A 56654-nucleotide genomic window follows, 5' to 3' on the forward strand; every position below is an offset into this window, starting at 1 on the left:
TCTACCAGTGCCTTTACGTGCAGGGCCGTGGCCAACTGCGCGCTGATCTGAACAAGTGCCTGTCCACCAAACGGGCCACCCGCAAGCCCCGCGACCACACCGAACGCCGCGGCAAGTTCACCGATGTGTTCACCATCAGTGACCGGCCAGCCGAGGCCAATGACCGTGCCGTGCCGGGACATTGGGAAGGCGACCTGATCCTGGGTACTCGCGGCGGCAGCGCGATCGGCACCCTGGTCGAACGCAGCACCCGGTTCACCATCTTGTTGCACCTACCCGACAATCACACCGCCGACTCGGTGGCCGCGGCGATGATCGCGGCGATGAGTGAGCTGCCCGAACACCTGCGCCGCAGCATCACCTGGGACCGCGGCAGCGAGATGGCGAACTGGCGTGACATCAAACTGGCGCTCAAGGCGCCGGTCTACTTCTGCGATCCGCACTCACCCTGGCAGCGCGGGAGCAACGAGAACACCAACCGGCTGCTGCGGTTCTGGTTCGAAAAAGGCACCGACCTGAGCGTGCACACCAAAGCCGACCTCACCCGTATCCAGGACACCCTCAACAAGCGTCCCCGACCCACCCTCGATCTGGACACCCCAGCCCAACGCCTAGCCGCGCTCTTGAACCAAGCCGCCTAGCCACGTTGCACTAATCGATTGACTTTGAGGCCGAATCTTGGTCATCTACTTCACGTTCGGCGTCGGAGACGCCTCACACGATGACCCGCCTGCGGGTGAGTGAATTGTCACCGCCGGGTCATCGCTCGGAGCCTCCGGGAAACATGAAAACTCTAGGTTTGCAACATGTTTCGATCTCGAACCATTACTGACTGGGACCCCGAAGACATCGTTGCCTGGGAGGCCGGTAACAAGAATGTCGCCCGGCGGAACCTGATCTGGTCGGTGATCGCGGAGCACATCGGGCTCTCGGTCTGGACCATGTGGTCGGTCATGGTGTTGTTCATGCCGCAGTCCGTGTACGGCTTCACCGCCGGGGACAAGTTCCTGCTGGCCGCCACCGCGACTCTCGTGGGTGGCTGCCTGCGCATCCCGTACACGATGGCGACCGCGACCTTCGGTGGCCGCAACTGGACCGTCTTCTCCGCGCTCGTGCTCTTCATTCCGACACTGGGCAGCATGTGGCTGCTGTCGCATCCGGGGCTTCCGTTGTGGCCGTACCTCGTGTGTGCGGCGCTCGCCGGTCTCGGTGGTGGCAACTTCGCGTCGTCGATGACCAACATCAACGCGTTCTACCCGCAGCGACTCAAGGGCTGGGCGCTCGGAATCAACGCCGGCGGAGGCAATCTCGGTGTGCCGGCCATTCAGGTGGTGGGCCTGCTGGTGATCGCCGTCGCGGGCAACCGCGCACCCCACTGGGTGTGCGCGATCTACCTTGTCCTGTTGGCTGTCGCCGCGATCGGTGCCGCGTTGTACATGAACAACCTTGCACAGCACCGAATCGACTCCGGAGCGATGCGTGCCATCCTGACCGAGCCGGACACCTGGAGCATCGCTTTCCTGTACATCGGGACGTTCGGCTCGTTCATCGGCTTCTCGTTCGCCTTCAGCCAGGTCCTGCAGATCAACTTCGTCGCCGGTGGCCAGAGCGCCGCGCAGGCGGCGCTGCACGCGGCTCAGATCGCGTTCGTGGGTCCGCTGCTCGGTTCGGTGGCCCGGGTCTACGGCGGCAAGCTCGCCGACCGCATCGGCGGTGCTCGCGTGACCGTGGCAGCCTTCGCCGGCATGATCGTGTTTGGCGCACTGCTGATTTCGGTGTCGACCTACCACGACCACACTGGCGGTGCCGTCGACGCGGCCACCCTGACCGGCTTCATCGTCGGCTTCGTCGCGCTGTTCATCCTGTCGGGTATCGGCAACGGTTCGGTGTACAAGATGATCCCGTCGATCTTCGAGGCCCGCAGCCACTCGGTGGTGGGCAGCAAGATCGACCGGCAGAACTGGTCCCGCGGGATGTCCGGCGCTCTCATCGGCTTCGCCGGTGCCATCGGCGCGCTGGGAGGCGTGGGTATCAACCTGGCGTTGCGGCAGTCCTACCTGTCCAGTGGTTCTGCCACCGCGGCGTTCTGGGTGTTCGTCACCTTCTACATCGCCGCCCTGACGCTGACCTGGACGCGCTACATCCGGACCCCGCTGCCTGTGATCGAACCCGCCCAGCCGGCCGAAGCGGTCGGCGTGGCCTGAGTCGGCCGTCCGGTCAGTTGCTGTGCGGGTCGGCCGAGTTGAGAACGGCCACCGCATGGTCGTACTCACCGCGCACTTCGGCATAGCGTAAGAACTTGACGTTCTCGACCTGAATCTCATCGGCAGCCGGCTGGTTCTCGAGGATCTCGATGACTTCGCTCACGAACTGCTCGAGCGGCATGGCCCACTCGCTGTCGCGCTGCCCGGGCACCAGGTCGGTCCGCACCGCGGGCGGCTGGAGTTCCTTGAATTCCACCGAGGAACCGGCGAATTGCAGCCGCAGCGTCTCGGTCAGCAGGTGGATGGCAGCTTTGGAGGCGTTGTAGCTCGGAGTCACCTTCAGCGGGGTGAATCCCAGGCCTGACGACACGGTGATGACAGTGGCAGCGGGTTGGGTCTGCAGATGTTCGATGAATGCGGCGATGAGCCGGATCGTGCCCAGCACGTTGGTGGTGATGGTCGATTCTGCCGCAGCCAGGAAGCTCTCCGGTGCGTGCCAGTCTTCGATCTTCATCACCCCGGCCATGGTGATCACCACGTTCAGATCGGGATGCTCGGTCAGCACCTGAGTGGCCACGGCCTGGATGCTGTCGGGGTCCGCGGTGTCGATACGGACCGCATCGATCCCGGGATGTTCGGCGGTGATCTGGCGGAGCAGCTGTTCGCGGCGGCCGCCGATGATGACATTGTTTCCTTTGTCCCGCAAGGCGATTGCCAACGCGAGCCCGATGCCGCTCGTGGCACCCGGGATGAAAATGGTGTTGCCGGAGATCTTCATGGCTCCAAGCCTGCTCGCGCGCCGTCCATTTGTCACATGCATATCTATGATGTTCAGTATGCTCACAACGCATACCGAGCGGGCAGACTTGAATCTGCTGACACCATTGGTCGCGCTGCTCGAGGAACGGCAGGTATCGCGCGCGGCGTCCCGAATCGGGCTCAGCCAACCTGCCATGAGCCGCGCCCTGCAGCGGCTGCGCAGACTGCTCGATGACCCGCTGTTGGTTCGCGATCCGGACGGATTCCGGCTGTCGGCCCGTGCCGAGGACATTCACCGCCAGCTCACCACGCTGATACCGCTGCTCGAAACCCTCCTGGCGCCCGCGGAGTTCGATCCCGGCGCGTCAACGCAGCCGGTTCACATCGCCGGGAGTGACTACGCTGTCCACACCTACGGACCTGCCATCGCACGCCTGATCCGCTCGCAGTCACCTGACACGACAATACGTTTCCGCAGCTGGCGCCCCGACGGGATCGAGGATCAGATCCGCCGCGGCGCGGTCGATCTGGGTCTCTACGGGGGTCACACGCCGGATGACCTGAACGCCACTCAGCTCGTCACCGAGCACTTCAAGTGCGTTGTATCCGAAGGGCATCCGCTGGCGGCGCGCGGCGCGATAACGCTTGAGGAGTATCTCGAGTTCGGCCACGTGGTCGTGGACGTGGCGGATGGGGTGCAGCCCGATATCGATTACCGCATCGCGGAGCTGGGCAGGGGCCGCCGGGCGGTGGTCACGGTGCCGTATCACACCGCGACGCTTCCGATGCTGCATGGAACCGATTTGGTGGCAACACTTCCCGGTCGATTTGTCGACGCTTGGATCGCCGGCTCTGAACTACGCCTGCTGCCCGCGCCGGCCGAGATCGCGACGATGCCCTACCGAATGATCTGGCATCCTGCGTTCGAACTCGATCGTCGCCACCAGTGGCTGCGGGAGTGCGTGCGCAGTGCCGTCATCGACCACGAGTGAGTTCAGTGCTTCCCGGCGGTGTGGTGCGATTGCTATTCACCGCTCGCGGCAGCCAGTCCGGCGCGCCGGGCCTCCCGGCGCTTCGACGTACTCAGGTTTCCGGCCGCGCGCGGATCTGAAATACCCAGCGCAGCAAGACGTTCGGATTCAGATACGCCACCCCAGATGCCGTACGGCTCGCCGGACAGCAGTGCAAAGGCGGCGCACGGGGCCTTCACCGGGCATTGGCGACAAATCTCTTTGGCGCGTTGTTCGCGTTGTCTGCGCGCCCGGCCCCGCTCGTTGTCGGGGTGAAAGAAGACGCTGGAATCCATTGAGCGGCAACGGGCAGACTCCTGCCATTCCCATTCGTCGGCCACCGGCCGGATCGCCGGTGCGGGCAGTGGCAACGCGGTTCGCTTCCCGATCATGTTCTACCTCGTGCTTCCTACTCGGTTGTTGGTCGTGCGGTGACCCGTTGGCCTTTACCGACGACCGTCACCCCGCCGTCGGAGATGACGAAGCCGCGTGCCCTGTCATGCTCCTTGTCGACGCCGACCTCGGCGCCAGGCGGAATCACGACGTTCTTGTCGACAATGGCGTTGCGGACCAAGGCATGTGCGCCGATCACGGTGTTGTCCAAGATCACCGAGCGGTCCACCGTGGCGTGCTCCTCGACGCGAACACCAGGTGACAGGACCGATTCTCGGACCAGCGCGCCGGAGATGATCACGCCGTTGGAGATGACGCTGTTGACGGCGCGGCCGACCCGGTCACCGTCATCGTGGACGAACTTCGCTGGTGGGTGGGGCGGAATGTGCGTCAGGATCGGCCACGCGCTGTTGTACAAGTCGAAAGCCGGGACCACGGCGCACAGGTCCATGTGGGAGTCGTAGTAGGAGTCCAACGTTCCGACGTCGCGCCAGTAACCGCTGTTCTCGGCATGGGTGCCCGGGACCTGGTTGCTCTGAAAGTCGTAGACCTGGGCGCGGCCCTGTTCGACCATCATCGGCATGATGTCGCCACCCATGTCGTGCTTGCTGAACTCGTCGGCGGCGTCGGCATGTAGCGCATCGATGAGTACCTCGGTCGAGAAGACATAGTTGCCCATCGAGACGAACGATTCGTCGGGGGCGTCGGGTAGGCCCGGCGGGTCGCTGGGTTTCTCCAGGAACGCCTCGACCTGCCGTCCGTCGGCTGCGGTTTTGATGACGCCGAAGGCACTCGCCTCGCCACGCGGCACTCGGATGCCGGCGACGGTGGCGCCGGCGCCACCGTCTAGGTGCTGCTTGATCATCTGCCGCGGGTCCATGCGGTACACGTGATCGGCGCCGAAAACCACCACCAGATCGGGCTTTTCGTCGTGAATGAGGTTCAGTGACTGGTGGATGGCGTTGGCCGAACCCGTGTACCACTGCGGGCCCAGACGCTGTTGGGCAGGTACGGGGGTCACGTAGTTGCCGAGCAGGCTGCTCATTCGCCACGTCGTGGTGATGTGGCGATCGAGGCTGTGGCTCTTGTACTGCGTGAGGACGGCGATCCGCAGTACACCGGCGTTGACCAGGTTCGAGAGCGCGAAGTCGACGAGTCGGTACAGTCCGGCGAACGGCACCGCGGGCTTGGCCCGGTCGAGTGTCAGTGGGGACAGCCGTTTGCCTTCGCCTCCGGCCAGGACCAGACCGAGGATTTTCGGATCGGCCATGTGCATTCTCCTTCTGGGCAGCGGGCGACGGCTGGTGAACTCATGGATTGGCGAAAGTTGTTGCGTTGGCGGCAGATATCACGCCTGCTCCACGGTCACGCCGGCGGCGGAGAGCTCGGAGAGTTGCCGGCTGTCGACGCCGGTGTCGGTGATCAGCAGCTGGATGTCTTCCAGCCGGCCGTACTGGGCGCCGCTGACGGCCCCGAACTTGCTGTGGTCGGCGAGCAGGATTCGGCGGTGTGCGCACGCGAGCATGCGTCGCTTCACGGCGGCTTCAGACGGAGCGGGGGTGGTGAGCCCGCGGTCGATGCTGATGCCGTTGGCGCCCAGGAAGGCGACGTCGACGTTGATCTCGGCGAGCGCGCGGGCCGCCCAATCATCCACCTCGGCAAAGGTTTTCGACCGGACCCTGCCGCCCAATGTGTAGACCGTCAGCAGTGGTCGGTTGAGCAGGGTCAGTGCCTGCGTCAACGAGTTGGTGTACACGGTGAGTTCGCGGTCGCCGGGAAACTGCTCGACCAGCTGCGCGGTGGTGGACCCGGCGTCGATCAGAACCGATCCACGTTCCGGAAGATGTGCGAGCGCGGCCTTGGCGATGCGGGCCTTCTCGGCGAGGAACTCGGTCCGGGTCTCGACGGCAGGCTCGTAGGAGAGGTAGTCGACGCGTACCGCGCCACCGTGCACCCGCCGCAACAGGCCTTGGCGCTCCAGCAGGATGAGGTCCTTGCGGATGGTCTCGCCCGTCACGCCGAGCTCAGACGCCGTCCGGGCGGCGTCGATGCGACCATCGCGGCGAAGCATCTCGAGTAGCTGCTGTTTGCGCTGGTCGGCGTAGAGAGCGCCCGCAGCATCGCGGGGAGCGGGTCCTGTGGCTGCCACTACACCTCCCTTGACTTGTGACCTGCACCACTTGGATTTGATTGCTAATAATTGTGTTTAATTGGGATTCTGTCAAGGGCGCCCTGGCACCCCCACCAGGCGCCCATGCCCACAAACGCCGAATGGCCGGTCGGCACACAACTTTCAGACGAAGGCGTGTGCCAACCGGCCATTCGGCGCAGTGCGCTAAGGCTTGATCCGCATCTTCCCCGGTGACCACAGCCCGCTGTGGACCGCGGTGCCCAGGTCCAGCTCGGCCGTCGTCGCGTCGACGACGGTCGTGAACTGACGCAGCGAGCCCCAGTCCCGGCCCCAGTCGTCGGACAGGTACGTCGACATCACGTGGGCCTTCAGCAGCACGTCGGTGATGCCCAGCAGGCCGCCGTTGATGCCGTCCTGCCAGGTGTCGGTGTCCTGCTTCTTGGCGGTGTAGTCCGGTGTGATGCGGAACTTCGGCACCTCGGTCACGCCGTTGCGCACCAGCATCGGCTGCTGGCACGGGAACGCCAGGCCGACAGCCCAGTCCATCAGCACCGGCTGGGTCTTGCCGATGAACTGCTCGACGGTCTTGAGCTCGGGCACGCGCGGCGGGGTGACGGCGATCCAGTCACCCTCGTTGAGCGAAAGGTTCACCGCCACAACACGGACGTAGGTGGCGTCGGCCGGAATCTCGCGACGGTCGAAGCGCAGGTTGCGCCACGACGGGGTGGGGCCGATGTCGTAGGGTGCGACGCGTCCGCCGCCGACGGGGTGCCCGTCGGGGCCGGTGCGGCCGTACTCCAGCTCGACGGTCTGACCCTCGGTGCGGCCCTTGAGCGAGCTGTAGCCGGTGATGGTGCCGGCGGCCGTGACGACCACGAGCGGATGCGCGGCATCGGCGGCCGGCAGGCCGTACCAGGCCGACGTCAGCTTGGCCTGCGAGTGTGGGCCGGTGATGTACGTGCCGGCGACCGGCACCCGCGCGGGATCCAAGCCGTAGGGCAGCGGCACCGTCGAACCGTTGATGCCCGGTGTCTTGAGCTTCGTCGCGGCGTCCCAGTCCGCGTCGGTGCCCGGCATCGGGAAGTCCTGCCGAATTGCCTCGGCGACAATACGATCCGGCACGCCATTGGGGGTGAAGCCGACGGGGCCCACGCCGCCCAGCGCGCCGAGCAGCCCGTACTCACCGGGCTGCGGCGTCAGGAAACCGGCGTTCGAATCCGGCTCGACCAGCACGTTGTCGGCCAGTCCGCAGCCGCCCTTCAGCGCGCGCAGATTGCTCGCCAGGTTCGAGTACGTCGGGTACTCGCGCACCGCACCGATCGCCATCGATGCCACGCACACCACCACCATGAACGCGGCGGCCAGGGGAATCGGGGCCGCCGTGACCAGCCGGGTGAGGCGGCCTTCGGGACGGTCGCTATTGAAGTGCAGCCAGAACGCCCACACCGCGGTGATTACGAACAGCGCCAAAAAGATTGTGCTGAGCTTGATTCCGCCGACAGCGACCATGTCGTTGTTGAACGGCACGCCGTAACTGGACACGTACCACCAGCCGTTGGTGGTGGCCGAAACCAGCGCCAGCAGGAACAGCACCGCCGAGGTGACGGCCATGCGGTTGCGCGCCGACTTCAGTACCGACCGCGACACCAGCACGGTGGCCACCGCGGCCATCGCGGCGCCCACGGCCGCGAACAGGCCGAAGTGGTGCACCCACTTGGTGGGGGTGAACATCAGGCAGAACATGGTGGCGAAGATGATGCCCATCAGGCGCCACACCGGTCCGCGGGCGATACCGGGAACCCGCTTGCGCCGCAGGATCATGAACATCGACGTGAACAGGCTCAGCGCGGTCAACAGGAAGCCGAAGCGCCGGGTCATCGAGCCGTCGACCGTCGGCAGGAACAGGTAGTAGTACCGCAGGTTCTCGGTGTACCAGGCCTGGCTCGGGCCGATCGCGGTGCGAATCCTGGTGGCCTCCAACACGCCTGCCGCGGTCTGGTTGACGAACACCACGGTGAGGACGACGAAACCGGCGGCCAGCAGTGGGAGCACCAGCGGCCAGGTGCCGACCTCGCGGCGCCGCTTCACCAGGATGCGCAGAATCGGTCGGCCACCGGCGAGCAGCGCCGCCACGGCGATCAGGCCGGTCGGCTGGATCCCGAGGGTGAACGCCGCACTGATGATGGCGAGCGCCGCCGGGGTCAGCCGGCTGGTGCCGATGGCACGTTCGATCAGGACGTAGGTGATCAGGGCGCCGGTGGCGATCTGGCCTTCGGGGCGCAGGCCGTTGTCGAACGGCATCCACGCGGCCATCAGGACCAGGCCCGCGGCCCACATGGCGGCCTTGCTGCCCACGACTGCGGGTCCGAGGCGGGGGAGCACCTCGCGGGACAGCAACAGCCAGCAGATCAGCGCACAGATCAAGTCCGGCAGGCGGATCCAGATGCTGGCGTCGCTGACGTGCGTCATCAGGGCCAGCACGTTGTAGTACCAGCCGAACGGATCCTCGGGGCTACCGAACCAGCGGAAGTAGTTGATCATGTACTGCGCATGCGGCGCGACGCGCGCCATGCCCAGGATGTAGCCGTCGTCAGATGACCCGGCGCCCAGCACATGCCACAGCAGGAACCCGCCGATCACGACGCCGTCGACGATGTTGAAGGTCCGCCAGCGGCTCGGGATGAGGCGCTGCATGCGACGGCCGTCGAGGCGGTCCAGCCGCCAAAGTGCCAGCAGCGCAACGATGGTCGCCGCGATGCCGCCGAACATGGCGGTGTACTTGATGATGGTCGGCCGGTTGATGAACCGGGTGTCGATGGTGGCGGACACCGAAAGTCCCTGCGGAGCAGCGCCCTTGAGGTCGGTGAAGATGCCGACGACGGTGGGCCGCAGGTTCGGGTCGGCGAACCCGGTGCGCAGTTCCTTGCCGTCGGTGCCGGTCAGCCCGACGAACGTCGCGAAGGTGCCGTTCTTGTCGGAGATGATCTCGATGCGCGAACAACCGGGATTACCAATGGCTTTCAGCCGCGGCACGCTGGCGATCACCACGTTGCGGTCGGTGATGTCGACGCGGCTGCTGGACACGTTGACCAGCAGGCCGTTCAGTGCGGCCTGCTTGCCGTCCTTGGGTACCGTGCCGAACACCAGCCCGCCCGAGGGCGGCAGCGTCTGCAGCACGTCGCAGGGGATGGTCGCCGTCATCGTCACCGGCGTCTGCGAGATCAGCGGCGCCGTCACGTTGCCGAACTGGCCCTGCTGCGGCCAGTTCAGCTGCGCTGTCGTCTGTACCACCGGCAGCAGCGGCGTCAGTGCCGACAGCACGAAGCCGATCAGGCCCGCGACGATGGCCACCCACCGGGTGACCTTGACTTGCTGTGCGTTCATTCCCGTCCCGGTCATCGGAAGACCCTGATCGGGCTTCATGGCAGGGCCCTGATCGGGCCGCGGCGGCTCCAGCCGTTGACGGTCATGGTGCCTTGGTCAATCGCTGCGGGCGGCGCCACTGACGGCGGCACCACCGGGTCGTACCGTTCGATGGAGCCCCAATCTCGGTACCAGTCATTGCGCAGGTAGGTGGGGATGGTCGACGTGCGCAACAGCGCCTGGATGAACAGGAACGGGCCACCCTTCTGCGCGGACTGCCACATGTTCGACGACACCACGACCTGCTTGGTGTTGGGCAGGATGCGGTACTGCGGCAGCTCCGCGACACCGAGATGCTCGGAGAACGGGCGCTGGCACGGGAAGTTCGCGGCGGTGGCGATGTCCATGAGGATCGGCGTCTGCGAACCCAGGAACTGCTGCGCGGTCTGCAGCGTCGGGACCCGCGGCGGCGTGAACCCGAACCACTGGTCCTCCGACAGGTTCGGATCGTCGGCCACGATGCGGGCGACGTTGGCCTCCGGCGGTGCCCACGCGAGCGGGAATCGCAGGTTGCGCCAAGCATATTGGGCGAAGGTGTCGATGGGCTGCACCTCGGCGAGGGCCTGGTAGCTGCCGTCCGGCCGGTGCACGCCCCACTGGAGCTTGAGCGACTGGCCGTAGTGGAACTCGTGCTCTTCGTCGTAGTACCAGATGGCACCGGCCGCGGCGACGGTCACGAGCGGCCGGTCCGCACTGCGCGGCGGCAGTTGGTACCAGGCGGAGGTGGCCTTGGCGGCGACGCCGTTCTCCTTGAAGCTGCCCATCACCGGGGTGCGGGCGGGGTCCAGGCCGAACGGCAGGAACACGTTGGAGCCGTTGACACCCGTCGGGCCGTAGCCGCCACCGGTGCCGGCCGCGAAGGCGACGCCGACGTTGGGCTTGTTGGGCGACCCGTCGGAGTTCACGGTGCCGGGGTTCGCGACCACCGGATGCGGCGGTGCGAGCGAGTCGCTGATCCCGTTCGGCGTGAAGCCGACGGGGTTCTCGCCGCCCAGCGGTCCGTACTTGCCCCACGTCTGGCCGGGCACCGGCTGCAGCGTGCCGGCATTGGTGTCGGCTTCGACCAGCACGTCGTTGGCCATCGCGCAGCTCTTGTCGGACAACCCGAGCGCATCCAGGTTGGCCCGCGCGGTCGTGTACTGCGGGTAGCGCTGCACGAAGCCCTTGGCCATCGAGCCGACCTCGAGCACGACCATGATCACCGCGACGATCAGCAGCGGCGTCGACGCCAGCGCCCGGTTGCGGCGGGTCTCCGCGACCTCGGTGTGCCCGGCGTAGTCGATGCGGAAGTGCAGCCAGCCCGCAAGCAGGGCGGAGATGATCGCCAGCACCAGGAACATCGAGGTGACGGGGTGGCCGGCCAGCACGGGCTGCCGGTCGAACCACGGCACGCCGTAGTTGCCGACGTAGAACCAGCCGTTGATCCCGGACGTCGCCCAGGCCAGCACGAACAGCAGTGCCGTCACGTACAGCGCCAGGTTCCGCCGGCTGTGCAGCCCGACCGTCGCGAACGCGAAGGCGATGATCGCCCCGAACGCACCGGAGAGGCCCGCGAACGCACCGAACTGCACGGCCCACTTGGTCGGGGTGAAGTGCAGGAGCAGCAGGCCGAGCATGGTGCTGCCGAGCAGGCGCCACACCGGACCGCTGGCCAGGCCGGGGACCCGGCCTTTGCGCAGCAGGAGGGCGAGGGTGGCGAACAGGCACAGCAGCAGGATCAGCACGGAGAAGCGGCGGGTCATGGAGCTGTCGACGCTGTCTTCGACCGTGAGGAAGTAGTAGCGCAGGAATTCCTGGTACCAGGAGATGGTCGGGCCGACGGTGTACTTGATGCGCGCCGACTCGGCCACGGTCGCCAGGGTCTGGTTCCGGAAGATCACCGTCAGGATCAGCGACGCCGAGGCGGCCAGCGTCGCGATCGGGGCCAGCAGGCCCGTCCCGGCCCGGCGGCTGCGGACCGTGCGGACCAGCGCGCGGGCGCCGACGAGCAGCGGGGCCAGCGCGATCAGGCCCTGCGGCGCCGTCGTCGCGGTGAACGCCGCCACGATGATCGCGACCGCCGCGGGCGCCAGGCGCCGGGTGGCGATGGCGTACTCGATGAGAACCCAGGTCGCGATGACACCGAAGGCGATCAGCGGCTCGGGGCGCAGGCCGTTGTTGAACGGGTACCAGGCCGCCAGGAAGACAGCCGCCGCGGTCCAGATCGCGATTGCGTTCGACGACACCCCGCGGGCGCCGGGGCCGAGCCGCGGCAGCACCCAGCGAGACAGCAGCGTCCAGGTCGCGATGCCGGCCAGCAGTGCGGGCAGCCGCATCCACACGCCGGCGGTGCTGATGCTCGCCATATGGGCGAGCACCGACTGGTACCAGTCGAACGGCGCCTCGGAGGTGCCGAAGTAGCGGTAGTAGTTGGCGACATAGCCGGCCTGGCTGGAGACCCGCGCGATGGTCAGGTTGTAGCCGTCGTCGGAGGAGATGGCGCCGATCAGGTGCCAGCCTCCGAGGCCGGCGAACACCGCGATGTCCGCGAGCCAGTGCCAGCGGCTGACCTTCCAGAAGCGCTGCCAGCCGTCGTGCACACGGCGGCCGTCCAGGCGGTCCAGCAGTGCCAGCGCGGCGATCGAGACCAGCGTCAGCAGCACACCGAGCGCCATGGCGGCCGACTTCACGAACGTCGGGACCACGATGAACCGGGTGTCGACGTCGACGCGCGCGGACAAGCCGGGCTGTGCGGGCACCTTGAGGCCGGTGAAGATGCCGGCCACCTGGGGCTTCTTCTCCACACTGCCGGTGCCGGCGGCTCCCGGCAGGCCGATGAAGTCGGCGCCGACGCCGCCGTTGGTCGCCCAGAGATGCAGGTTGCTGCACTTCCCGGCGGCGATGTCGGACCGCTTGGCGACCGCGGCGACGGTGTCCCGGAAAGCGACGACGACGTCCGCGGCGTTGGCGCGCACGAACAGGCCGTTGCGGCTGGCGTCGATGCCGTCCGGTGGGATCGTCGAGAACACCAGACCACCGGCCGCCGGCACGGTGGCGATGGCCGAGCACGGGATGGAGACATCCAGCGCCAGCGGCGCACCCGACACCAGCGGGGCGGTGAGATCGGAGACGTTTCCGCTGGCACCGGGGGCCTGGGGCCACAAGATGGTCGCGGTCGTCTGCTTGACGGGCAGCAGTGGGGTCAGCGCGCAGAGCAGCAGACCGGCAAGGCCCGCGATGATCGCGACGAGACGGGCAGTCCTGGCAGGCACGAGGCTCAAGACTAGGCGACAGTTATATGTGGCCTGGGCCACTGACGGGGAATGTCGAGCTAGTTGGCCGGAATGTGACCCTCAATAGAGCTTGCTGCCCTGGGCAGACAGCCGGACGGCGTACTTGTCGTGCGCCACTTCCGGGTGCGCACGATCGCGACAAATATGTCGGCGGCGAGACTGACGGCACGGCGATTTCTGGGCCGGTTCACCGCCACCTGGTCAGGAATGGCGTGCTCGCTCCCGGGACAGCTCAAACATGTGGCAGCAGAGCCGACACGCCCGGCGGCCATCCGGCGGCCACTGACTACGAGTGCCGCAGCGGCGCCGGGGCCCACAGCCCGCTGCGCGTGGCCTTCCCGAGGTCGATCTGGGCCGGCTGCGCGTCGGGGTAGTACTGCGTGAACTGCTGCAGTGAGCCCCAGTCGCGGAACCAGTCGTCCTTCAGATACGTCGGCACCGGGGTGGCCTTGAACAGCAGCTCGGTGATGCCCAGCGGCCCGCCGCCGAGGTAGTCCATGACGGGCGAGTTGGCCTCGGCGCCGAAGCGGTCCGGCAGGATGCGCCACTTGGGCACCTCGGTGACGCCGTTGTCGTGGCCGAACGGGCGCTGGCATGGGAACGCCAGGCCGACGAGCCAGTCCAGCATCACCGGATCCTTGGAGCCGACGACGTCCTGCAGGGTGCGCAGCTTCGGGATGCGCGGCGGGGTCAGGGCGATCCAATGCTGCGGCGCGAGGTCGTCGTCGGTCGCGACGATGCGGATCAGGGTGGCGTCGGGCGGGATCGCGGCCATCGGGGCGCGCAGGTTGCGCCAGGCGGGTGCGGCACCGACGTCGGCGAAGCCGACGGCCCCGGCGATCTTGCCGGCCGCGGCCTGGGCATCGTTGGCGTACTCGACGCGGACCTCGCCCTGGTTGAAGCGGCCCGCGGCGGCGACGACGAGCAGCGGTCCGGCCTGATCGCGCTGGGGTAGCCGGTACCAGCCCGAGCGCATCCGCGCCGGAATCTGCACGCCGGGGCGCCAGCTGCCCAGCACCGGGGTGGTGGCCGGGTCCAAGTTGTACGGGAGCTTGGCCCGCGAGCCGTTGACGCCCATCCCGGCGGTGGTGCCGCCTTCGGTGCCCGGCTCGGCGCCGCTGATCGGGCCACCGTCGCTGTCGGCGAAGTTGGTGCCACCGGGCGGTTCCATGACGGGGTCCGCGGAGACGTCGGCGGGAATTCCGTTGGGGGTGAAGCCTTCTGCGCTGCCGGCACCGAGGGCGTCGCCGACCGTCCCGGACTGGGGGACGAGCTTGCCGGCGTTGGTGTCCTGCTCGACCATGACGTCGTCGGCCAGGCCGCAGGTCTTGCCGGTCAGCGCCTGCAGGTTCGAGCGGCCGACGGACCAGGCCGGCCACTGCTGCGTCATCCCGAGGGTCAGTGACAGCACTTCGAACAGCACGATGATCCACGACGCAATTGCCAACGGCGCCTGCGGAATCCGGCGACTCACCGGTCTCTCGGGATCGTGGTCGTAGAAGTGCAGCCACGCCGCCCACAGCAGGGTCAGGAACGACAGGCCGAACAGGAACGTGGTGAAGCCGAAGTGCCACTCGGGGAACTGATTCGACCACGGCACACCGAAGTTGGAGACGTACCACCAGCCGTTCACGGTGGCGAACGACAGCGCCATCACGAACAGCACGGTCGCGGCGAACATCGCCCGGTTGCGGCGTGATCGCATGGCGGCGGTGCCGACCGCGATAGCGGCCAGCGCGCCCAAAGACCCTGCGAGCCCGGCGAATACACCGAAGTGGTGCGTCCACTTGGTGGGCGTGAACATCATGGCCAGGAACGAGATGATCGTGATGCCGACGATGCGGCGGGCCGGCCCGGCGGCAGTGCCCGGAATTCGCCCCTTGCGCAACGACATTGCCAGCGAGACGGCCAGTGCCAGCAGCAGCGTCAGCACCGCGAACCGGCGGGCCACCGAACCGTCGGGGCTGGTGGTGAACAACCGCTCGTAGCGGATGTGTTCGTCGAACCAGCTCAGCGCGGGGCCGACGGTGGTCTTGAACGAGCTGGCGTCGAGCGCGGCGGCCAGCGTCTGGTCGCGGAAGATCAGGATGGCCGTCACCGTGCCCGCGGCGAGGATCGGCGCCAGGAGAGCCAGATAACCGAAGCGCGAAGTATGCCGCGCCACAATCGTTTTCAGCGGACCGACGGCGACCAGCAGGGCGCCGATCGCGGCGATACCGGTCGGGCCCGAGAACAACGTCAGGGCTCCGATGATGATGGCGATGGCCACCGGCAACAGCCGGCTGGTCGCCACTCCGCGTTCCACCGAGCACCAGGTCAGCAGGATGCCGAGCGCGATGATGGGTTCCGGCCGGATGCCGTTGTTCAGCGGCAGCCAGAACGCCAGGAACATGCCCGCGGCGGTCCAGGCGGCGGCGCGGCTGTTTTTGACGGCCTGGCCGAGCCGGGGGAGCACTTCACGGCTGATCACCCACCAGCACGCCAGGGCCATCAGGAGCGTGGGCAGGCGCATCCAGACGCTCGACGTGGAGACGTGCGCCCAGAGCGCCAGCAGGTCGTAGTACCAGCCGAACGGCGCTTCGGGGGTGCCGAACCAGCGGTAGTAGTTGGCCATGTAGCCGGCGTGCTCGGAGACCCGGGCCATGGTGAGGATGTAGCCGTCGTCGGAGGTGTTGGCACCCACGAAGTGCCACCACACCAGCGTCGTGATCACGACACCGTCCAGTGGCTTCACCGACCACCAGCGCGACGGCAGGAACCGCTTGTGCGGGACGCCGTCGGCACGGTCCAGCACGTGGAGGGCGCCCAGTGCGACGACGGTCAGCACCACGCCGAAGATCATTGCGAGCATCTTCAGCAGGGTCGGGGACGTGCTGTAGCGCGAATCGATGGTCGCCGAGAACGACAGCCCTGGCGGAGCCGCGCCGGACAGGTCGGTGAAGACGCCGACGATCTGCGGGCGGAAGTCATAGCCGCTGAGCTCGCCGCGCACCGGCTTGCCCGGGTTCTTGTCCTTCGGGCCCTGCACCAGGCCGACGATCTCGCCGGTGACCTTGTCGGCGTGCGCGGTGAACTTCAGCTCCTTGCACGCGGGGCTGAGCACCTGCGTCAGCGGCGCGCTGACGACCGGGGTGTTGCGCACGATCACCAGCAGGTCGCCGCCGACGCGCTCGATCAGCAGGCCGCGGTCGACGGCCTTGGGTGCCTGCTTGGGCACTGTGGACATCAGCACCGTGGCGGGACCGGTGAGGCCGGCCGCCGCCGAGCACGGGATGGTGATGTCGAGGTCGGTGGCCACGTAGCCGATGAGCGGTGCGTCGACGCTCTTGAGGACGCCCGCCTGCGGCCAGTTCAGCTGCGCAGTGGTCTGGGTGACCGGTAGTAGCGGCGTCGCCATCGCCAGGAACGCGCCGAGCAGTCCGGCCACGATCGCGATCCACCGCGCTGTGCGGTGATTGCGCTCTACCTCAGGTTCCCCGGCCACGGGGCTAGATGTTAGTGGCCGCTACGGATGGCCAGCACGAACGGGCCGATATCTGTGACCTGCCAGTGCTTGCTGTCGAACAGTCGCTCGTCGAGTGCCACCTGGTAGCGGCGCACGTTGGGCTGGTTGGGGTAGACGTCCTCGGCCAGTCGCAGCGTGTAGGTGCCGGTGCCGCCGTGGCGCATCAGGAACACCGTCGGCGCCGGCCAGGGCAGCGTGTCGAGGGCCTTGGCGAAGTCGTCGGGGTTGGTCATGGTCGCCCAGCTCTCGATGGCGCCGGAGCGTTCCTTGAACTGTGCCAGCGGGTTCGCGTAGTGCGACGTCAGCCCCTGGAATCCGTAGTAGGGGTAGTAGGACAGGAAGCTGTAGTCCGCGGTCATCACGACGGTCTCGTTGCGGGGCTTGCCCGTCGCCGCCGTGATCTTGCGGTCGATCTCCTGGTAGTACCGCTCGGAGCCCGGGGGACGACGGTCGGCGCGCTGGCCGGAGCCGTCGGTGTCGGTGTAGGCGACGGCGATGTCGGCCCGCAGGATGTCCGGGATCGCCTGACTGAACGACACCGCGCCGATCGCGCCGATGACGGCGGCCACCGCGATGATCCGGTTGGTGGTCGGCTGCGCGTAGCGGTTCGCCAGCGCGCGGGCGGCCTCCAGGAAGCCGAAGGTGCCGGCCGCGACGAGCAGCACCAGCAGGGTGGGCTGCAGCCGGAATGACAGCAGCGTGGTGCGGGCCAGGGTGGCCAGCATCGACAGCAGCGACCACGCGTACACCGACACGACCGCCATGCCCAGCGCGGCAGCGCGTGTCGAGCTGCGGCCCTTGACCACCAGCCACAGCGTGCCGACGAGGCACATGACGCCCAGCAGGGTGGCGTCGAGCATCGGGAAGGTCAGCTGCGCGCCGGCCATCGGCAGGTAGTGCTGCGCGGTGCCCTTGTCGGCGGGGTGCCCCTTGAGCAAGGCGAGGTAGTACGGCGCCCAGTGGATGGCGGCGATGACGCCGGAGATCACGGCGATGACGGCCACCCGGATCAGCGGCTGCAGTTGGCGCCGGGACACCGCGAGCAGCAGCGCCATCAGCGTGAGAGTGAACGCCGCGTAGCCGAACAACAAGGTGTAGAACAGCGCGGCGATGCCGAGGAAAATCCCCGTGCCGATGATCGCGGCCCAGCCGCGGCGTCCGCCATCGCTCGCCTCCGGCGAGGAAGCCTTGAGCCCCGACCACGCCAGCACGAACACCGGCGGCAGCATGACGACGAGGACGGCCGAGTAGGGCTCGGTGGAGGAGTACGCCAGCGTGACGGCCGCGGTGGCCGTCGTCACCGCCAGGGCGTACTCGAAGCGAATCATGGCCGTCCACAACACGAATGCGGCCACGATCGCCGCGGTGATCGTGACGATCGCCCACGGCTTGAACATCTCCCACGCCGGCGTGCCGGTCAGCGCGGCCGCCCGGCCGCCGAGCCAGAACCAGCCCGACGGGTAGTACGGCGGCAGACCCAGGTACGTCATGTCGTGCGGCACAGCGGTATCCGTGAGCCGCGTCAGGTACTCGGTGCGGAACTGCTGGTCGACCGAGATGCCGAACAGGTACAGCTTCGTCGCGCCCAACGGCATGCCGAGGGTGACGACCGAGAACGCCGCCAGGAGCGACGTGGCCGCGACCTTGGCGCTCTTGCGCCAGCCGCGGCGCCACGCCCACCCCGCGAGCAGTAGCCCGATGAGCACGGCGCACTGGCCGGCGGTGGTCAGGGCATGCAACTGGTTCGACGAGTTGAACGCCGGCCATTGCACGCGCGCGATTGCTTGCAGCGCAATGACCGCGATGATCACCGCCAGTGCCATGGCGGCCAGCATCTGGCCGCTCACCCTGGCGCTTGCGGCCAGCGCGCTGCGCATCAGAGCGGGAGTTTGCGGAAGATCGACCGGGGGATGTGCCGGATGACGGCCATCAGGTAGCGCACCGGATTGGGCGCCCAGATGAGCTCCTTGCCCTTGGCGGCGGCAGCGACGGCCTGGTTGGCGACGTCCTCCTTGTCGACCGTGAACGGCGCCTCCTTGGCGCCGGTGGCCTTCCAGTGCTCCAGCGTCGTGGTGGTGCGCACCTGGCCGGGGCGGATGACCAGAACGCGAACCCCGAACTCCCGCAACGCTTCTCCGAGGCCCAGGTAGAAGCCGTCGAGGCCGGCCTTGGTGGAGCCGTACACGAAGTTGGAGCGGCGAACCCGTTCGCCGGCGACCGACGACATGGCGATGATCTGCCCGAAGCCCTGCGCCTTCATCTTGTCGCCGACCAGCACGCCGACGGAAACCGCTGCGGTGTAGTTGATCTGGGCGGTCAGCACGGCCTTGGACTGGTTCTGCCACAGTTCCTCGGCGTCGCCCAGGACACCGAACGCGACGATGGCGACGTCGACATCGCCCTGTTCCCAAGCGGATTCGATGACGGCCGGGTGCGACTTGGTGTCCAGCGCGTCGAAGTCGAGGTAGACAACCTCCTTGGCGCCGGCCGCCTCGATCTGGGCGATGGCCGCGTCGCGCTTGGGGGCGTTGGGCAGGTCGGCGAGGATCACGCGGGCCTTGGCGTTCTTGAGGTAGCGCTCGACGATGGCCAGGCCGATCTCCGAGGTACCGCCGAACAGCAGAATGGTCTGCGGGTTGCCGGTTGCGTCAATCACTGAGTCTCCTAGAGAAGTTCGAGGCGGCGGGCCATGTCGGAGGCGAACACGCCGTTCGGGTCGGCTTTGCGGCGGGTGGCGATCCACTCGTCGATCCGCGGGTACATCTTGTGGAAGCTCTCGGCGCTGACGCGGGAGTCCTTGGCGGTGTACACCCGACCGCCGAATTCCATTGCGCGCTTGTCGAGTTCGTTGAGGAACTCGTTGACGCCCGGCCGGTTCGGGAAGTCGAGGGCGACGTTCCAGCCCTGCATGGGGAAGCTCAGCGGCGCCTTGTTGCCCGGGCCGAACAGCTTGAAGACGTTCAGCGCCGAGTACTGCTTCTGCGTGTGCATCCAGCGGATGATGCCCTTGAACTCTTCGAGCGCGTCGGGCGGAACCAGGAACTGGTGCTGCGCGAAACCCGCTGGGCCATAGGCATATTGCCAGCCCGAGGTGATGTCGAGCATGTGGTAGAACTGCGTCAGGTTGACGATCTTGCCCTGGTAGTTGCCGCTCATGCGGTAGAACGCCTCGCCGATCATGGACAGCGAGAGCTTGTTCATGAAGCTGACCGGGAACAGGTTCGGGATCGCCGGCAGTTGGGGCGCGGTGAACTTCAGCGGGTCCTTGGCCAGCTTGGCGGGCAGCTGATCCACCTTGGCCAGGCTGCCGCGGCTCACCGCGGCGCGGCCGAGCTTGGGCTCCGGGCTGATGAGGTCGAACCACGCGCTCGAGTACGTGTAGTTGTCCTCGCTGCCGTCCTGGTGCACGGCGACGGTCTCTTCGAGATCGTGCGTCGCGATGCCGTCGGCGATGAAGTAGGCGCTCTCGGTGCGCGTCATCTTGATGCGCGCCCGGATCACGATGCCCGTCAGCCCGTTGCCGGCGACGGTGGCCCAGAACAGCTCGCTGTCCGGTCCGTCGGGCGTGATGGTGTGCACCTCGCCGTCGGCCATCAGCAGGTCCAGTGACAGCACGTGGTTGCCGAAGCTGCCCGCGCTGTGGTGGTTCTTGCCGTGGATGTCGGAGGCGATCGCACCGCCGACCGTGACCTGCCGGGTGCCCGGCAGCACCGGAACCCACAGCCCGAACGGCAGCGCGGCCTTCATCAGCTGATCGAGGCTGACCCCGGCGTCGACGTCGGCGATGGCGGTCTCGGAGCTGATCGAATGGATCCGGTTGAGCGCCGTCATGTCGACGACGATGCCGCCGCCGTTGCACGCCTGGTCGCCATAGGACCGGCCGAGACCGCGGCCGAGGATGCCTCGCCGCAGGTGGGCGGGGCTGGAAGAGTTTGCGTCCGCGACCCGCTTGACCGCCTCGGCGATCACTGACACATCGGGTGTGGACAGCACGTTTGCCACGGACGGTGCCGTGCGGCCGAACCCGGTGAGGGCGCGGCGCGTCAGGGGCAGCGTGGCGTCAGGCTGGGTAGACATAACGGTCAAAGGGTACCGGCCAACCTCACTTCAGCCGGAAAATCACGGTTCGCTGCACCACGAAGTTGATGACGGTCGCCGTCCCCTGGGCAATGACAAAGGCCACAGGCCGCCGCCAGGACTCGCCGGCGAATTGCAGATAGAACAGCTGATTGATGCCGACCTGCAGTCCGAAGGTGACTGCGTACAAGATCACAACGGCGATGAAGCGCGCCCGGCTCGGTTCGGCCTGGAAGGTCCAGCGCCGGTTGATCAGATAGGCCGTCGTCGTGCCGGCGATGAAGCTGAGTGTCTTCGCGATGAGGGTCGCCCGGGCATCGGGCATGCCGTTGGCGACGAAAACGGCACTGAGCAGCGCGTACAGCCCGTAGTCGACGACCGCGGACAGACCACCCGTGACGACGAACCGCCACGCCTGTGTCACCAGGCCTAGAGACGCCTCGACGGCCTTCTCGGCACTGTGTTCGGCGTTGTGTTCGGCGGGGATGTCCACTGGCTCGGCCACGCGGGCAGCTTACGTGCACCATGGACACGTGACCGATTTGCTCCAGGCATGGCACACCCTGTTGGCGCGGCATTCGTCGTCGCCGCGAGTCGACGACGTCGGGGCGGCGCTGCTGGGCCGGTGGGCCGAGCCGCACCGCAGTTACCACGACCTGAGTCACCTGCGTGGCATCCTGGCCGGAGTGGACGCCCTGGAGGAGTACGCGGACGATCCGGACGCCGTGCGTCTGGCGGCCTGGTACCACGACGCGGTCTATGCCGGGCAGTCCGACGATGAGGAGAACAGCGCGCGGCTCGCGGAGTCGGACCTCACCGATCTGGGTGTGGCCCAGGAGTTCGTGGTGGAGGTGGGCCGCCTGGTGCGGGTGACCATCACCCACGATCCCGCAACCGACGACCACAACGGCCAGGTGTTGTCCGACGCCGACCTGGCGGTGCTGGCGGTGCCGCCGGTCGATTACCAGCACAACACCGCCCGGGTGCGGGCCGAGTACGGCCACGTCAGCGATGCGGATTTCGCGCTGTGGCGTGGCCGGATGATCGCGGCGATGCTCGCCGGGCCGTCGCTGTACCGCACGGAGGCGGGGCGGCGGCTGTGGGAGGACGCGGCGCGGACCAATCTGCAGGCAGAGCTCGCGGCGCTCAGCGGCTGACGGCCCTCAGCACGTCGTGCAATGCGTCGAGCGCCGCGGTGAACTCGTGGTCCGCGGGCGTGCCGAAACTGACCACCACGCCGTCCTGCTGTGGCGTGTCGAGTGCGGCATCCGGATGGCGCAGCAGTGCCAGTCCGGACAGTGCGATCCCGGCGTCGGCCGCGCGCCGCATGACCTCGTGTTCGGTACCGTCCGGCAGCCGGATCAGCGCGTGCAGTCCGGCGGACAGTCCACTGATCTCGACATCGAGCCCGGATAGCTTGGCCGCCAATGCGTCGCGCCGGCGCCGGTAGCTGTTGCGCATCCGGCGAATGTGTTTGTCGTACTGGCCGGATTCGATGAAGTCGGCCATGGTCAGCTGGTCGATGGCGTTGACGTAGAACTGTTGCCCGCCCGCCGCCGCCAGTACCGGATCGATCAGGTTGTCGGGCAACACCATCCAGCCCAGCCGGAGCACCGGTGCCAGGCTCTTGCTGACCGAGCCGAGATAGGCCACCCGGTCGGGATCCAGCCCCTGCATCGAGCCGATCGGCTGCCGGTCGTAGCGGAATTCGCCGTCGTAATCGTCTTCCAGGACATAGCTTTTCGTACGGACGGCCCATTCGAGGGCGCGGGTGCGCCGCGTGGGATGCAGTGGTACGCCGTGCGGGAAGTGGTGTGCCGGGGTGAGCAGAACCGCTGCAGCGCTGGTCTTTTCGAGGTCATCGATGATGGCGCCGTGGTCATCGATCCGGATGGGCACGGTGCCGGCGCCGCTGCCGGCGATGGCGTCCCGGAACAGGAACAGACCGTAGTTCTCGACCGCAATGGTGCCCGGCGCAAAAACTTTCGACAGCAATTCGACGGCGTGCCGGGTCCCGGCGCAGATGACGATCGATTCGGCCGTGGTGCGCACGCCGCGGGCGCGGGCCAGATAGGTGGCCAGCGCGGTGCGCAGTTCGTGGCGGCCACGGGCGTCGCCCGTTCGCAGCGCTTCGGTCGGCGCGTTGGTCAGGGCCCGTCGGGCCGACGCCAGCCAGGCCTGCCGCGGGAAGGCCGCGACGTTTCCCGAACCGGGCATGAGGTTGTGAGTGGCGGTGCCCGGTTTGGCGCGCTGGGTGGCGGGCGCCGATTCGGTGTGCGAGCCGACGACCCACGTGCCCGCGCCCTGGCGCGAGCCCAGCCAGCCCTCGGCGACCAGTTCGGCGTAGGCCTCGGCGACGGTGTTGCGAGCCAATCCCAGGTCGATCGCCAGGGATCGGGAGGGCGGCAGCATGGTGCCGGCGGGCAGTCGGCCCGATCGGACCGCGTCTCGTACGGCCTGGATCAGCTGGTCACGGGCACCGCGCCGGCCCGGTTTGACGGTCTGGCCGAGATCCAGATGCAAGTCCAGCCCAGCGCTGCTCGCCGCAGAATTGGCCCATGAAACCACGCCCAAATTGAACCATGTTCACGGGCTTTTGGTGGCTAGCGTGGACGCCATGACCGAGACACTGAACGCACCGACCACCACCGACCACGCCAAGCGGATCGACATCTATGGCGTCGCTCCCGAGCTCTACGCGGGGATGATGGCCTTCAGCAATGCCGCGTCCAAGGAACTTGATTCGACCATCGGCGAGCTGATCAAGATTCGCGCCTCGCAGATCAACCACTGCGCCTTCTGCCTGGACATGCACATCCACGACGCGCGCCGGTCCGGTGAGACCGAGCAGCGCCTGGCCCTGGTTGCGGCATGGGAAGAGGCCGGTGATCTGTTCACCGAGCGCGAGCGGGCCGCGCTGGCCATCACCGAGGCCATCACCGACCTGAGTCAACGGTCGGTTCCCGACGACGTGTACGCCCGTGCTGCAGCCGTGTTCACCGAGCGCGAGCTTGCGCACGTCATCGGCATGGCCGCCGTCATCAACTCCTGGAACCGGCTGAATGTGGCTACGAAGAAGGCCGTCCCGCGCCGCCGCTGAATGTGCGGATCGCAGAAGCGAATTCGTCGGGGGCGTCGGACTCGACATAGGTTCCGGCGCCCTCGACGATGACGGTCGTGTGGTCGGGGAACGTCGCCTCCAGCCGTTCGCGCTCCTGGGTGCGGAAGGCGATGTCGGCGTCGCCCCAGACGATCAGGGTCGGTAGGTGGGCGATGTCCGGCAGCCCGCGCTCGACCTCCGCGAAGAAGTCCCGGCTCGCCAGCACGCGGCCGGGAAGCACGGCCGACGCCTGGCGCCGGTCCGCGGTGTCCAGCGCCCGCCGGTAGTGGTCCATCTCGGCGTCGGTGAGCTTCCGTCTCCGGTGGCCGGTGGGGATGAACGCGTTGACCAGCAGATTGAACTGGCGGACCAGGAAGCGCGTCGGCGGCCCGCCCATGATGCGGCCGAACGCTTCGAAGTGCAGCTCGCCGTTGACCGGCCAGGCCCAGGTATTCGCCAGCACCAGCCGATGGAAGACCCCCGGCCGCCGCTGGGCCACCGCAAGGCCGATCATGCCGCCCCAGTCCTGTCCGACCAGCGTGACGTCCTTCAGATCGAGAGCGTCGACGAACGTGGTGACGACATCCGCGTGCTCCTCGGGCAGGTAGCGATAACCGGGCCTGGGCGTCGACAGTCCGAAGCCGGGGTAATCGAGGGCAATGCACCGAAAGTCCTTGCGCAGCAAGCTGATCACGTCGCGGAAGAGGAATGACCAGGTCGGGTTGCCGTGCAGCATCAACAGCGTGGGGCCGGCTCCCTCGTCGACGTGGTGGACGGTGTGGCCGTCGATCTCGATGAAGTGGCTCTCGAACGGGAACAGTTCGTCGTCGACCCAGGCGGGCCGTGTGGTCTGTGCGGTGTTGGTCATGGCAACCCCTGTTGGATCGGCTTTCCCGGTATGCTTGAACATCTCACAGTCACTTGAGAAATTCAAGCAGAAGGATGGCGATGCGGAGCTACGACCAATACTGTGGGCTCGCCCGTTCGCTCGAAATCGTCGGCGACAGATGGAATCTGCTGATCGTCCGGGAATTGCTCATCGCACCCGCCCGCTATCGCGACCTGATCGACCATCTCCCCGGTATTGCAACCAACCTGCTCGCGGATCGGCTCCGGGACCTCGAGGCGGCGGGCGTCGTCGAGCGGCGGTTGGCCGGCGAGGGGAGTGCGGTCGAGTACACCCTCACCCCGTGGGGCGCGCAGCTGCGCCAGCCGATCGAGAGCCTGCTCCGCTGGTCCACGCCGCTGATGATCAGCGGTCCCGCGGGCGGTGACTCCTTCCGGCCCGAGTGGCTGACCCTCGCTGTCCCGGCTCTGCTCAACGGCCGGGTCAAGGTCCGCTCCGCCGTGACGATCGGCCTCGTGGTCGACGACCGGACCCTGCAACTCCGCGCGACGCGCTCCGGCTTCGAGGTCGGTCCGCACGACGGCCGCAAGCTCGATGCCACCGTGACGGCGATCCCCGCCTGCATCCTCGGTCTCGCTGCGGGCGCACTCAGCCTCGGTGATGCGCGTGCGCTCGGGCTGGTCGAAGTCGACGGCGATGAGGCTGTCGCCCGATCGGTCCTCGGTGCGTGAGTGGTGGGTCGGGCTGACCCGGTAGCAACTCTCATGCCCGGGGCCCGGCGGTGCCGCTGGGCTCGGGAACGCGCCTCGCGGGGAGCGTGGGCCCGGGACGCCGACGCGGCGTAGTCGGCGAATCGCGGCCATCTGCGAGCGCCGAGCCGAGCAGTAGCTTGCGCAATATTTCCAATTGGCAGCAATTGGCGCGGCGGCGGCCGGAGCCAGAGAAAAATAGACGTAATAGTCAATTATGAATGCATCTAACTCTGGTTTTCGAACGCCAAATCTCGGCTGACCAGCTAATAACCTAGGCGTAAATGGGCGCTCCGGGTGGCCATTTCGCGGAAAATGAAACACGTTCCATCCGTCGATTTCCGGCAACTGCGCGGCAATATGGATTTATGGTGCTGTGGTCAATATCACATCTACCTTCGGGGAAGCACCATGCAAATTGCTGTTCGCTCCAGCCTCACGACGGGCGTCGCACTGATGGGTGCCGGGGTCATCGCTCTGGCTCCGGTCACCCACCAGCCGGCGCCGGATCTGCACCTGCCGGCACTGCATGCAAGTGCGGTACAACTCGCCGCGCAGGTGAACCCGATCACCCAATGGGGACAGATCATCACCGAGGCGCTGCAGAACACCAAGGGCATCGTCACCGGCGTGATCGCAGACCCGGCGCCCGTCCTCGGCCAGGTGGTGCGGAACCAGATCGCCAGTGCCGTCGCGGTCGGTGGATCCGTGCGGGACTATCTGGTTGCGGTCGGGCAGCAGTTGGGCACGACGCCGGAGTCCTTGAAGCAGGCGTTCCAGCAGCTCGCCGCCGGGCATGTCGCTGACGCGGTGCAGACGTTGTACAGCGCGGTGCTCACGCCCTTTGTCCTGCCGATCCTGACCACGAGCATCCTCACCGATGTGCAAGCGGCATTCCGTAAGCCGGTGCAGAACATGCTGAACGTGATCGACACGGCGATCACCTCACCGACCGGCATGGGCTGGGTTCTGACGGCCGGATTGCCATTGCTTGCGGTGATGAGTGACGTCGTGACCGCCACCGGCGACGGACTGCAGAACGTGGTCAACGCGTTCAGCGCGAAGAATCTGGGTGCTGTCGTGAACGCGATCGTTGCGATGCCCGGATCCATCACCGGTGCCTTGCTCAACGGTTACAACGGCGACGGCGCGGGCATTCTCGGGCCGAACGGCATCGTGCAAGGGCTGCGAAATGCGTTGGGCATCATCGCAACCGCGATCAAGCCGGTGACCCCGCCGCCCGCCGCCGCAGTCAGTGTTCCGTCGCCGGCGTCGGCGACGGTCTCCGTCTCGATTGACGCGAAGGCGGCGCTGACTGCCAAGCCGGCCGCGGCGGCAAGTCCGCTCGCGGTGGCTCCGGCCGCGTCGCCGGACAAGACGGCCTCCGAGAAGACCGGTGCGGACAAGACCGGAGCCGACAAGACCGCGGCCGACAAGACCGGGGCTGACAAGACCGGTGCCGACAAGACCGCGGCGGGCGCTGACGACAACGCTGCGGCGCCCGCGGCCGGTGCCGGTGACGACTCCGCGTCGGAGACCAAGCCGGCCGCGTCCGACAAGGGCGAGGCTCCGGCGGCTGATTCGGGTACCGACTCCGCCGCGGCCGCGGTGAAGCAGGATCGCCGGACGCGCGGTGCCAAGTCGTCGAGCAGCGCTACCGGAGCGTCCACCGCAGACGGGACCAAGAGTGCCGACGACGGGACGACGACCCCCACGCGCAAGAGCACCCCGAAAACCAAGCGGGACGCGAAGGCGAAGGGCGCGGACAACGCCGCGTCGGGCTCCGGTACCAACAGTGGTCACTCGCGTGATGCGGCCGGCAAGTCACAGGGTGCCGGCAAGAGCGATCATGGTTCGGCCAAGGGCGGCGGTGAGTAACAGCCGACTGGTGCCCTGAATCTGGACGCGCTGGTGCTCGGGATCGGCCCGCACTCCGACCGATCCCGAGCGTCGCGGTGAATCAAGCAGTGGTGTCGAAAGCGTCCCGGATGCTCTCGCGAGAGGCCGAGACCTGCGCTTCGATGGCCTCGCGGGCCGACGACGCGGTGGTGCGCAGCTCGCCCCACTCGCGCGAGGCGACCTCGCGGACGTCCTCGACGCCCTGGGCCGCGGTCCCGGCCACGGTGAACAGGCCGTCCACCGCGGTCGCGGTCAGGGCGCCCTGGGCGCGGACCAGCGAGCCGGCCACCTGCGACGCACCGGCGATGATGGCGTTGGGGCCGACGGCGTTACGGCCGACGTATTCGCCGACGGCGCTGCGGATGTCGCGTCCCGACTCGGCCAGGACGTCCTGGACAGCCGAACCGGTCTCGCTCACCGCATCCGGCAGGGTGGCGCCGTCACGGATGGAGGAGATCACCTTGGCGGGCGACTCGACGACCGCCTCGGTGGCGGCGGAGGTCGCGCTGACCAGTTGACGGGTGAGGCTGTGGCCGGCGTCGAGCTGACGCTCCAGCACGCCGCTCAGCACCTCGCGGATGGCCAGGCCGGTGTTGGTCGCCTCTTCGGCGGCGGCCTTGGTGGTCTCGACGAGCTCGGCCTCGATGACCTGCCCGTTCGCGGTGTCGTTGGTGGTGGGAGTTTCGGTGATGGTCATGGTTGCTCCTGTTGGAACGCGGAAAGCCGGTCGCCCCAATTGAACTCCGCGCCACCGAACCCGAGGTGACGCTCAGGTGACCGGCCGGATCCGTGGGGACAACCAGCTAATCCCGGCGCAGTGACCTGCGCGACACGCGGCCGGTGGATAACGCCGCGCCGGATCGGCGAGGTGGCGAACTACACCCAGTACGGCACGCGCGCGCGGTACTGCCGCATCGCCAGCGCGGCGACGATCCAGCCCGCAACGGTCAAGGTGATCACCACGAGCCAGTGCCGCAATTCCTGGGGTTCACCGAGCAGCGGCGCCCGCACGATGTCCACGTAGTGCAGAAGTGGGTTCAGCTCAATGATTTTCGACCAGGTGCCCGCACCCTGAAGGCGCAGTGTCTGGTCGTTCCAGATGATGGGCGTGATGTAGAAAAGCAGCTGCACCAGGCTCGCCAGCAGCGGACTGATGTCCCGGTACCGCGTCGCCAGGATGCCGAAACACAACGCGACCCAGACGCAGTTGGCCACGATCAGCGCCAGCGCGGGGATCACCGACAGGTCGGCCCACGACCACGGCTTGGGGAAGATGATCGCGATGATCACGAAGATGATGATGTTGTGCGCGAACAGCAGCACCTGCCGCCACACCAACCGGTAGACGTGCACCGACAGCGGCGTCGGAAGTTGTTTGATGAGGCCCTCATTGGCGATGAACACGTCAGCGCCTTCGAGGATCGACGCGTTGATCAGGTTCCAGATGATCAGGCCCAACGTCACGTAGGGCAGGTGCTCGGCCAGCGGTAGGTGGAACAGCTGCGAGTACAGGCCACCCAGTGCCACAGCCATGGTGCCGGTGGCGATGGTGATCCAGATGGGGCCGAGTACCGAGCGCCGGTAGCGTTGCTTGATGTCCTGCCAGCCCAGGTGCAGCCAGAGCTCGCGCTTGCCGAAGCCGGTCACCAGGTCGCCCCAGGCGCGGCGCAGCGTCTTGGACTGCGCGGCCGCGTCGGTGAACGTCATCGCTGTCCTCCTGTCGTGGGTCCGCCCGCACCGGGCCTGCTGAACTTCTCGTCTCGTCCCAAGCGGCGCAACCGCATCCACTCACGCAACCCGGCCGGATCACGCCGGGTGATCAGGAAGTACCACCCGAATCGCACCCATTCCTGGGGAACCAGCTTGCGCAGACCTGGTTGGGACTGCAGGTAGCCGCGGTTGCGGTACGTGAAATAGCGCTTGGTGGCGTCGTCGGGGTACTGCGTGTGCATGCGGCCGCCGAGGATCGGCTTGAACTCGTCGGACCCCTGCGGGTGCAGGTACACCGCGTTCAGGCACGTCCCGAACGGCAGGCCGGAGCGGACGAGCCGGCGGTGCACCTCGACCTCGTCACCGCGGACGAACAGCCGGATGTCCGGTACGCCAACGGCTTCCAGCGTCGCGGCCCGGAACAGTGCGCCGTTGAACAACGACGCGATGCCGGGCAGCAGGTCGACGCCGGCATTCTTGTCGACCTGCAACTCGGACACATAACGCCGCCACACCAACCCGCGGCGCAACGGAAAGGCCAGGCGGGCAGGTTCATTCAGGTCGCACACCATGGGGGACACCTCGGCCAGGTCGTGCTTGGCCGCACAGTCCAGCAGCGTCGCGAGTATGGACGAGTCGGCGGGGCGTCCGTCGTCGTCGGCCAGCCAGACCCACTCGGCGCCGAGGGCCAGGGCATGCAGGATGCCCAGCGCGAAACCGCCTGCGCCACCGAGGTTCCGGGCCGAACCGAGGTACGTCGTCGCGACCGGCTGCGATTCGACGAGAACCCGCACCGCCGGGTCGTTGTCGTTGTCGACGACTACGACGTGATCGGGCAGTCGCGTCTGCGAGCACACCACGGCAAGGGATTTCGCCAACAACTCCGGCCGCCGGTGCGTGACGATCACCGCGCACAACATGTCGGTCACGCCTGGCGCTCGCGCTCGTTCTCTTCGAGCACCTCGCGCACGTGCCGGGCCGCGTCCTCGCCCTCATAGGCGCGCACGACTTCCTCGATGCCGCCGGTCATGCGGATGGTGCCGTGGTCGACCCACATCGCGGTCTGACACAGGCGGGCCAGGAATTCGTTGGAATGGCTTGCGAACACCAGGATCCCGGAGCGTTCCACCAGGGCTTGCAGCCGGGTGCGCGCCTTCTTCAGGAACTCCGCGTCGACCGCGCCGATGCCCTCGTCGAGCAGCAGGATCTCGGGGTCGATGCTGGTGACGACGCCCATGGCCAGGCGCACGCGCATACCCGTGGAGTACGTGCGCAGCGGCATCGACAGGTACTCCCCGAGTTCGGTGAACTCGGCGATCTCGTCGACCTTGGCCAGCATCTGCTTGCGGGTCTGTCCGAGGAACAGACCGCGGATGATGATGTTCTCGAAACCGGAGATCTCCGGGTCCATGCCGACACCCAGATCGAAGACCGGGGCCACGCGGCCGCGGACGGTCGCCGAACCGCGCGTCGGTTCGTAGATGCCCGACAGCAGGCGCAGCAGCGTCGACTTGCCGGCGCCGTTGTGCCCGACCAGTCCCACCCGGTCGCCCATCTTGAGCGACATCGTGATGTCCCGAAGCGCTTCGATCACAACGACATTCGACTCGTTGCGGTTGATCCCGCCGCCGGCCTTGCCCAGGAAGGCCTTCTTGAGCGAACGGGATTTCGCGTCGAAGATCGGGAATTCGACCCACGCGTTCTGCGTGGAGATGTGCGGTTCCGTCACGGTCTACAGGTACTGGCCGGTGCCGGACTGGAACGGGCCGCGGCCACCGTCGGCGCCGGGCGGCAGGGCGCCCTGGCGCATCTGCTCGAGCTGTGCGCGGGCGGCCATCTGCTGAGCGAACAGGGCCGTCTGGATGCCGTGGAACAGGCCCTCGAGCCAGCCGACCAGCTGGGCCTGCGCGATGCGCAGCTCGGCGGCCGACGGCACCTTCTCCTCGGAGAACGGCAGTGACAGCCGTTCCAGCTCCTCGGTCAGTTCCGGGGCGAGGCCGTCCTCGAGCTCCTGGATGCTCGACCGGTGGATGTCGCGCAAGCGGTTCCGGCTGGCCTCGTCGAGCGGCGCGGAGCGTACTTCTTCCAGCAGCTGCTTGATCATGGTGCCGATGCGCATGACCTTGGCCGGCTGCTCGACCAGGTCGGTCAGCGATTTGCCTTCGTCGCCCTGGTCGGAGTCCGGTCCCGGTTCCCCGCCCAATGCCAGGTCCCCGCCGATGACCTCGATGTTGTCGTCGTCGTCTTCTGGTTTCAGCGTCATGCCTGCAGTGTTCCTATCTGTTCGCCGGTGCGGCGTCGCCGCGCCACTCGTAGATGCGGGACCGCCCATTGTCGTAGATCTTCGCCCACGACTTCGACCTATCCAGCGACACTAGTCCGTCGGGCATGACGAACCCCTTGACGATGGTCGAGCTGGTGATCACGTACTTGATGTTCAGGGCGTGCACGGCCTCGGCGATCCGCCGATCGGTGTCGGCGTCGTCGGCGTAGGCCCAGAAGATGAAGCGGTGGTAGCCGGGGCCCTGTTGCTGCGGATAGTCGTAGTGGGTCCACAGCGGATGCAGGCCGGCGACCGCGTACATCCACGACGTGCCGTCGGTGTTGGCGTTGCCGATCAAGGTGTCCTTGGCGCCGGGCAGCGTCGCCAGGTAGGCAAAGGCCTGCAGGTTCTTGTCGTTGACCATGATCTGGTCGTACTTCTGGCCGATCAGGTAGCGGTGCCGCGGGAAGTAATGCCACGCCAGGCCGACAGTCGAAAACACGAGCAGGGCCACTGTCACCACGGCCCAGAACCGCTCTGTCCGGGGCGCACGTTTCTGCACCCAACCGACGGCGAAGGTGATGACGGCGAACAACGCGATGCCGGCGAACGGCGTGATCAGCAGGGTCACGACGGCGGACAACCGGCGCGGGTCGCTGTAGTAGAGGTCGGCGTACGGCCCGATCAGCGCGCCGATCGGGCCACCGAACGGCGCACCCGAATGCACGATCGCGACCATCAGCAGCACCCAGACCGCGGCCGGCCACCAGACCCGCTTGATCAGCAGGATCAGACCGCCGATACCGCCGAGCGCGATCAGGATGTTCTGGATCGGGTAGTCGTTGAGGTGGCGGGTGTGCTGAACGATCGCGTTGAACAGCGTCCGCAGCCGGCTCAAGTGGGTGACGAACGCATGACCGACGATGATGTCGGCCTGCGCCAGCACCCCGACGGACTGGGGCAGCAACAGCAGCAGCGACGGCACGGCGACGGCCGCAAGGGTCACGAAGTCGGCGAGCCGACCCCGCACGGGGTTGCGGAGGGTGTCGCACAGCCACCAGGCGCCGACGAAGGTGACGACGACGACGCCACCCGTGATGTGGGTGGAGAACACCCCGATCAGCGCGATGACGGCCAGCGGGATCCGGTCGCGGTGCCGCAGGCACGACATGATCAGCACGGTCGTGGGCCCGGCGAGGCCGTAGGCCACCAGGTTGGGGACGGCGGCAACGTCGAACTCGACGTACGGGAGCGCGGTGAACGATGCCGCGAGTGCAGCAGCCGCGGCGGCGGCACCGGCGCTCCAGCGCTGGCACTTGTACGGCCGGACCATGGCCCACGTCAGGCTCGCCGCGCTGACGGGGAAAAGCCAGATCGAGGCCGCCAGGGAGTGCAGGGTGTAGGCCGTGGTCGGGGCCGCGCCGGTGAGTTGGCAGAAGACGGCGGCGAGCGCGTGGAATGTCGACGGGTAGTACAGCAACGCGTGCGTCTCGACATTGCGAAGCTCACCCATGTGCAGCGGTGACGCCTGACCGACGTCGAGAATCCAGCGGATGGTGTTTCCGTGCCAGACCGAGTCCCAGGTGCTCGGAATGGATTGCCAATGCGGCATGCCGAGGATTGCTGAAATTGCGATCGCCGTCGCGCCGACGAGAATGCCCGCGGCGACGAACAGGGCCGGGCCGCGGCCGATCGCGAGGGCTTCCGCCGCGGTGTCCCGGTAGCGCCGCAGCGCACGACGAAGCGCGGCAACCACCGCTACCACGATGACGAACGCCAGCAAAGCCGTCCAGCCGTTCCATGGGACGCCGACGGCACCGAGTGGGACGACGGCCAAAGCTACGATGCCGTAGGTCACTGCGGGGCCGACCGCGACGGCAACGGGCCAGGTTAGCTGTGCTACGCGAGCGGTGATTGCTCCAGGGATCACCATGATCAACAGGGCGACAAGGACGCCAGACGCCAAGTTCACTGCACTAGTATGGCTGTTCGGGTGGCCCGGCTTTCGCCGGTGTGCAGCGGGGCACGCCCGCCGGAAAAATTTGGCTGGCAGGCCTGAATCGCTCGAAGGTTGGCATGGCATGGCATACGACGTCGCCCGGGTGCGCGGTCTGCACCCGTCATTGGGCGGCGGCTGGGTGCACTTCGACGCCCCGACCGGAATGCTGCTGCCGGACTCGGTAGCGACCACCGTTTCGACCGCCTTCCGCGGTTCCATGTCCTCGGCCGCCGGCCCGCATCCGGCCGCTCAGCGCAGCGCGGCGGTTCTGACCGCAGCGCGCCAGGCGGTCGCCGATCTCGTCGGCGGCGACCCGCGTGGCGTGGTGTTCGGCGCCGACCGGGCCGTGCTGCTGAACTCGCTGGCCGAGGCGTCGGCGTCGCGGTCGGGCCTGGGCTACGAAGTGGTCGTCACCCGCCTGGACGACGAGGCCAACATCGCCCCGTGGCTGCGGGCCGCGAATCGCTATGGCGCCAAGGTGAAGTGGGCCGAGGTCGACATCGAGACCGGCGAACTGCCCAGCTGGCAGTGGGAGACGCTCATCACCCGGCCGACCCGGCTGATCGCGATCACGTCGGCATCCTCGAAGCTCGGCACCGTCACCGATCTGCGGCCCGTGACCAAGATGGCGCGGGAGAACGGTGGCATGGTCGTCGTCGACCACTCCGTGGCCGCGCCGTACCGCCTGCTGGACATCAACGACGTCGACGCCGACGTGGTGGCGCTCAACGCGATCGCGTGGGGTGGCCCGCCGATCGGTGCGCTCGTTTTCCGGGATCCGGCGATGATCGACACCTTGGCGGCGGTGTCACTCGATCCGAATGCCACGGGCGCCGCGCGTCTGGAAGTCGGCGCGCACCAGTTCGGCCTGCTCGGTGGCGTCGTCGCCAGCATCGAGTACCTGGCCAACCTGGACGACGCCGCCACCGGCACCCGCCGCGAACGGCTCGCGCGCTCCATGCAGTCGGCGGAGGCCTACCTGGGACGGGTGTTCGGGTACCTGCGTAACTCGCTGCGGTCGCTGCCGTTGGTCATGGTGCTCGGCGCGCCCGAGGCCGCCATTCCGGTGCTGAGCTTCGCGGTGCAGGGCGTGCCCGCCGACACCGTGATCAGCCGGCTCGCCGACAACGGCGTGCTGGCCGTGTCTGACGGCAACTCCCGGGTGCTGGAGGCCATCGGTGTCAATGACATCGGCGGCGCCGTCACGGTCGGCCTCGGGCACTACACCACCACGGCTGAAGTGGATCAGCTGGTCCGCGCGCTGGCCTCGCTCGGTTAGTTACGCGTAGTCCAGCGCGTCGCGCAGCAGCTGCGGAGGTTCGACCTTCCCGGAGCCATCGGTCGCGATGCAGACGTAGACGGTCTTTGCGGTGACGATGGGCCGCGTGGAATCGCCTGCGTGGATGAGGAATTCGACGGTGAACGAGGTGCGTCCCCGGGCGGGCACCGTGACGTCGACGTGAATCTGGTCGCCCCACTTCAGAGAGCCCGACCAGTCCAGTTCGGTGTGGACCACCTGGGCGTCGACGCCCGCTTCGAAGATGTCGCGCCACGACGCCGTCTGCGCGACGAACGCGCCGAAGGCCTCGTCCATGTAGGCCAGGTACCACATGTTGAAGACCACGCCCTGCTGGTCGACCTCGAGATAACGGACCGGCGCGGTGTAGGTGAACGTCACACCGTCAACCTAATCCCGCACCCGCAGAAGCACTTTGCCGGACACGGCGCCTTCCTGCAGGAGCTGGTGGGCTGTTCCCGCCTGCTCGATGGGCAGCTCGGTACCGATGATCGGACGCACCCGGCCGTCGGCGATCATGGGCCAAACATGTTGCACCACTTCGGAAATCACCGCGGCCTTGCCGGACGGCCCGTCCAGCGGGCGCGAGCGCAACGCGGTGCCGATGACGCCGGCCCGCTTGGCCAGGAGCTTGGCGATATTCAGCTCGCCCTTGACGCCGCCCTGCATGCCGATGATCACCACGCGGCCGTCGGGGGCGAGCGCGTCAATGTTCCGGTCCAGGTACGAGGCTCCCATGATGTCGAAGATGACGTCGGCGCCGCCCGCCTCCGCCACCCGCTCGACGAAGTCCTCGTCGCGGTAGTTGATCAGGATGTCGGCGCCGAGTTCGCGGCAGAGCTCGAGCTTTTCGAGTGACGCGGTGACCGCGACGCGGGCGCCCAGCGCGTGCGCGACCTGGATGGCATGCGTGCCGATACCGCTCGCGCCGCCGTGCAGCAGCACCAGCTGGCCGGCGCTCAGGTGGGCGGTCATGCCCAGGTTGGACCACACCGTCGCGGCGACCTCCGGCAGGCCGGCGGCATGATGCAGCCCCACACCCGCCGGGATCGGCATGACCTGGGCTGCCGGCACTGCCACCTTCTCGGCATAGCCACCGCCCGCGAGCAGCGCGCACACCTCGTCACCGACAGCCCAGTTCTCGACGCCGGCGCCGACGGCGGAGATGACGCCCGAGACCTCCAGCCCGAGGATTTCGCTGGCGCCCGGCGGCGGGGGATAGAGGCCGGCGGCTTGCAGCAGGTCGGCCCGGTTCACCCCGGCGGTCGTCACGTCGATGACGACTTCGCCATCGGCGGCCGTCACCTCCGGTACCTCGGACCATGCCAGCTGACCTGGGGATTCGACGACGATGGCGCGCATGGAGGCAACGCTACACACGGACCCTCCGAGCCTGCTCGAGCCCCGACCCCTTAGGCTGTTCCGCGGTGGCGTGGCAGAGCGGCCTAATGCACTCGCCTTGAAAGCGAGAGTTGGTTAAACCCAACCGGGGGTTCAAATCCCTCCGCCACCGCCAAGTCAGCACCAGCAGCCGCCGAAGGACGAGTTGTGCTCGTCGGTCTCGATCGACTGCTCGCGCACCACGGCGCTGCCGCCGCGCGGATCGAAGTGCAGCACCGAACTCACAGGGTCGTGCCGGATCCACGCGGCCACCGACAACGGATGCCCCTGGCCGATCATGTAGGAGGCCAGCTCGATGTGGCCGGGCGTCCCGAGACCGTGGAAATCGGACACCGCCGCGCGTATCCGCGGTCCCGACAGATCCCCTGCGGTGACGGCGACGTACTTCGCCCGGTGGTTCGGGCGTGGCGCATCAGGGGTGCCCATGGTCCGATGTTTCCACAGCGCCGTGAGCCGTTGGGGAGGCCGTCGAACAGTGGCTCACCGCGAAGTCCGAATGCCCCTGGTGGACCCAATTCCAGTCGTTCCGCTTGTTCTTCGGAACATGTTGACCGACAACAATATTCGGATACCTAATCCGCTCGCAGTACCTCAAGCATCCCCGGCCGCAGTAGATCGGCGATCCGGTCCCACGGCACTGTGACAGCCACATAGTCACCCAGGGCATGGGCCACCGGTACATAGACCTGAAGCCCGGTCGGCGTCGGCAGCCAGTTGACGTCGATGTCGTCCTGCGACAACTGCTGCGCATCCAGCCGTCCGCTGGTGTCCAGTTGCGGCAGCAGCGTCCGTAGCCGGGTCATCGCGGCCGCGTGATCCTGGTAGAGGTCGTTGACGGTAACCGGCGACGCGGTGCGGGTCGCGATCACCACTGTGCCCAGGCTTTGATTGGGGTGCGCGGCGCCCTTTCCGTACCAGAACAGCACGATGCGTCCGGCCACGACGCCGGAGCCGATTCTGGTTACGCCGCTGCGGAATCCGTCGATTACGCCATCGTCGACGCTCGTGGTGGCGGACTGCTCGGGCATGTCGGCCCGGGAGGCCCGCATGGCGGCGTTGAAGCGGTCGGTGACGGCTGGGTCGCCACCGGAAAGCTGCGGGATGGTCACCGACTTACCGGGCTGTGACCCGGGCGTGGTGATCGACGTGATCGCGTATCCGTGCGTTTCGGCGGCCGGCGGTGCGGTCGAGGTGGCACGGGTGGTCGTTGTGGTGCTCGTGCTCGTGCTCGCGGTCGTTGCGGTCGGCCTCGGAGCGGCCGGTGTACAACTAGCGAGGGTGACAACGGTCAGTGCCGCGGCCGTGATCAGGCGTGGTGCGGGCGTCATCGACGGCATGACGCGAATCTATCGGTCAACCAGTGATCAGCTGGGTACTTACCGGCGTCGTGCCGGTGGTCAGGTCCAGCACCGGGCAGTGCGCATCCACCGCGTCCTGGAGTTCCTGGTAGCGCTCGGCGGTCTCCGGACCGGAGACGTTGACGGTCACCCGAATCTGCTGGAAGCCGGGGCGCACGTTGTCGTCCAGCCCGAAGAAGCCGCGCACATCGAGATCGCCTTCCGCGCTTGCGCTGAGGGAATCCACCTGGATGCCGAGCCGCTCGGCCCAGAATCGGTAGGTGACCACCTGGCACGACAGCAGCGAAGCCAGGTAGTACTCGACGGGGTTGGGCGCCGTGTGCTGCCCGCCGAGGGCGGGCGGCTCATCGACGTGCACCTGGTACTTGCCCAAGGCGATCTCACTGCCGACGGTGCCTTCCGGCTGAGCCGTGGCCTTGAACACCACGGTGGCCGCGGCGGGATTGTCGGCGACGGCCGCCCGGGTGGCATCGGTGATCGCGTTGAGAGAAGTCACGGAAGCAGTCATGCGCCGACGTTATTTGCGTCGGCGTCGGGATTCGACCGTTGCGCCCACGATGAATTCAACTTTCGGTTTACGCTTCGGCCATACAACGGCTCAGATTGGACGAGAAGATGCCCGGTACCGCGGTTTCGGCCATGAGCAAGTTGATGTTTCGCGGCATGGACAAACTGCGGCACCGGGAGGCCTTCGACATCGGGGAGCCGACTGCCACCGATTTCGCCGGCTTCGAGCGGGCGCGGCAGATCGTGCTCGTCACGTTCAAGCGGTCCGGTGAGGCCATGCCCAGCCCGATCAATCACGGTGTCGCCGACGGGAAGTTGTATGTCCGCACCGACGCGTCGACGGGGAAGGTGAAGCGGCTGCGCAACGATCCGCGCGTGGTCGTGGTCCCGTGCAATCTTCGGGGCAAGCCGACAGGACAACCGGCGGCCGGCATCGCCCGCATCCTCCCGGAGGCCGAGCATGCCCACGCCGACGCCGTGATCGCCGCGAACTGGTCGCCGGCCATGAAGCTGTTCGAGCGGACGCTCGACAAGAGCAGTTCCGCCTTCGACATTCCGATGGCCTACATCGAGATCAGCCCGTGCGCGTCCTGAGGTTCATCTGGAGCGGGGTGCTGGCGTTCGACCGTGTCGGCAGACGTATTCCGCAGTTGATCCAAATCTGGCTCGGCGAGCTGTTTTTCGTTGTCCCGCTGATGTTCTTCATCGCCAAGATCATCGACATCCGCGGCGGATTCGGGGTACCGGGCACGGGTGGACGGCTGCCCGCCGTGTTCTGGGGCGCGCTGGCGGTCTCGCTGGTGGCGGGTTTCTTCTTCGTGCGCGGACTGGTCCGGCCCCGGGTGGTGGACGGGAGCTGGACGCCGATCTCGACCGCCGACATCGGTGACTTCACCGTCGGCGTCGGGGTCAAGAGCTGGACCGTCGAATACAAGTACCTGACGAGCCACCCGTCGTATGCCCTGCTGCTGCTCCTCACCCTGCCGATTCCGCTGGTGATGGTGCTGGCGACCATCGACCACGGCGGCAGCACGTTCTACTTCCGGGTGGCGGGCATCGTGGGCTTGTGCATCCTGGCCGCGATGGCACTTGCACGCGTATTGGCTTGGTATGTCTTCCGATTCGGTCGCAAGCAGCTGGAGAAGCAGGGGCCGCGTCAGGCGTGGGAGATCGCGTGGAAGCCGGTGTTGATGCTGCTGGTGATGATCTACGCCATCATCGGCATCCCGCTCGGCTGGATGTGGTTCCAGGAGCAGCGGACCATCGCCGCCTTGCCGGTGGTCTCGGTGCAGGACGGTGTCGACCACGTGGGGCAGTACCGTCGCGTCGACGGCGAAGTCGCCTCCGAGCCGGTGTACTGGGCGCCACGCGGGACGGGCCGCGGGGGTGACAACTACGCGGGTTCCGGTGTGCTGGTGAAACTTCCGTCCGGCGGCGACGCCCTGCTGCTGGCCGAGTCGATGTCGGTGCCCGACTTCATCGGCGTGATGCGTGACGTCAGGGACGGCAGGCTCAAGGCCCAGGGCAAGGTCATCGACGCCATCACAGACACCCAGGTGGAGTACTACGGCTTCCAGGTCGACGCGTTCCCAGAGCCGTCACCGGACGGCCGGGTGATGGTCCTGCTGAGCTACCCCTGACGGCGGACCTGAGGCGCTTCGTCTTCTGGCTTCACCATCTTTATTGGTAAGACCACTAGACCTCTTACCTTTTGCGGGCTACTGTCGTCGTCATGGAGTTGACGTCGATCAAGCGACGCTCGGCAGCGGACGAGGTGCACGACCAGCTGCTCAAGCAGCTCGTCGCGGGCGCCCAGCCGCCAGGCTCGCGCCTGCCGAGTGAGCGCAAGCTGGCCGAGGTACTGGGCGTATCGCGGCCCGTGGTGCGTGAGGCGATCCAGCGGCTGGTCGCGTCCGGGCATCTCGATGTCCGGCAGGGTGACGGCGCCGTCGTCAACGACATCACCCGCACAGGCGGCCTTGATCTACTGCCCTACCTGCTGGTGGAGGCGCCCGACGGGGCGATGGTGAACCCGTCGGTGGTGCGCAGCGTCCTGGAGGTGCGGGAGTACCTCGGCCCGTGGATCGCCGAACGGGCGGCGGCGCGGTCGGGACGCGGTCTCGCCGAACCACTGGCGCGGGCCCTCGCCGACATCGAGCGCGCGCAGAGCGGGCCGACGCAACAGCTGGCCGCCCTTGATTTCTGGGATTGCCTTGTCACCGGGGCGAATTCGATCGCGATGACGCTGATCTTCAACGGGATGCGCCGGGTGTACGAACCGATGCTCGCGGTCGTCGCCGACGCCGTGGCCGCCGCCGAACCCGCGGCCGGGTACCGCAAGCTCGCCGAGGCGGTGACGTCGGGCTCCGCGCTGAAAGCGCGCCGAGCCGCGTCGACCGTGCTCGGCGGCGCCACGACGGTGCTCACCGAATTTCTCGACCAGATGGAGGCGCAGTGACGATCACCGGTACCCGGGGCGTGACCCTCGGCCGGGCGGCCCGCGAGTTCTGGCGTCATCCGACGCCGTGGATGATCCTGACGCTCGTGGTCGGGGCGGTCGCAGCGCGGATCGCCGTCGGCGGCCTGGCGCTACGCGACCTGTGGGCGCCCCTGGTACTCGCGCTGCTGTTCCCGTTCGTGGAGTGGGTGATTCACGTCTTCATCCTGCACTGGCGACCACGGAAACTCGGCCGCGTCACAGTGGACACCCTCGTCGCCCGCGACCATCGACGACACCACGCGAATCCCCGCGAGATCGACCTGGTGTTCATCCCGACCCCGACGCTGCCGTGGCTGATCGCGGCGATCGTGGCGTTGCCGCTGGGCATCGGCGCCCTGGTGGGTGCGCCGGTTTCGGCCACGCTGTCGTTCATCGTGGTCGAATCGCTGATCCTGATGGGCTATGAGTGGACGCACTACCTGGTCCACACCGACTACAAGCCGCGCCACCGCTTCTACAAGGCGGTGTGGCGCAATCATCGCCTGCACCATTTCAAGAACGAGCACTACTGGTTCTCGGTCACCACGTCAGGCACCTCCGACCGGGTGCTCGGCACCTACCCGGACCCCGCCACCGTCGAGACCAGTCCCACGGCGAAGAACCTGCACGGGTCCCTGAATTAGGGACGCGGGTCGGTAACAACATCGATTTTTGCGGATGACTGTGCGTCTACGCAGTTGGGTACTCGTACTTTTTCTACGGCAGTGCACAGTCAACGTCCACAAGACATTTGCTTGTCAAGTGCCCAGCACTTGGCGATCCGACGGTGCAACCAGAGCGCCTCTGCCCACGAATTTGCGATCTGACCGCACGCTCGCGCTACACCCCACCCGAGCCGTTACCGACCCACGCTCCTAGCCGCCCTTACACGAGATGTCCACCCACGCAACGGTCATCTTCGTCCGGTCGATAATGGCGCCCGCGGAATCGACGTTGTCGTTGCGCAGCCCCTCGATGCCGAGGACCTTGCATCCGGATAGGGGATAGACCGCGGCGCCATTGAGCAGCACGGTGAACCCTTGCAACTGAAGCGCATTGATGGTGCCTTGTGCGTTGCCGAAGCCACCGGGACCACCTATGGCCTCGGCCGGCCCGGCCACCGCTGTCGCCGCCGCGATGAGGGCACCCACGGCAGCGCCGACGGCCGCCCGGCTGATTTTGGGCATGCGAGTACTCCGATTGTGCTGCAGGAGAATTCAGGGCTGGACGAAGGGCTTCGCGAAGGCGATCAGGTCGTCTTTGGGCGGCGGCACGTTGTACGTCTTGGTCTGCGTGTCGTCATCGAAAGACATGAACATCGGGCAGGTGGTGTCCGAATCGGACAACTCGGTGCTGCCGAGCTCTGTCCCGGTCGCGGCCGCCCGGACCGAGACGGCGTAGACGGTGGTCCGAAGGTCGACCTTGTTGGCGGTCGGGCGCCCGTTGTCCTGGTAGCCGGTGCATTCCTTGACGGATTGCTCGGTTTTGGTTTCCACGCAGACCACGGTGTCGATGGCGGCATAGGTGTTGCGGTCCGCATCGAATTGCACCGTCCAGTCGGACGGCAACGTGCTGGTGTCCTCGACAAGGTCGTGGCCCAGCGGAGTGAAGAGAATCGTCTTGTGGGACTTGGTATCCGGGCGGTAGCTGGCGGCGCGTGATTGTGTTGCGCCCTGACACACGGCCATGAAGTCCGCGCTCGTCAGCTTCGCGGGCGCAGGCGGGGTGGTGGGATCGAGGGTGGACGTCGGCTTAGCGGCGTCGACCCTGGAGCAGGCGCCGAGAAATGCGGTTCCCGCGACCACGATAGTGACGACGCACGCGCGATTGAGTTGGGGCACTGCGGTTCTCTTTCCCCTCGAGACGAGTTGCCATGGGCTGGCTGCCACTGACAGATAGGCAGCCGGGTTACAGCCCAGGGCAACTCGTCTTCAGGTGGGGAACGCGACCGCGCTCAGTGCAGCGTCAGCCAGGCCAAACTGCCCAGTCCGGCCACCACGCAGTAGATCGCGAATGGTGTCAGCGTGCGGGTCTCGAAGTACTTCACCAGGAACCGCACCGACAGATACGCCGCGACGAAAGCGGCCGCGCTGCCGGCCAGCACCTGGCCGCCGATGCCGTCGCCGGCCGGTCCGAACAGCTCCGGAATCTTCAGCGCCCCCGCGGCCAGGATCACCGGCGTCGCCAAGAGGAACGAGAACCGTGCGGCGTCCTCATGCGACAAACCGCGCAGCACGCCGGCGACCATGGTGGCGCCCGACCGGCTGATGCCGGGTAGCAGCGCCAGAATCTGAGCCGCGCCGATGCCCATGGCCTCCGGGATCGGGAGCCGGGCCAACCGTTCGTCGGAGTCGTTGAGGCCTTCCGAATGTTCGGCGGCGGGCACGGCCGAGGCCGTGCGGTGCCGAAGCCGTTCGCCCACAAAGAGAACGACGCCGTTGATCGCCAGGAACGCCGCGGCGGGGATCGGCTTGCCCAGCGACGTGCGCAGCGCGTGGTCCAGAGCCAGCCCGGCGATACCGACGGGGATGGTGGCCAGGATCAGCAGCCACGCCAGTCGCTCGGCGGAGGTGGTGATCTTCCGGTTCTTGATCGACGACACCAAACCACCGGCGACCGCCACCCAGTCCCGCCAGAAGAACACCAGCAGCGCCACGGCCGTCGCGACGTGCACGGCGACCAGGAACGCGAGGTACGGCGACTTCTCGGCCGTCATGCTCAGGTCCTGGGCCCATTGACCGCCGACGAGGGCCGGCACCAGGATCGAGTGGCCCAGGCTCGAGACCGGGAACAGTTCGGTGACACCCTGGAACGCGCCGACCACAATCGCTTCGATGTAGTTGAGGCTCAAGGTGATCGGTCCCTACTCGCCCTTGAATTCCGGCGCGCGCTTCTCGAACATCGCGGTGATGCCTTCGCTCAGGTCCTTCGACGCGATGAACGCCGAGTTCCACGCCGCCACGTACCGCAGGCTGGCCGAAACCCGTTCCGTGCGTTGCTCATCCAGCACATCCTTGACACCGCGCACCGTCAGCGGCGGGTTGGCGGCGATCTCGCGGGCGGTCTCGTGCGCGGCGGCCAGCGACGCGTCGGCGTCGGCGTAGACGTCGTTGACCAGGCCGATCTTCTCGGCGCGGGCAGCGTCGAAGTCCTTGCCGGTCAAAGCCAATTCGCGCAGATGTCCGTCGTTGAGGATCAGCGGCAACCGGGCCAGTGAACCCACGTCGGCGACGATGGCGAGCTTGACCTCACGCACCGAGAACTTGGCGTCGGCGCTCGCGTAGCGGATGTCGACCGCCGAGATCAAATCGACGCCGCCGCCGATGCACCAGCCCTGGATGGAGGCGATGGTGGGGGTCCGGCAGTCGGCGACGGCGGTGATGGCCTGTTGCATGGCCCGCAGCGCGGTGTGGAAGTCGGCGCGTTCCTTGGCCAGCCCACCGGCCAGCAGCGGTGCCAGCAGGCCGCCCATGGCGGGCAGGTCCAGTCCGTAGCTGAAGTTGTTGCCCGACCCGGTGAGCACGATGGCCCGCACGTCGGGGTCGGCGTCCAGGGCGGCGAATGCCACGGGCAGTTCGGCCCAGAAGGCCGGGCCCATGGCGTTGCCCTTGCCGGGGCCGAGCAGTGTCACCTGTGCGACGTGGTCCTTGGTCTCGATAGAAAGCGATTCGAAGCTTCCCGGGGTTTCAGCCATGATCGGCAGGCTAGCCGGTCAACCTGGGCGTAGCGTCTCGTCCATGACGATTCCGTCCGATGTGATCGAGGCCGGTGAGGCCAGTCTGGACGTGCTCGAGCAGGTGTTGGCCGGTCTCGGGCCTGACGATGCGACACGGCAGACACCGTGCACCGAGTTCGATGTGGCGGCGCTCACCGATCACTTGATGAACTCGATCACCGTCATCGGCGGGATCGCCGGCGCGCAGCTGCCCGAGCGGGACGCCAGCGCCCCGATCATCGACCAGGTGAGCGCTGCGGCGCGGCCCGCACTGGCGGCGTGGCGCAGCAGGGGGCTGGAGGGCACCGTCGCGGCGGGGCCGGGTGAGATGCCCGCCGCCATGATCGCCGGCATCCTGCCGCTCGAATTCCTGGTCCATGCCTGGGACTACGCCACCGCCGTCGGCCGCGAAGTGGACGCCCCGGACGACCTGGCCGAGTACGTGCTGGGGTTGACCCGAGCGGCGATCAGCCCCGCGGCGCGCGCGGCCGTCGGGTTCGACGATCCCGTCGAGGTACCGGCCGACGCGAGTGCACTGGATCAGCTGATCGGCTTCACCGGCCGCCGCGCCACCTGACGGCGAGGTCCAGGAACAGATCGTTCTCGTCCGGCACTGTGACGGTGACGCGCACGCCCTCGCCGCCGTAGGGCCGCACCAGCAGCTTGTTGTCGGCGGCGGAGTCGACGAAGTCGACGGTGTCTTCGGGGCTCAAGGGCAGCCAGACGAAGTTGGCCTGTGAATCGGGCAGTTCGAAGCCGGCGTCGCGTAGCGCGGTGCTGACCCGGGCCCGTTCGGCCACGACGGCGTCGGTGCGGGCCAGCAGTTCGTCGGCGGCGTCCAGACAGGCGATGGCCGCGGCCTGGCTGACGCTGGTCGCCGTGAACGGCACGTACACCTTGCCCAGGGCCGTGACGATGTCCTCGTGGGCGACGGCGTAGCCGATGCGCAGTCCGGCCAGCCCGTACGCCTTGGAGAAGGTGCGCAGGACGACGACATTCGGGTGCTTGCGCACCAGCGCCAGGCTGTCCGGCAGCAGGCCGTCCCGGATGTACTCCACGTAGGCCTCGTCAAGAACGACGAGAATGTGCGGAGGGACCTTGGCGACGAACTCGGCCAGTTTCACCGGGTCGACGACCGTCGAGGTGGGGTTGTTGGGGTTGCAGACGAAGATCAGTCGCGTGCGGTCGGTGATCGCGGCCAGCATGGCGTCCAGATCATGCGTGTGATCCGCCAGCGGGACGGGCACGGGCGTCGCACCGGCGGTACGGACCTGCAGTGGGTAGATCTCGAAGCTGCGCCACGCGAACAGCACCTCATCGCCGACCGAGGCGGTGATCTGGATGAGCTGCTGACACAGGCTCACCGACCCGCAGCCGACCGAAATCTGGTTGGGCGCGAACCCGACATGGGCCGCCAGCCGTTCACGCAGCGCGGCGTAGCCGTTGTCCGGATAGCGGTTGATGTTGTCCATCGCTTTGACGATGGCTTCCCGGACGCTGGGGAGCGGTCCGTCGACCGTCTCGTTGCTGGCGATCTTGATGGCGCCGGGCACTGTGCGGCCGGGGGTGTAGGCAGGCAGGGCGTCCATTTCGGGGCGCAGACGGGCGGTCACCCGGGACAGTCTAGGTGTCTGGCGAATGTGGCCCTGGCGTCGCGCTTTGCCATTGACGGCCTTGACTGTGTACCGTATGCCCTCGGCGGTTCCGGGGTGCAAGAGTCCGGTACCCTCGGATCGTTCAGGAGGCGTGCCAGAGCGGCCGAATGGGACTCACTGCTAATGAGTTGTCCCCCTTACAGGGGACCGGAGGTTCAAATCCTCTCGCCTCCGCCACATAACTGAATAGTTGTACCCATGCGCCCGTAGCTCAACGGATAGAGCATCTGACTACGGATCAGAAGGTTAGGGGTTCGAATCCCTTCGGGCGCACCACAAACAACAGGCCAGAAGCTCACGCTTCTGGCCTGTTGTCGTTGGCGGGTGAGTGCGGTCTCGTCAGCGCACCCTGAGGGCGCCCCTGATTGTCCCCATGACCGCCATTTCGAGTTCCTTGCGGGACGCAGGCCGGCCGATGGTGGTGTGCGTGACGAGCACGCCTAGGACGAGATGAAATATGGCCTGCGCGTCGCCATCTGGATCGCGAGATGAGACGCAGCCGGATCGGCAACCGTGCGCGATGGCCTCGCGCAGCGGCGCGACGAGTTCGTCGGACGGCGTCTCGATCATGGCGGCGACGCACGCGTGAATGCGCTCAATCGGGCTCTGTCCAGACACGTGTCGCTACTACCGGCCCGCGGGCAGCAGCACGGCTTTGACGACATCTCCGCGTTGCGTCGCCGCGATGGCGTCGTTGATCTCGTCGAGCCCGAACGTGGTGATCAAGCGGTCGACGGGTAGCGCACCGCTGCGGTACAGGTCGATGAGCGTCGGGATGAAGCGGCGTGGCACCGCCTGGCCTTCGACGACACCGCAGAGGGTCTGACCCTTGCCGACGAGCTTCGCGAGGTCGACCTGGATCGGGGTGCTCAGGCCCTGCAGGCCGACGACGGCGCAGACGCCGGGCGACGCCAGGCTGGCGATTGCGGCGCGCGCGGATTCCGGTTTGCCGATGCAGTCGACGGCGTAGTCGACGCCGGAACGGACGGCGCTTCTGGCGTAGGCGGGATCGACGGCGTCGGTGGCGCCCAACGACACCGCAAGCTCCCGCCGTTGCGGTTTGGGATCCACGGCGATGATCCGTTCGCAGCCGGCCACCTTCGCGGCCATGATGGCCGACAGCCCCACCGAGCCCGCGGCGAACACCGCGATCGATGAACCCGGCTCGGGGCGCAGCGCGTTCAGTACCGTGCCCGCACCGGTCTGGACGCCGCAACCGAGGGGAGCGAGTACGTCGAACGGCACGTCCTTCGGGACGCGTACCACGGTGTGAGCGACGGCGAGAGCGTATGTGGCGAAAGAGGATTGGCCGCAGAAGCGGGCATGCACCGGCGTGGTGCCGATCCGCATGCCACCGCTGCCGTCGAGCCGGGCGCCGGTGAGGTTGAGCATGTTGGAGCGCGAGCAGTACGCCATCCGGTCGCGTCTGCAATTGGTGCATTCCCCGCACCACGCGTAGCTGAGCACGACGTGATCGCCGGGCTGGAGGTCCGTCACATCGGCCCCGACGGCCTCGATGACGCCCGCGCCTTCATGGCCGAGAACCATCGGAAGTTGTTGGGGCTGCGCCATTCCGGCGATCACGAGGTCGCTGTGACAGATGCCGACCGCCTCGATACGCACGAGAACCTCGTCGGGGCGCGGACTTTCGAGCTCGACCTGGGTGACTTCGAACGGTTGGCCCGGTGCGCGCAGGACAGCGGCGTCCGCGGTGCGGGCCGGTTCGCACGAGACGAACTCGGGATCGCGCGGCCGCTCGGTGGTGTCCATCCGGGTCAGGTAGAAGTAGCCGGCCCGGCTCTGCCCCGGCGCTTCCATCGCCCCGATGAGGATGGTGTCGGAGATCTTCCGGAAATGATCCGCCATCGGCAGGTCGTGGTAGGTCATCGTGGCGGTTGCGCTGCCGCGGTAGTCCGTCAGCCGCAGGCTCGCGCCGCCGAAGATGGGGTTCACGAAACGGCGTCCCGCGTCGTCGAAGCAGACAATCGGTGCGACGTCATCGGCGGCGCCGAAGGACTTGCCGGCCCATTTGATCGCCTCCAGCTGCGCTTCGGCGGGGTGGCCCAGGCCGAACACGCCGCCCGCCCATTCGCCGAGCACGTCGTCGACGCCGACGGCGGACGCGTCGTCGTACAGCGCGTCGAGCTGGTCGAGCGTCGGGGCGACGCCGCGGTCGATCAGATCCTGGAATCGGTCGGTGAGGTTCATCGGCGGCCTTTCTTGGCGTGCTGTGGATGGCGGCCGATCGGGCCGAAGTAGGAACAATAGTGTTCCTGGAACAGAGCTGTGTCAAGATTGAGATATGACGACCGTGACGCGGCCTTTCCGTGGTGTGAACGCCGATCAGCGCGTGCAGGACCGCCGGAATCGCCTGATCGCGGCGGGCCTGGACGAAGTCGCGGAGGTGGGCGTCGCCGGGTTGCGGATGAACACCGTCTGCCGGCGGGCGCGGCTCAGCCAGCGGTACTTCTACGAGCATTTCGCGAACCGTGACGAGCTGCTCGCCGCCCTGTTCGACGACGTGATGCGGGACGTTTTCACGCAGACGCTGGCGGCCGTGGACGCCTGCGGGCCCGACATCGTCGAGCGGGCGAGCGCCGCGTTGGCCGTGTTCTACGACGTCATCATCAGCGATGTACCCAGGGCGCGGTTGTACGCCGAATCCGCCGGCGTCGCGGCCGTCGCGGCGCGGAAGAGGGTGGCGACCGATCAGTACGTCGCGTTCGTGACCGAGCAGGTGGCCGCCGTCGTCGGCCCCATGGACGACCGGACGACCGGCCGTCTGGCCATGGCGACACGGGTACTCGTCGGCGGCCAGGTGGACGCCGCGGTCGCGCTCGCTGCCGGCGACGTCGTCATTTCCCGCGCGGACTACATCGCGCTGTGCGCGCGCATGCTCAGCGACGCCATCGCGGCCGCGGCGGGCTGACTCAGCGCGCCCGCTTCGTGGGGGCGTAGGTCTCCAGATAGGCGGTACTCATCCGTCGCACTTCGTCGATGACGACCTCGTCGCCGGTCGGCGACTGCCGGAAGGCGACGTCGAGAAGTCGGTTGCCGGCTTCGAAGGTCAGCAGCACGACCAGGACCGGTGTGTCCGGATGCAACAGCTCGCGCTCGATGAGGTACCGCCAGAACTGTTCGGCCCACGCTTCGTCGGCGGCGCGGGCGGATTCACCGACGGCAGACGTGCGTTCGACGAACCACAGCGCGATCAGGCTGCGGTGCTCACGGAAGTAGTCGACCATGGTGTCGATCAGCACGTTGATGGCGCCGCGCAGGGTGCGGGCGCGGCTGCGTTCGAGCGCAGCCGTCAGGATGTCGTCGATCGCGGCGATATGCCGTTGCACGAGTTCGGCTTCGAGCTGATGACGGTCCGCGAAGTAGTGGTAGACGGACGCGGTCGGGATGCCGGCCAGCTCGCCGACAGCTTTGAGCGTGGCGGCCGCGTAGCCCTGCTCGCTGAGCAGCGTTTCGGCCGCGTCGAGGAGCGCCTGTGTGCGCTCCACGCCGCGGCGTTGAACTGCTGCCGGACGGGACCGGCCGGCGCTGGAAGGCGATGTACTGGGCATTGTTCGAGAGCTTAACCACTCGTGTCGTCGACGTGCTTCCGAGTATCGCGTGGGCACGGTGCCGGATGCCAAACGGTCTCGGGAAAGGCTATGCGACGAGCGCCGTTTCGGTTCGTGCGTGCGCGGTATGGCGGTCCAGGGTGCGATAACCGTAGTAGTACACCGTCATCTGAGCGGCCCAGGTGGTCAGCGCCAGGATGTAGAAGATCGTGTGGTGCTGATCGTCGCCGGGGATGCGGTAGAAGTCGTAGATTCCGGCGATCGCGGCCGCCGCAATGGTCACGGCGGCAACGGTTATCGCGTTGCCGTGTGCGCCGACCTGCCACAGTCGCCAGGCGAAATAGAACAGGAACAGCGTCGTCAGGACATTCATGACCACGTAGAAGATGGCCCCGGCGACGCCGAGGTCCTCGGCGAACAACGACATCACCAACCCACCGATGATCGCGAGCCCGAAAACACCGATGTCGACGGCAATCGACGGCTTGTACCCGTGCGTGACCTTCATGAGGCCGAGAACCAGGATCACGGTGATGCCGACTGACCGGGAGAAGGCATCGAGGAAGAATGCCGCGTGGTACATCGGGCTGCTCTCATTGGCGCCGACCAATCCGTACACCAGGAAATTGGTGCCCGACGACGCGACGATGATCCACTCGAGGCCCAGTAGGTAATTCTGGTAGTTGCGAATGAACTTGAAGCCGTAGGTGAAACCGGCGACGATCATGAAGATGTCGGCGAGCGCGTACAGCGCGGTCTTCAGATCCATGACCAGCCCCTCTAGTGCGCGCCGACGGGAAGCTCGGCGGTCGGCGTGCCGACCCGCTCCAGCGCGGAGTAGAACAGTGCCGGTTCGGCCCATTCCTCGGGCGTGAAAACGCCGGCACGGCTGCCGGATTCGAGCGCCACCACCATGAACGCCGCGCAGGCGGTGCCCGTGGCGGCCGCCATGTCGGTGAACAGATACGTGCCGGGGCCCGCGACCGGCGTACGACGGCTGGCGACGGTGGGGATGCCGTCCTTGAGTCCGGTCACCTCCACCTTCAGTCCCGATTTGTACGGGAAGGTATGGCCCGCTGCGGCTTTGGCGAGGAACGTGAGCAGCTCGAGGCGCGTCGACTCACCGGTGTGCACCAGGTCCCACATTCCCGACAGGCCGTGGCGCCAGCCTGCGACGCTGCCCACGCCGCCGGTGAGCAGCGATTCCATGAAGTCGATGGCCTTCTCGACGGGCATCTGGCCCTTCTGGACGGCCAGGCCGACGCCCCGGACCAGGCCGTTGTAGGGCGCCGGATCCAGGCCGCCGAAGCAGCGAATGTTCTTGGCGTCCGGGTATTTCCGCGGCAGCGTCACCGGTTCCGGATGGGCCGTTTCGTGCACGAGCGTCAGGCCCAGCCCGCCGCCCAGGTCCGTCCAGCGGGTCTCCAGCCACGATTGGTGCATGACCGGTCCGCCGTTCTCCCATGTCATGCAGGGGCCTGCGGCGACGCGCAGCATGTGGTCGAGTACCGCGCGACCGATCGAACCGCGCTCGTCGCCGACCACCCAGTAGACGTCGATGTTCTCGACGGTGTCCAGTTCGGCGGCGGCGTCGGCGGCCAGCACATTAGTGATGCCGGGCGAGGCGCCGCAGCCGATGTACATCGGAACCCCCGCGGCCTTGGCCGCGTCGCCCAGAGTCAGTGCGTGCAAGGTGCTTTCGATGTCATCGTCGAAATCGAGGTACGGCACCCCGGCTGCCAGACAGGCTTCCATCACCGGACCGGCGGTGCGGTTGTACGGGCCGGCGCCGAGCACGACGAGTGCCGCGCCGTCGATGGCGGTGTGCAGGCCTTCGCGGTCGTACAGGTCGAGCCGGGCTGCTGTCGCCAGCCCACTCGGCAGCTTCTTGATCAGTGGCTCGAGCAATTCCGGCCGGATGTCGTAGAGCGCGAGTTCCCAATCGCCTGCGGCGACCGCGAACCGTTCGATGGCCAGGCGACACATCTCACCGGCCGCGCCGATGAAGACGACCCGCCGTCGGGTGTTGGCCATGATCTTCTCCTTCTGAGGGGTCATCTCGCATCGATAGAAACCAATATCGAATCGAGATCGAGTTTAGGTTTCGCGTGGATGCACTGTCAATGCCCCTCGTGACGTGCGCTTTCGGCGCTAGGCTGCCGATCATGTCGCCGAGGGCTGCGTCCGCCGAGAGTCTGGCGCGCCGCCGACGTGTCCTCACGGTGGCCGCCAGGATCGGCTCCGTCGTCGCCGCCTTCCTCGGGACGCTGTCGATGTTCGCCGGTGAGGCGGGCGTCTGGATCGGCGCCCTCGCCGTTCTGTGCGCCCCGGTCTACCTCGTGATCCCCCGGTTGTACCGGTTCGGGGATCTCATCGCGCCGCTGACCTTCATCGCCATCGCGTACTTCCTGACCACTCTCGTGACCGCCTATGTGGGACGGGGGTCCGGCCAGCAGTTGTACTTCCTGGTCGCCGCCTCGCTCGTGGTGCTGGTCCTCGGCATCGAGCACATCGTGGTGGCATCGGTGGTGGCGGCGGTGGGCGCGGGCCTCATCATCGCGCTGCAGTACCTCGTGCCGATGGACACCGGGGTGCAACCGCAGTGGGTCACGACCGTCGGATTCCTCATCTCGGTGATCTCGTCATGGGTGCTGGTGGTTGCGACCATCTGGTACGCGATGCGCGAAATAGACCGTGCGGAAACCGCTTTGGCCGCCGAATACGAACGGTCCGAGTCGCTGCTGGCCAATATCCTGCCGGCGAAGGTCGCGCAGCGACTGAAGGATCCGCACCGGGACGTCATCGCCGACCGCTACGACGACGCCTCGGTGCTGTTCGCCGACATCGCCGGATTCACCCAGCGCGCAAGCGATACCACGCCGACCGAGTTGGTCCGGTTCCTCGATGGCCTCTACACCGACCTCGACACCCTGGTGGACCGCCATGGCCTGGAGAAGATCAAGACGAGCGGCGACTCCTACATGATCGTCAGCGGGGTTCCCGAGCCGCGGCCCGACCATCTGGAGGCGCTGGCCGATCTGGCTCTCGACATGGTCGGCGCGGTGGCCGAGCTGACGGACCCCAACGGGCGGCGGGTGCCACTGCGCATCGGACTGGCGGCCGGACCGGTGGTCGCGGGTGTGGTGGGCGCACGCAAGTTCTTCTACGACGTGTGGGGCGACGCGGTCAACGTCGCCGCCCGCATGGAAACCACCGATGTCGAGGGTCGAATCCAGGTGCCGCACAACGTCTATGAGCGGCTCAAGGACGCATTCGTGCTGGAGGAGCGGGGTGCCGTCGAGGTCAAGGGGAAGGGGGTCATGCGGACCTGGTACCTGATGGGGCGAATGTCGTCAGGTACGCGGTGAGCATGCGCCGACCCTCGTCCATGGTGGCGTCATCGCCCTTGGGGGAGCGCTGGAACGCCACGTCGAAGAGCCGATCACCGACCTCGAACATCAACTGGACGGCGAACAACGGGGTCGCTGCGGTGATGAGTTCGTGCTCGATGAGGAAGTGCCACAGCTTGTCTGCCCAGGATTCGTCGAACAACCCACCCAGCTCGGACAGTGTCGCGCTGCGGCCCGCGAACCACAGCTGCACGAATCCGGGATTCTCCCGGAAGTAGGCGAGCAGCGGGTCGATCATCGCGTCGACGCCGTCGCGCAGCGTCCGGATCTTGTTGCCGTACAGCGATGCCGCGAAGCGCTCGTCGATGACCGGGATGTGGCGCCGCACGAGCTCGGCCTCGACCTGCCCCCGGTCCGCGAAGTAGTGGTAGAGCGATGCCGTCGGGATGCCGGCATGCTCGCCGATCGCCTTGAGAGTTGCTGCGGCATAACCTTGTTCGGCGAGGATCGTCTCGGCGGAATCGAGGATCGCCTGGGTGCGTTCGATGCCGCGGCGCTGCACCGCGGTGCGAACAGCCGGCTGGCTCACCGACGAAGACTCGATCACGAATCGAGATTCTACCAGCGGCCTATGCGGCGGCCCGCTCCAATTCGTCGAGCGCCTCGCGTGAATAGACCGCCAGGCGCTGCAGGTGCGGCATGGTGTCTCGGCAGCCGACGAAGCCGAGGATGACCTTGTCGGTGTAGCCGACCAGGGTGATGTTCAGTCCGTAGCCGTCGCACAGGAAAGAGACCGGAGCGATCAATTCCAGCTGCGCGCCACCGAGGTACAGCGGTTCTCTGGTCAGGACCACGTTGGACACCGTGAGGTTGAACAACGGCGGAATCTTGGTCAGCGCACCGGTTTTCTGGCCGATCGTCAGGGGCAGCAACCCCATCAACGTGTAGTGGTTCAGGGCGTTCGGTGACATCGCGAGCAGTTCCTTCTTACCGCGCGTCGTCGAGGCGTTGATCACCGCCAGCCGCTGCAACGGGTCCGATTCTGTTGTCGCCAAAGGGCAGACGAAGCCCGCGGCCGCATTCAAGGTGTCCTCGTCGCGCTCCCAGCCCACCGGCACCGAGGCGGTCAGCGTCTGCTCGGGCAACTCGCCCTGCTCGTCGAGGTAGCGGCGCAGCGCCGCGCCACACACGGCGAGCGTCACGTCGTTGACGGTTGTCTCGGTGGCCTTGGCGATGGCTTTGAGGCGGCCCAGTTCGAGCACCTCGACGGCGAGCCGGCGCTGCGGCGTGAGGGTGGCGTTGAACGGCGCGCGCGGCGTGCCCAGCGTGGCGCCGACGTGGCTGTTGTCGCCGCCGATCATGCCGACCAGGCTCTTCACCAACTCGGCAGAACCCGCGACGCCGTCCGTCGTCCGGTTCCACAGCTCGTAGGCGACCGACGCGACCCGGTTCCGGTCGGGCACCTCGGCCTTGGGCCCGGCCTCGGACAGCGGCACATAGCGGTCGGGCTCGGTGCTCAACCACTTCTTGATGGTGTTGATCGCGCCCATGCCGTCCACCGCACAGTGGTGGGCCTTGAAGTACATGGCGAAGCGACCGTCGGACAGGCCCTCGATGAAGTGCGCTTCCCACAGTGGCCGGCGCATGTCGAGCGGGTGCGCGTGCAGCCGGGCGACCAGGGTGCCCAGATCGGCCTCGCTCCCGGGATACGGCAGCGCTGACAGCCGGACGTGGTACTCCGGGTCTGGGCGCACCTCGCGCCACTCGGGCAGCAGGCCATCGACGACGGCGCTGTCGAACGGGAACGGCAGGAACGACAGTTCGGCGAATGCGTTGTACAGGGTGCGGACGTAGTCCGGCCCGGCGCCGTCGGGCAGCCGGAACGTCAGCAGGGCGCCGATGTGCATGGGCGTCCGGTCGGACTCCATCCGGTAGAACATCGTGTCGACAGCGCTCAGCAACCGCATGGCAGCACTATGTCAGGCTCACCAGCTGGAATGCGGCGAAATCCGCGAGCAAGTCCACGCCCGACGCGAATTCCCGGTCCCGGTCGAACCGGGCGAGAAATGGTGCGCACGCAACCACTTCCGGGAGCGCGGAATCTTCCAGTTCGGCCTGCCGGGCGGCGATGTCGGCGGACTTTCCGCTGCCGAAGGTGGGGCCGGCGGACACCTCACGCAGCAGCATCCCGACGACGGCGGCCACCAGGACACGAGTGAGTCGCACGGCGAGCTCGGGGCCGGCGCCGGCCCGATGCAGGATCGACAGGAGAGCCTCGACGGGCGCGAGTCCGGCGAGCGTCGACATCTGCCGGGTCAGCACGAGCGTCGCGGCCTCCGGGTGGGCGAGGGTCACGCGCCGGAACTCGTAGGCGAGGGCCCGCAGGTCGGTCCGCAACTCGCCGGTGGGCGCCGGTGGTCGCAGCTGCCCGAGCAGATGTTCGGCGACGGCGTCCAGCAGATCGTCCTTGTCGGCGACATGGTGGTAGAGGCTCTTGGCGTCGACGCCGAGCAGGCGGCTGACGGACCGCATGCTGACCGCGGCGATGCCGTCCTGGTCGATGACGGTCAGCGCTGCTTCCCGAATCGTCGATCGCGTCAGCTGTGCCAGCGCCTTTGGCGGCCGCCCGCGGCGGGGAGTCGGGGTGGACGCGTTCATGGCCTCATTCTGGCCCAGACCCTTGCAAATTTCCACACCGTGGGATTATCGTCAGACTAATCCCACGGTGTGGAAATAGTTTGCAGTTCGAGGAGGACGCCATGACGCACCGCTTCGCCATCCCTTCCGTCGAGGTGTTGCAGGCCCGCGAAAAGCTCGTCCTCGACCACTTCCACGACGAGGTCCGACAGGACTGGGACGACGTGCTGGCCACGTTCCCGCATCCGCACTACGAGATCATCCCGACGCTCACCGTCCACGACGGTGACGCCGATGTGCGCGGCTACTACCACGACACCCGCGTCGCGTTTCCCGATCAGGACCACGAGATCATCGCGCTGCGACACAGCGCCGATGCTGTGATCGTCGAATTCTGGCTCCTCGGAACGCATCTCGGCCCGCTCGGTGGCATCCCGGCGACGGGCTCGCGGCACCGCACCCGGATGACCGCCTATTTCGTGTTCGACGAGAACGAGAACCTGGTCGCCGAACGCATCTACTTCGACACGCTGACGATGCTGAAACAACTTGTGGGAGGCCTGAATCTGCGTGATCCGCGAAACTGGCCCACCGTCATCCGCGGACTGCGGGGGCTGCTGGCCATGTCCAGCCAACCCGATGCCCGGCTCATCGAGACGGCCCCGGCAGACCTGACATGAGGGTCCACCACCTCAACTGCGGCACCATGCACCCGCATTTCGTGCCCGACGGATTGGTCTGCCACGTGCTGCTCGTGGAGACACCGGGTGGTCTCGTGCTCGTCGACTCCGGGTTGGGGCTGCGGGATGCCGAGTCGCCGGGCAGTCGTTTCGGTCCCGCGCGCTTCTACGTCCGCCCGGTGTTCGATCCTCGGGAAGCCGCGGTCCACCAGGTCCGCCGGCTCGGCTTCGAGCCCAGCGACGTGCGGCACATCGTCGTGACCCACTTCGATGCCGACCACGTGGGAGGTCTCGCTGACTTCCCTTGGGCGCAGGTGCATCTCACCGATGCCGAGGCATTCGCAGCACTGCATCCGAAGACGCTCGTGGAGAAGCAGCGGTACCTGCCGGCCGGTCACGCGCACGGCCCGATCCTGGTCGAGCACTCGCCCGCGGCCTCGGAGTCGTGGCGCGGCTTCCCCGGCGCCAAAGAATTGGCCGAGATCGCCGACGGCATCGTCTTGATCAGCCTGCCCGGGCATACGCGGGCACGCCGCGGTGGCCGTCGACGCGGGGGACCGCTGGATCCTGCACGCCGGCGACAGTTTCTATCATCGTGGCCAGCTTGACGGCAGTGGCACCGCGCCGTTGGCGCTGCGGCTGATGGAGCGCTCAGTGGCCTTCGA

The 56654-nt window shown here is 67.2% G+C and carries 53 protein-coding genes, 3 tRNA genes and 1 pseudogene (1 of these 57 running past the window's edge); 20 read left to right on the forward strand and 37 right to left on the reverse strand.

Annotated elements, in window-relative coordinates:
* Both ACJH6H_RS00005 and ACJH6H_RS00010 read left to right on the forward strand, forming a co-directional pair.
* The coding region (locus ACJH6H_RS00005; protein WP_406773983.1) for an IS30 family transposase at positions 1-641 on the forward strand (641 nt) is incomplete at its 5' end.
* A 165-nt stretch (positions 642-806) separates the two neighbouring features.
* A complete protein-coding gene (locus tag ACJH6H_RS00010; protein WP_406773984.1) occupies positions 807-2204 on the forward strand; it encodes a nitrate/nitrite transporter in 1398 nt (465 codons plus the stop codon).
* A 13-nt stretch (positions 2205-2217) separates the two neighbouring features.
* On the opposite strand, the gene ACJH6H_RS00015 is transcribed toward ACJH6H_RS00010, so the two are convergent.
* On the reverse strand, positions 2218-2982 hold the full coding sequence (locus ACJH6H_RS00015) for an SDR family oxidoreductase (RefSeq protein ID WP_406773985.1): 765 nt from the start codon (positions 2980-2982) through the stop codon (positions 2218-2220).
* 58 nt (positions 2983-3040) lie between these two features.
* On the opposite strand from ACJH6H_RS00015, the gene ACJH6H_RS00020 reads away from it, so the two are divergent.
* Entirely contained in the window at positions 3041-3955 is a 915-nt protein-coding gene (locus ACJH6H_RS00020; RefSeq protein ID WP_406773986.1) for a LysR family transcriptional regulator, read from the forward strand.
* 32 nt (positions 3956-3987) lie between these two features.
* On the opposite strand, the gene ACJH6H_RS00025 is transcribed toward ACJH6H_RS00020, so the two are convergent.
* The 10 genes from ACJH6H_RS00025 to ACJH6H_RS00070 form a co-directional block, all read right to left on the reverse strand.
* Positions 3988-4344, reverse strand: coding sequence for a WhiB family transcriptional regulator (locus ACJH6H_RS00025; RefSeq protein ID WP_371824588.1), 357 nt, complete (start codon positions 4342-4344; stop codon positions 3988-3990).
* Positions 4345-4382: 38 nt separating this feature from the next.
* Complete coding sequence (gene glgC / locus ACJH6H_RS00030; protein WP_406773987.1) at positions 4383-5636, reverse strand: glucose-1-phosphate adenylyltransferase; 1254 nt, start codon at positions 5634-5636, stop codon at positions 4383-4385.
* A 78-nt stretch (positions 5637-5714) separates the two neighbouring features.
* Positions 5715-6515, reverse strand: a complete 801-nt coding sequence (locus ACJH6H_RS00035) for a DeoR/GlpR family DNA-binding transcription regulator (RefSeq protein WP_406773988.1) — start codon at positions 6513-6515, stop codon at positions 5715-5717.
* Positions 6516-6701: 186 nt separating this feature from the next.
* Positions 6702-9896 carry an arabinosyltransferase domain-containing protein gene (locus ACJH6H_RS00040; protein ID WP_406773989.1) on the reverse strand — a complete coding sequence of 1065 codons (3195 nt, stop codon included), beginning with the start codon at positions 9894-9896 and terminating at the stop codon, positions 6702-6704.
* A 20-nt stretch (positions 9897-9916) separates the two neighbouring features.
* Positions 9917-13171 carry an arabinosyltransferase domain-containing protein gene (locus ACJH6H_RS00045; RefSeq protein ID WP_346415249.1) on the reverse strand — a complete coding sequence of 1085 codons (3255 nt, stop codon included), beginning with the start codon at positions 13169-13171 and terminating at the stop codon, positions 9917-9919.
* Positions 13172-13478: 307 nt separating this feature from the next.
* Positions 13479-16676, reverse strand: a complete 3198-nt coding sequence (locus ACJH6H_RS00050) for an arabinosyltransferase domain-containing protein (RefSeq protein WP_406773990.1) — start codon at positions 16674-16676, stop codon at positions 13479-13481.
* An 11-nt stretch (positions 16677-16687) separates the two neighbouring features.
* A complete protein-coding gene (locus ACJH6H_RS00055) occupies positions 16688-18574 on the reverse strand; it encodes a galactan 5-O-arabinofuranosyltransferase (RefSeq protein ID WP_406773991.1) in 1887 nt (628 codons plus the stop codon).
* The gene (locus ACJH6H_RS00060; RefSeq protein ID WP_064861198.1) at positions 18574-19353 is read right to left on the reverse strand and encodes a decaprenylphospho-beta-D-erythro-pentofuranosid-2-ulose 2-reductase; all 780 of its coding nucleotides are present in this window, start codon (positions 19351-19353) and stop codon (positions 18574-18576) included. Before ACJH6H_RS00060 ends, ACJH6H_RS00055 begins: the two co-directional genes overlap by 1 nt.
* 8 nt (positions 19354-19361) lie before the next feature.
* Entirely contained in the window at positions 19362-20774 is a 1413-nt protein-coding gene (locus ACJH6H_RS00065; RefSeq protein ID WP_020099515.1) for an FAD-binding oxidoreductase, read from the reverse strand.
* A 25-nt stretch (positions 20775-20799) separates the two neighbouring features.
* Entirely contained in the window at positions 20800-21261 is a 462-nt protein-coding gene (locus ACJH6H_RS00070; RefSeq protein ID WP_318984282.1) for a GtrA family protein, read from the reverse strand.
* 46 nt (positions 21262-21307) lie between these two features.
* Between ACJH6H_RS00070 and ACJH6H_RS00075 the strand changes: the two genes are divergently transcribed.
* Positions 21308-21931, forward strand: a complete 624-nt coding sequence (locus tag ACJH6H_RS00075; protein ID WP_318983969.1) for a metal-dependent phosphohydrolase — start codon at positions 21308-21310, stop codon at positions 21929-21931.
* Here the strand turns inward: ACJH6H_RS00075 and ACJH6H_RS00080 are convergent.
* Positions 21921-23342, reverse strand: coding sequence for a PLP-dependent aminotransferase family protein (locus tag ACJH6H_RS00080; protein ID WP_318983968.1), 1422 nt, complete (start codon positions 23340-23342; stop codon positions 21921-21923). The genes ACJH6H_RS00075 and ACJH6H_RS00080 overlap by 11 nt on opposite strands.
* 49 nt (positions 23343-23391) lie before the next feature.
* On the opposite strand from ACJH6H_RS00080, the gene ACJH6H_RS00085 reads away from it, so the two are divergent.
* Positions 23392-23874, forward strand: coding sequence for a carboxymuconolactone decarboxylase family protein (locus ACJH6H_RS00085; protein ID WP_318983967.1), 483 nt, complete (start codon positions 23392-23394; stop codon positions 23872-23874).
* Here the strand turns inward: ACJH6H_RS00085 and ACJH6H_RS00090 are convergent.
* The gene (locus ACJH6H_RS00090; RefSeq protein WP_318983966.1) at positions 23843-24742 is read right to left on the reverse strand and encodes an alpha/beta fold hydrolase; all 900 of its coding nucleotides are present in this window, start codon (positions 24740-24742) and stop codon (positions 23843-23845) included. The genes ACJH6H_RS00085 and ACJH6H_RS00090 overlap by 32 nt on opposite strands.
* 80 nt (positions 24743-24822) lie before the next feature.
* Between ACJH6H_RS00090 and ACJH6H_RS00095 the strand changes: the two genes are divergently transcribed.
* Complete coding sequence (locus ACJH6H_RS00095; protein ID WP_318983965.1) at positions 24823-25452, forward strand: helix-turn-helix domain-containing protein; 630 nt, start codon at positions 24823-24825, stop codon at positions 25450-25452.
* 429 nt (positions 25453-25881) lie between these two features.
* A complete protein-coding gene (locus tag ACJH6H_RS00100) occupies positions 25882-27348 on the forward strand; it encodes a hypothetical protein (protein ID WP_212807495.1) in 1467 nt (488 codons plus the stop codon).
* 82 nt (positions 27349-27430) lie between these two features.
* Here ACJH6H_RS00100 and ACJH6H_RS00105 read toward each other — a convergent pair whose 3' ends face one another.
* The 6 genes from ACJH6H_RS00105 to ACJH6H_RS00130 all read right to left on the reverse strand — a co-directional run bounded on the left by ACJH6H_RS00105 (position 27431) and on the right by ACJH6H_RS00130 (position 33314).
* Positions 27431-28066: a hypothetical protein gene (locus ACJH6H_RS00105; protein ID WP_212807493.1), complete on the reverse strand. Its 636-nt coding sequence runs from the start codon at positions 28064-28066 to the stop codon at positions 27431-27433.
* Positions 28067-28245: 179 nt separating this feature from the next.
* Entirely contained in the window at positions 28246-29076 is an 831-nt protein-coding gene (locus ACJH6H_RS00110; protein ID WP_212807491.1) for an ABC transporter permease, read from the reverse strand.
* The gene (locus ACJH6H_RS00115) at positions 29073-29999 is read right to left on the reverse strand and encodes a glycosyltransferase (RefSeq protein ID WP_406774124.1); all 927 of its coding nucleotides are present in this window, start codon (positions 29997-29999) and stop codon (positions 29073-29075) included. The genes ACJH6H_RS00110 and ACJH6H_RS00115 overlap by 4 nt, the downstream gene beginning before the upstream one ends.
* Positions 30000-30004: 5 nt before the next feature.
* Positions 30005-30808 (reverse strand): ABC transporter ATP-binding protein, encoded by an 804-nt coding sequence (locus ACJH6H_RS00120; protein ID WP_406773992.1) that lies wholly within the window; start codon positions 30806-30808, stop codon positions 30005-30007.
* 3 nt (positions 30809-30811) lie between these two features.
* Positions 30812-31342, reverse strand: coding sequence for a bacterial proteasome activator family protein (locus tag ACJH6H_RS00125; RefSeq protein ID WP_061006242.1), 531 nt, complete (start codon positions 31340-31342; stop codon positions 30812-30814).
* 13 nt (positions 31343-31355) lie between these two features.
* The gene (locus tag ACJH6H_RS00130; RefSeq protein WP_374704308.1) at positions 31356-33314 is read right to left on the reverse strand and encodes a DUF6541 family protein; all 1959 of its coding nucleotides are present in this window, start codon (positions 33312-33314) and stop codon (positions 31356-31358) included.
* Between the two features lie 109 nt (positions 33315-33423).
* Between ACJH6H_RS00130 and ACJH6H_RS00135 the strand changes: the two genes are divergently transcribed.
* On the forward strand, positions 33424-34620 hold the full coding sequence (locus tag ACJH6H_RS00135; RefSeq protein WP_061006244.1) for a cysteine desulfurase-like protein: 1197 nt from the start codon (positions 33424-33426) through the stop codon (positions 34618-34620).
* Here the strand turns inward: ACJH6H_RS00135 and ACJH6H_RS00140 are convergent, their stop codons facing one another.
* Positions 34621-35019 carry a thioesterase family protein gene (locus ACJH6H_RS00140; RefSeq protein WP_205848823.1) on the reverse strand — a complete coding sequence of 133 codons (399 nt, stop codon included), beginning with the start codon at positions 35017-35019 and terminating at the stop codon, positions 34621-34623. It abuts the gene before it with no gap.
* Positions 35020-35028: 9 nt separating this feature from the next.
* Positions 35029-36000 (reverse strand): NAD(P)H-quinone oxidoreductase, encoded by a 972-nt coding sequence (locus ACJH6H_RS00145; protein ID WP_133426168.1) that lies wholly within the window; start codon positions 35998-36000, stop codon positions 35029-35031.
* A 64-nt stretch (positions 36001-36064) separates the two neighbouring features.
* On the opposite strand from ACJH6H_RS00145, the gene ACJH6H_RS00150 reads away from it, so the two are divergent.
* Positions 36065-36154: transfer RNA gene (locus ACJH6H_RS00150), tRNA-Ser, on the forward strand.
* 2 nt (positions 36155-36156) lie between these two features.
* Here the strand turns inward: ACJH6H_RS00150 and ACJH6H_RS00155 are convergent.
* From ACJH6H_RS00155 to ACJH6H_RS00165, 3 genes are all read right to left on the reverse strand, one after another.
* Complete coding sequence (locus ACJH6H_RS00155) at positions 36157-36465, reverse strand: hypothetical protein (protein ID WP_133426167.1); 309 nt, start codon at positions 36463-36465, stop codon at positions 36157-36159.
* A gap of 146 nt (positions 36466-36611) precedes the next feature.
* Positions 36612-37376 carry a hypothetical protein gene (locus ACJH6H_RS00160; protein WP_237162798.1) on the reverse strand — a complete coding sequence of 255 codons (765 nt, stop codon included), beginning with the start codon at positions 37374-37376 and terminating at the stop codon, positions 36612-36614.
* Positions 37377-37392: 16 nt separating this feature from the next.
* Positions 37393-37905: an OsmC family protein gene (locus ACJH6H_RS00165; protein WP_133426166.1), complete on the reverse strand. Its 513-nt coding sequence runs from the start codon at positions 37903-37905 to the stop codon at positions 37393-37395.
* A gap of 131 nt (positions 37906-38036) precedes the next feature.
* On the opposite strand from ACJH6H_RS00165, the gene ACJH6H_RS00170 reads away from it, so the two are divergent.
* From ACJH6H_RS00170 to ACJH6H_RS00185, 4 genes are all read left to right on the forward strand, one after another.
* Positions 38037-38498: a PPOX class F420-dependent oxidoreductase gene (locus ACJH6H_RS00170; protein WP_205848822.1), complete on the forward strand. Its 462-nt coding sequence runs from the start codon at positions 38037-38039 to the stop codon at positions 38496-38498.
* Entirely contained in the window at positions 38486-39544 is a 1059-nt protein-coding gene (locus ACJH6H_RS00175; protein WP_406773993.1) for a hypothetical protein, read from the forward strand. Before ACJH6H_RS00170 ends, ACJH6H_RS00175 begins: the two co-directional genes overlap by 13 nt.
* Before the next feature lie 92 nt (positions 39545-39636).
* Positions 39637-40362 (forward strand): FadR/GntR family transcriptional regulator, encoded by a 726-nt coding sequence (locus ACJH6H_RS00180; protein ID WP_406773994.1) that lies wholly within the window; start codon positions 39637-39639, stop codon positions 40360-40362.
* Positions 40359-41027 (forward strand): sterol desaturase family protein, encoded by a 669-nt coding sequence (locus tag ACJH6H_RS00185; protein WP_406773995.1) that lies wholly within the window; start codon positions 40359-40361, stop codon positions 41025-41027. Before ACJH6H_RS00180 ends, ACJH6H_RS00185 begins: the two co-directional genes overlap by 4 nt.
* Positions 41028-41258: 231 nt before the next feature.
* Here the strand turns inward: ACJH6H_RS00185 and ACJH6H_RS00190 are convergent, their stop codons facing one another.
* The 4 genes from ACJH6H_RS00190 to ACJH6H_RS00205 form a co-directional block, all read right to left on the reverse strand.
* A complete protein-coding gene (locus ACJH6H_RS00190) occupies positions 41259-41570 on the reverse strand; it encodes a hypothetical protein (RefSeq protein WP_064859389.1) in 312 nt (103 codons plus the stop codon).
* 30 nt (positions 41571-41600) lie between these two features.
* Positions 41601-42224: a hypothetical protein gene (locus ACJH6H_RS00195; RefSeq protein ID WP_131808771.1), complete on the reverse strand. Its 624-nt coding sequence runs from the start codon at positions 42222-42224 to the stop codon at positions 41601-41603.
* 113 nt (positions 42225-42337) lie between these two features.
* Positions 42338-43240 carry an undecaprenyl-diphosphate phosphatase gene (locus ACJH6H_RS00200; protein ID WP_406774125.1) on the reverse strand — a complete coding sequence of 301 codons (903 nt, stop codon included), beginning with the start codon at positions 43238-43240 and terminating at the stop codon, positions 42338-42340.
* A gap of 6 nt (positions 43241-43246) precedes the next feature.
* Positions 43247-44077 (reverse strand): crotonase/enoyl-CoA hydratase family protein, encoded by an 831-nt coding sequence (locus ACJH6H_RS00205; RefSeq protein WP_064859386.1) that lies wholly within the window; start codon positions 44075-44077, stop codon positions 43247-43249.
* 43 nt (positions 44078-44120) lie between these two features.
* Between ACJH6H_RS00205 and ACJH6H_RS00210 the strand changes: the two genes are divergently transcribed.
* The gene (locus tag ACJH6H_RS00210) at positions 44121-44675 is read left to right on the forward strand and encodes a TIGR03086 family metal-binding protein (protein WP_406773996.1); all 555 of its coding nucleotides are present in this window, start codon (positions 44121-44123) and stop codon (positions 44673-44675) included.
* On the opposite strand, the gene ACJH6H_RS00215 is transcribed toward ACJH6H_RS00210, so the two are convergent.
* The gene (locus tag ACJH6H_RS00215) at positions 44653-45711 is read right to left on the reverse strand and encodes a pyridoxal phosphate-dependent aminotransferase (RefSeq protein ID WP_406773997.1); all 1059 of its coding nucleotides are present in this window, start codon (positions 45709-45711) and stop codon (positions 44653-44655) included. The two genes, ACJH6H_RS00210 and ACJH6H_RS00215, sit on opposite strands and share 23 nt — an antisense overlap.
* A 127-nt stretch (positions 45712-45838) precedes the next feature.
* Between ACJH6H_RS00215 and ACJH6H_RS00220 the strand changes: the two genes are divergently transcribed.
* Positions 45839-45930, forward strand: a tRNA-Ser gene (locus ACJH6H_RS00220).
* A gap of 23 nt (positions 45931-45953) precedes the next feature.
* Positions 45954-46029, forward strand: a tRNA-Arg gene (locus ACJH6H_RS00225).
* Between the two features lie 63 nt (positions 46030-46092).
* On the opposite strand, the gene ACJH6H_RS00230 is transcribed toward ACJH6H_RS00225, so the two are convergent.
* Together ACJH6H_RS00230 and ACJH6H_RS00235 are read right to left on the reverse strand one after the other, a co-directional pair.
* The gene (locus ACJH6H_RS00230; protein WP_406773998.1) at positions 46093-46371 is read right to left on the reverse strand and encodes a hypothetical protein; all 279 of its coding nucleotides are present in this window, start codon (positions 46369-46371) and stop codon (positions 46093-46095) included.
* Between the two features lie 9 nt (positions 46372-46380).
* Positions 46381-47961 carry an alcohol dehydrogenase catalytic domain-containing protein gene (locus tag ACJH6H_RS00235; protein WP_406773999.1) on the reverse strand — a complete coding sequence of 527 codons (1581 nt, stop codon included), beginning with the start codon at positions 47959-47961 and terminating at the stop codon, positions 46381-46383.
* 94 nt (positions 47962-48055) lie between these two features.
* On the opposite strand from ACJH6H_RS00235, the gene ACJH6H_RS00240 reads away from it, so the two are divergent.
* Complete coding sequence (locus tag ACJH6H_RS00240) at positions 48056-48682, forward strand: TetR/AcrR family transcriptional regulator (RefSeq protein WP_212807448.1); 627 nt, start codon at positions 48056-48058, stop codon at positions 48680-48682.
* 1 nt (position 48683) lies between these two features.
* Here ACJH6H_RS00240 and ACJH6H_RS00245 read toward each other — a convergent pair whose 3' ends face one another.
* From ACJH6H_RS00245 to ACJH6H_RS00255, 3 genes are all read right to left on the reverse strand, one after another.
* On the reverse strand, positions 48684-49322 hold the full coding sequence (locus ACJH6H_RS00245; RefSeq protein ID WP_212807447.1) for a TetR/AcrR family transcriptional regulator: 639 nt from the start codon (positions 49320-49322) through the stop codon (positions 48684-48686).
* 88 nt (positions 49323-49410) lie between these two features.
* Positions 49411-50091, reverse strand: a complete 681-nt coding sequence (locus ACJH6H_RS00250; protein ID WP_318983954.1) for a transporter — start codon at positions 50089-50091, stop codon at positions 49411-49413.
* An 11-nt stretch (positions 50092-50102) separates the two neighbouring features.
* Positions 50103-51380 carry a saccharopine dehydrogenase NADP-binding domain-containing protein gene (locus tag ACJH6H_RS00255; protein ID WP_318983953.1) on the reverse strand — a complete coding sequence of 426 codons (1278 nt, stop codon included), beginning with the start codon at positions 51378-51380 and terminating at the stop codon, positions 50103-50105.
* 107 nt (positions 51381-51487) lie between these two features.
* On the opposite strand from ACJH6H_RS00255, the gene ACJH6H_RS00260 reads away from it, so the two are divergent.
* Entirely contained in the window at positions 51488-52690 is a 1203-nt protein-coding gene (locus ACJH6H_RS00260) for an adenylate/guanylate cyclase domain-containing protein (RefSeq protein WP_318983952.1), read from the forward strand.
* Here ACJH6H_RS00260 and ACJH6H_RS00265 read toward each other — a convergent pair.
* Genes ACJH6H_RS00265 through ACJH6H_RS00275 form a run of 3 tightly spaced genes read right to left on the reverse strand, consistent with a single transcriptional unit; the run spans position 52641 to position 55330 of the window.
* On the reverse strand, positions 52641-53279 hold the full coding sequence (locus ACJH6H_RS00265) for a TetR/AcrR family transcriptional regulator (protein ID WP_318983951.1): 639 nt from the start codon (positions 53277-53279) through the stop codon (positions 52641-52643). The two genes, ACJH6H_RS00260 and ACJH6H_RS00265, sit on opposite strands and share 50 nt — an antisense overlap.
* Positions 53280-53301: 22 nt before the next feature.
* On the reverse strand, positions 53302-54639 hold the full coding sequence (locus ACJH6H_RS00270; RefSeq protein ID WP_318983950.1) for a wax ester/triacylglycerol synthase family O-acyltransferase: 1338 nt from the start codon (positions 54637-54639) through the stop codon (positions 53302-53304).
* Positions 54640-54646: 7 nt separating this feature from the next.
* Positions 54647-55330, reverse strand: coding sequence for a TetR/AcrR family transcriptional regulator C-terminal domain-containing protein (locus tag ACJH6H_RS00275; protein WP_318983949.1), 684 nt, complete (start codon positions 55328-55330; stop codon positions 54647-54649).
* 101 nt (positions 55331-55431) lie between these two features.
* Here ACJH6H_RS00275 and ACJH6H_RS00280 point away from each other — a divergent pair, with 101 nt between their 5' ends.
* On the forward strand, positions 55432-55989 hold the full coding sequence (locus ACJH6H_RS00280) for an ester cyclase (RefSeq protein WP_029104767.1): 558 nt from the start codon (positions 55432-55434) through the stop codon (positions 55987-55989).
* Positions 55986-56654 (forward strand): annotated as a pseudogene (locus ACJH6H_RS00285) (MBL fold metallo-hydrolase) (it continues 121 nt past the right edge of the window). The gene ACJH6H_RS00280 and the pseudogene ACJH6H_RS00285 overlap by 4 nt, the downstream one beginning before the upstream one ends.

Origin of the sequence: Mycobacterium sp. SMC-21 (assembly GCF_045310825.1) — a bacterium.
GTDB lineage: Bacteria > Actinomycetota > Actinomycetes > Mycobacteriales > Mycobacteriaceae > Mycobacterium.

Excerpts from the sequence above, each read along its gene's own strand:
- ACJH6H_RS00010 (WP_406773984.1), top strand. The coding sequence starts at position 807 with ATGTTTCGATCTCGAACCATTACTGACTGGGACCCCGAAGACATCGTT.
- ACJH6H_RS00015 (WP_406773985.1), bottom strand. The coding sequence starts at position 2,982 with ATGAAGATCTCCGGCAACACCATTTTCATCCCGGGTGCCACGAGCGGC.
- ACJH6H_RS00020 (WP_406773986.1), top strand. The coding sequence starts at position 3,041 with ATGCTCACAACGCATACCGAGCGGGCAGACTTGAATCTGCTGACACCA.
- glgC (WP_406773987.1), bottom strand. The coding sequence starts at position 5,636 with ATGGCCGATCCGAAAATCCTCGGTCTGGTCCTGGCCGGAGGCGAAGGC.
- ACJH6H_RS00040 (WP_406773989.1), bottom strand. The coding sequence starts at position 9,896 with ATGACCGGGACGGGAATGAACGCACAGCAAGTCAAGGTCACCCGGTGG.
- ACJH6H_RS00055 (WP_406773991.1), bottom strand. The coding sequence starts at position 18,574 with ATGCGCAGCGCGCTGGCCGCAAGCGCCAGGGTGAGCGGCCAGATGCTG.
- ACJH6H_RS00065 (WP_020099515.1), bottom strand. The coding sequence starts at position 20,774 with ATGTCTACCCAGCCTGACGCCACGCTGCCCCTGACGCGCCGCGCCCTC.
- ACJH6H_RS00085 (WP_318983967.1), top strand. The coding sequence starts at position 23,392 with ATGACCGAGACACTGAACGCACCGACCACCACCGACCACGCCAAGCGG.
- ACJH6H_RS00090 (WP_318983966.1), bottom strand. The coding sequence starts at position 24,742 with ATGACCAACACCGCACAGACCACACGGCCCGCCTGGGTCGACGACGAA.
- ACJH6H_RS00095 (WP_318983965.1), top strand. The coding sequence starts at position 24,823 with ATGCGGAGCTACGACCAATACTGTGGGCTCGCCCGTTCGCTCGAAATC.
- ACJH6H_RS00100 (WP_212807495.1), top strand. The coding sequence starts at position 25,882 with ATGCAAATTGCTGTTCGCTCCAGCCTCACGACGGGCGTCGCACTGATG.
- ACJH6H_RS00105 (WP_212807493.1), bottom strand. The coding sequence starts at position 28,066 with ATGACCATCACCGAAACTCCCACCACCAACGACACCGCGAACGGGCAG.
- ACJH6H_RS00110 (WP_212807491.1), bottom strand. The coding sequence starts at position 29,076 with ATGACGTTCACCGACGCGGCCGCGCAGTCCAAGACGCTGCGCCGCGCC.
- ACJH6H_RS00115 (WP_406774124.1), bottom strand. The coding sequence starts at position 29,999 with ATGTTGTGCGCGGTGATCGTCACGCACCGGCGGCCGGAGTTGTTGGCG.
- ACJH6H_RS00125 (WP_061006242.1), bottom strand. The coding sequence starts at position 31,342 with ATGACGCTGAAACCAGAAGACGACGACGACAACATCGAGGTCATCGGC.
- ACJH6H_RS00135 (WP_061006244.1), top strand. The coding sequence starts at position 33,424 with ATGGCATACGACGTCGCCCGGGTGCGCGGTCTGCACCCGTCATTGGGC.
- ACJH6H_RS00145 (WP_133426168.1), bottom strand. The coding sequence starts at position 36,000 with ATGCGCGCCATCGTCGTCGAATCCCCAGGTCAGCTGGCATGGTCCGAG.
- ACJH6H_RS00155 (WP_133426167.1), bottom strand. The coding sequence starts at position 36,465 with ATGGGCACCCCTGATGCGCCACGCCCGAACCACCGGGCGAAGTACGTC.
- ACJH6H_RS00160 (WP_237162798.1), bottom strand. The coding sequence starts at position 37,376 with ATGCCGTCGATGACGCCCGCACCACGCCTGATCACGGCCGCGGCACTG.
- ACJH6H_RS00165 (WP_133426166.1), bottom strand. The coding sequence starts at position 37,905 with ATGACTGCTTCCGTGACTTCTCTCAACGCGATCACCGATGCCACCCGG.
- ACJH6H_RS00170 (WP_205848822.1), top strand. The coding sequence starts at position 38,037 with ATGAGCAAGTTGATGTTTCGCGGCATGGACAAACTGCGGCACCGGGAG.
- ACJH6H_RS00180 (WP_406773994.1), top strand. The coding sequence starts at position 39,637 with ATGGAGTTGACGTCGATCAAGCGACGCTCGGCAGCGGACGAGGTGCAC.
- ACJH6H_RS00190 (WP_064859389.1), bottom strand. The coding sequence starts at position 41,570 with ATGCCCAAAATCAGCCGGGCGGCCGTCGGCGCTGCCGTGGGTGCCCTC.
- ACJH6H_RS00205 (WP_064859386.1), bottom strand. The coding sequence starts at position 44,077 with ATGGCTGAAACCCCGGGAAGCTTCGAATCGCTTTCTATCGAGACCAAG.
- ACJH6H_RS00210 (WP_406773996.1), top strand. The coding sequence starts at position 44,121 with ATGACGATTCCGTCCGATGTGATCGAGGCCGGTGAGGCCAGTCTGGAC.
- ACJH6H_RS00235 (WP_406773999.1), bottom strand. The coding sequence starts at position 47,961 with ATGAACCTCACCGACCGATTCCAGGATCTGATCGACCGCGGCGTCGCC.
- ACJH6H_RS00240 (WP_212807448.1), top strand. The coding sequence starts at position 48,056 with ATGACGACCGTGACGCGGCCTTTCCGTGGTGTGAACGCCGATCAGCGC.
- ACJH6H_RS00245 (WP_212807447.1), bottom strand. The coding sequence starts at position 49,322 with ATGCCCAGTACATCGCCTTCCAGCGCCGGCCGGTCCCGTCCGGCAGCA.
- ACJH6H_RS00250 (WP_318983954.1), bottom strand. The coding sequence starts at position 50,091 with ATGGATCTGAAGACCGCGCTGTACGCGCTCGCCGACATCTTCATGATC.
- ACJH6H_RS00255 (WP_318983953.1), bottom strand. The coding sequence starts at position 51,380 with ATGACCCCTCAGAAGGAGAAGATCATGGCCAACACCCGACGGCGGGTC.
- ACJH6H_RS00260 (WP_318983952.1), top strand. The coding sequence starts at position 51,488 with ATGTCGCCGAGGGCTGCGTCCGCCGAGAGTCTGGCGCGCCGCCGACGT.
- ACJH6H_RS00270 (WP_318983950.1), bottom strand. The coding sequence starts at position 54,639 with ATGCGGTTGCTGAGCGCTGTCGACACGATGTTCTACCGGATGGAGTCC.
- ACJH6H_RS00275 (WP_318983949.1), bottom strand. The coding sequence starts at position 55,330 with ATGAACGCGTCCACCCCGACTCCCCGCCGCGGGCGGCCGCCAAAGGCG.
- ACJH6H_RS00280 (WP_029104767.1), top strand. The coding sequence starts at position 55,432 with ATGACGCACCGCTTCGCCATCCCTTCCGTCGAGGTGTTGCAGGCCCGC.